The sequence below is a fragment of the Nocardia sp. NPDC058705 genome (genome assembly GCF_042749305.1).
Classification (GTDB): domain Bacteria; phylum Actinomycetota; class Actinomycetes; order Mycobacteriales; family Mycobacteriaceae; genus Nocardia.
The window spans coordinates 1-57,671 of record NZ_JBHYRN010000020.1; the positions used below are offsets into that span (position 1 = coordinate 1).

The 57,671-nt window shown below is 66.7% G+C and carries 38 protein-coding genes; 18 read left to right on the plus strand and 20 right to left on the minus strand.

Annotated features, from left to right (window positions below; translation table 11 throughout):
• Positions 1–391: 391 nt before the first annotated feature.
• The 5 genes from ACFW6D_RS21645 to ACFW6D_RS21665 all read right to left on the minus strand — a co-directional run bounded on the left by ACFW6D_RS21645 (position 392) and on the right by ACFW6D_RS21665 (position 8,893).
• Entirely contained in the window at positions 392–1,699 is a 1,308-nt protein-coding gene (locus ACFW6D_RS21645; protein WP_379330760.1) for a S1 family peptidase, read from the minus strand.
• A 90-nt stretch (positions 1,700–1,789) separates the two neighbouring features.
• Positions 1,790–3,151, minus strand: coding sequence for a S1 family peptidase (locus ACFW6D_RS21650; protein WP_379330762.1), 1,362 nt, complete (start codon positions 3,149–3,151; stop codon positions 1,790–1,792).
• Between the two features lie 119 nt (positions 3,152–3,270).
• Complete coding sequence (locus tag ACFW6D_RS21655; RefSeq protein ID WP_379330764.1) at positions 3,271–4,353, minus strand: hypothetical protein; 1,083 nt, start codon at positions 4,351–4,353, stop codon at positions 3,271–3,273.
• Between the two features lie 44 nt (positions 4,354–4,397).
• Entirely contained in the window at positions 4,398–6,869 is a 2,472-nt protein-coding gene (locus ACFW6D_RS21660; protein WP_379330766.1) for a LuxR C-terminal-related transcriptional regulator, read from the minus strand.
• Positions 6,866–8,893: an Hsp70 family protein gene (locus tag ACFW6D_RS21665; protein ID WP_379330768.1), complete on the minus strand. Its 2,028-nt coding sequence runs from the start codon at positions 8,891–8,893 to the stop codon at positions 6,866–6,868. Before ACFW6D_RS21665 ends, ACFW6D_RS21660 begins: the two co-directional genes overlap by 4 nt.
• Before the next feature lie 237 nt (positions 8,894–9,130).
• Between ACFW6D_RS21665 and ACFW6D_RS21670 the strand changes: the two genes are divergently transcribed.
• The 5 genes from ACFW6D_RS21670 to ACFW6D_RS21690 all read left to right on the plus strand — a co-directional run bounded on the left by ACFW6D_RS21670 (position 9,131) and on the right by ACFW6D_RS21690 (position 32,114).
• Positions 9,131–25,606, plus strand: a complete 16,476-nt coding sequence (locus tag ACFW6D_RS21670; protein ID WP_379330770.1) for a hypothetical protein — start codon at positions 9,131–9,133, stop codon at positions 25,604–25,606.
• A 6-nt stretch (positions 25,607–25,612) separates the two neighbouring features.
• Positions 25,613–27,520, plus strand: a complete 1,908-nt coding sequence (locus ACFW6D_RS21675; RefSeq protein ID WP_379330772.1) for a dynamin family protein — start codon at positions 25,613–25,615, stop codon at positions 27,518–27,520.
• A gap of 90 nt (positions 27,521–27,610) precedes the next feature.
• The gene (locus tag ACFW6D_RS21680) at positions 27,611–29,197 is read left to right on the plus strand and encodes a dynamin family protein (protein ID WP_379330774.1); all 1,587 of its coding nucleotides are present in this window, start codon (positions 27,611–27,613) and stop codon (positions 29,195–29,197) included.
• A gap of 175 nt (positions 29,198–29,372) precedes the next feature.
• Positions 29,373–30,347 (plus strand): IniB N-terminal domain-containing protein, encoded by a 975-nt coding sequence (locus ACFW6D_RS21685; protein WP_379330776.1) that lies wholly within the window; start codon positions 29,373–29,375, stop codon positions 30,345–30,347.
• Between the two features lie 6 nt (positions 30,348–30,353).
• On the plus strand, positions 30,354–32,114 hold the full coding sequence (locus ACFW6D_RS21690; RefSeq protein WP_379330778.1) for a dynamin family protein: 1,761 nt from the start codon (positions 30,354–30,356) through the stop codon (positions 32,112–32,114).
• 33 nt (positions 32,115–32,147) lie between these two features.
• Here ACFW6D_RS21690 and ACFW6D_RS21695 read toward each other — a convergent pair whose 3' ends face one another.
• Positions 32,148–33,836, minus strand: a complete 1,689-nt coding sequence (locus ACFW6D_RS21695) for an MFS transporter (protein ID WP_379330780.1) — start codon at positions 33,834–33,836, stop codon at positions 32,148–32,150.
• A gap of 80 nt (positions 33,837–33,916) precedes the next feature.
• On the opposite strand from ACFW6D_RS21695, the gene ACFW6D_RS21700 reads away from it, so the two are divergent.
• The 6 genes from ACFW6D_RS21700 to ACFW6D_RS21725 all read left to right on the plus strand — a co-directional run bounded on the left by ACFW6D_RS21700 (position 33,917) and on the right by ACFW6D_RS21725 (position 40,454).
• The gene (locus ACFW6D_RS21700) at positions 33,917–34,381 is read left to right on the plus strand and encodes a MarR family winged helix-turn-helix transcriptional regulator (protein WP_379330782.1); all 465 of its coding nucleotides are present in this window, start codon (positions 33,917–33,919) and stop codon (positions 34,379–34,381) included.
• Positions 34,382–34,633: 252 nt separating this feature from the next.
• Positions 34,634–36,499 (plus strand): molecular chaperone DnaK, encoded by a 1,866-nt coding sequence (gene dnaK / locus ACFW6D_RS21705; protein ID WP_379232576.1) that lies wholly within the window; start codon positions 34,634–34,636, stop codon positions 36,497–36,499.
• Positions 36,496–37,047 carry a nucleotide exchange factor GrpE gene (grpE, locus tag ACFW6D_RS21710; protein WP_379330784.1) on the plus strand — a complete coding sequence of 184 codons (552 nt, stop codon included), beginning with the start codon at positions 36,496–36,498 and terminating at the stop codon, positions 37,045–37,047. The genes dnaK and grpE overlap by 4 nt, the downstream gene beginning before the upstream one ends.
• A gap of 24 nt (positions 37,048–37,071) precedes the next feature.
• On the plus strand, positions 37,072–38,268 hold the full coding sequence (gene dnaJ / locus ACFW6D_RS21715; RefSeq protein WP_379330786.1) for a molecular chaperone DnaJ: 1,197 nt from the start codon (positions 37,072–37,074) through the stop codon (positions 38,266–38,268).
• Positions 38,268–38,669, plus strand: coding sequence for a heat shock protein transcriptional repressor HspR (locus ACFW6D_RS21720; RefSeq protein WP_379330788.1), 402 nt, complete (start codon positions 38,268–38,270; stop codon positions 38,667–38,669). Before dnaJ ends, ACFW6D_RS21720 begins: the two co-directional genes overlap by 1 nt.
• A gap of 615 nt (positions 38,670–39,284) precedes the next feature.
• Positions 39,285–40,454, plus strand: a complete 1,170-nt coding sequence (locus ACFW6D_RS21725; protein WP_379330790.1) for an FAD-binding oxidoreductase — start codon at positions 39,285–39,287, stop codon at positions 40,452–40,454.
• A gap of 46 nt (positions 40,455–40,500) precedes the next feature.
• Here ACFW6D_RS21725 and ACFW6D_RS21730 read toward each other — a convergent pair whose 3' ends face one another.
• The 9 genes from ACFW6D_RS21730 to ACFW6D_RS21770 all read right to left on the minus strand — a co-directional run bounded on the left by ACFW6D_RS21730 (position 40,501) and on the right by ACFW6D_RS21770 (position 46,538).
• Complete coding sequence (locus tag ACFW6D_RS21730) at positions 40,501–41,013, minus strand: hypothetical protein (protein ID WP_379330792.1); 513 nt, start codon at positions 41,011–41,013, stop codon at positions 40,501–40,503.
• A gap of 172 nt (positions 41,014–41,185) precedes the next feature.
• Positions 41,186–41,593 carry a DUF6188 family protein gene (locus ACFW6D_RS21735; RefSeq protein WP_379330794.1) on the minus strand — a complete coding sequence of 136 codons (408 nt, stop codon included), beginning with the start codon at positions 41,591–41,593 and terminating at the stop codon, positions 41,186–41,188.
• On the minus strand, positions 41,562–42,848 hold the full coding sequence (locus ACFW6D_RS21740; protein WP_379330795.1) for a hypothetical protein: 1,287 nt from the start codon (positions 42,846–42,848) through the stop codon (positions 41,562–41,564). The genes ACFW6D_RS21735 and ACFW6D_RS21740 overlap by 32 nt, the downstream gene beginning before the upstream one ends.
• Positions 42,845–43,147: a WXG100 family type VII secretion target gene (locus tag ACFW6D_RS21745; RefSeq protein ID WP_379330797.1), complete on the minus strand. Its 303-nt coding sequence runs from the start codon at positions 43,145–43,147 to the stop codon at positions 42,845–42,847. Before ACFW6D_RS21745 ends, ACFW6D_RS21740 begins: the two co-directional genes overlap by 4 nt.
• A 31-nt stretch (positions 43,148–43,178) precedes the next feature.
• Positions 43,179–43,496 carry a WXG100 family type VII secretion target gene (locus tag ACFW6D_RS21750; protein ID WP_379330799.1) on the minus strand — a complete coding sequence of 106 codons (318 nt, stop codon included), beginning with the start codon at positions 43,494–43,496 and terminating at the stop codon, positions 43,179–43,181.
• Positions 43,497–43,659: 163 nt separating this feature from the next.
• Positions 43,660–44,421: an FAD-binding oxidoreductase gene (locus tag ACFW6D_RS21755; RefSeq protein ID WP_379330801.1), complete on the minus strand. Its 762-nt coding sequence runs from the start codon at positions 44,419–44,421 to the stop codon at positions 43,660–43,662.
• 20 nt (positions 44,422–44,441) lie between these two features.
• Positions 44,442–45,599 (minus strand): FAD-binding oxidoreductase, encoded by a 1,158-nt coding sequence (locus ACFW6D_RS21760; protein WP_379330803.1) that lies wholly within the window; start codon positions 45,597–45,599, stop codon positions 44,442–44,444.
• 232 nt (positions 45,600–45,831) lie between these two features.
• Positions 45,832–46,167 carry a helix-turn-helix domain-containing protein gene (locus tag ACFW6D_RS21765; RefSeq protein WP_379330805.1) on the minus strand — a complete coding sequence of 112 codons (336 nt, stop codon included), beginning with the start codon at positions 46,165–46,167 and terminating at the stop codon, positions 45,832–45,834.
• Positions 46,164–46,538, minus strand: coding sequence for a type II toxin-antitoxin system RelE/ParE family toxin (locus ACFW6D_RS21770; RefSeq protein ID WP_379330807.1), 375 nt, complete (start codon positions 46,536–46,538; stop codon positions 46,164–46,166). Before ACFW6D_RS21770 ends, ACFW6D_RS21765 begins: the two co-directional genes overlap by 4 nt.
• An 89-nt stretch (positions 46,539–46,627) precedes the next feature.
• Between ACFW6D_RS21770 and ACFW6D_RS21775 the strand changes: the two genes are divergently transcribed.
• The gene (locus ACFW6D_RS21775) at positions 46,628–47,206 is read left to right on the plus strand and encodes a DapH/DapD/GlmU-related protein (RefSeq protein ID WP_379330809.1); all 579 of its coding nucleotides are present in this window, start codon (positions 46,628–46,630) and stop codon (positions 47,204–47,206) included.
• Between the two features lie 114 nt (positions 47,207–47,320).
• Here ACFW6D_RS21775 and ACFW6D_RS21780 read toward each other — a convergent pair whose 3' ends face one another.
• On the minus strand, positions 47,321–47,686 hold the full coding sequence (locus ACFW6D_RS21780) for a hypothetical protein (protein ID WP_379330811.1): 366 nt from the start codon (positions 47,684–47,686) through the stop codon (positions 47,321–47,323).
• Positions 47,687–47,774: 88 nt separating this feature from the next.
• On the opposite strand from ACFW6D_RS21780, the gene ACFW6D_RS21785 reads away from it, so the two are divergent.
• From ACFW6D_RS21785 to ACFW6D_RS21800, 4 genes are read left to right on the plus strand one after another with little or no spacing between them, the layout of a single operon-like run.
• On the plus strand, positions 47,775–48,299 hold the full coding sequence (locus ACFW6D_RS21785) for a DUF3558 domain-containing protein (protein WP_379330813.1): 525 nt from the start codon (positions 47,775–47,777) through the stop codon (positions 48,297–48,299).
• Between the two features lie 14 nt (positions 48,300–48,313).
• Positions 48,314–48,691, plus strand: a complete 378-nt coding sequence (locus ACFW6D_RS21790; RefSeq protein ID WP_379330815.1) for a hypothetical protein — start codon at positions 48,314–48,316, stop codon at positions 48,689–48,691.
• Positions 48,692–49,996, plus strand: a complete 1,305-nt coding sequence (locus tag ACFW6D_RS21795) for a hypothetical protein (RefSeq protein ID WP_379330817.1) — start codon at positions 48,692–48,694, stop codon at positions 49,994–49,996.
• Between the two features lie 32 nt (positions 49,997–50,028).
• The gene (locus ACFW6D_RS21800) at positions 50,029–50,787 is read left to right on the plus strand and encodes an ESX secretion-associated protein EspG (RefSeq protein WP_379330819.1); all 759 of its coding nucleotides are present in this window, start codon (positions 50,029–50,031) and stop codon (positions 50,785–50,787) included.
• Between the two features lie 62 nt (positions 50,788–50,849).
• Here ACFW6D_RS21800 and ACFW6D_RS21805 read toward each other — a convergent pair whose 3' ends face one another.
• From ACFW6D_RS21805 to ACFW6D_RS21820, 4 genes are all read right to left on the minus strand, one after another.
• The gene (locus ACFW6D_RS21805) at positions 50,850–51,017 is read right to left on the minus strand and encodes a hypothetical protein (RefSeq protein WP_379330821.1); all 168 of its coding nucleotides are present in this window, start codon (positions 51,015–51,017) and stop codon (positions 50,850–50,852) included.
• 97 nt (positions 51,018–51,114) lie between these two features.
• Complete coding sequence (locus ACFW6D_RS21810; RefSeq protein ID WP_379330823.1) at positions 51,115–52,014, minus strand: Rpn family recombination-promoting nuclease/putative transposase; 900 nt, start codon at positions 52,012–52,014, stop codon at positions 51,115–51,117.
• 117 nt (positions 52,015–52,131) lie between these two features.
• On the minus strand, positions 52,132–52,530 hold the full coding sequence (locus ACFW6D_RS21815) for a hypothetical protein (protein WP_379330825.1): 399 nt from the start codon (positions 52,528–52,530) through the stop codon (positions 52,132–52,134).
• Between the two features lie 28 nt (positions 52,531–52,558).
• Complete coding sequence (locus tag ACFW6D_RS21820) at positions 52,559–55,054, minus strand: hypothetical protein (RefSeq protein WP_379330826.1); 2,496 nt, start codon at positions 55,052–55,054, stop codon at positions 52,559–52,561.
• Positions 55,055–55,283: 229 nt separating this feature from the next.
• Between ACFW6D_RS21820 and ACFW6D_RS21825 the strand changes: the two genes are divergently transcribed.
• Together ACFW6D_RS21825 and ACFW6D_RS21830 are read left to right on the plus strand one after the other, a co-directional pair.
• Positions 55,284–55,550 (plus strand): hypothetical protein, encoded by a 267-nt coding sequence (locus ACFW6D_RS21825; RefSeq protein WP_379330828.1) that lies wholly within the window; start codon positions 55,284–55,286, stop codon positions 55,548–55,550.
• A 309-nt stretch (positions 55,551–55,859) separates the two neighbouring features.
• A complete protein-coding gene (locus tag ACFW6D_RS21830) occupies positions 55,860–56,681 on the plus strand; it encodes a hypothetical protein (protein ID WP_379330830.1) in 822 nt (273 codons plus the stop codon).
• Positions 56,682–57,671: the final 990 nt, after the last annotated feature.

Here is a 57,671-nt window from a genome sequence, read left to right on the forward strand (position 1 = left end):
GACTGGCGCCTGCGGCGCATGCGCTTCGAGCGCTAACCGGCGACCCGGCCGCGACCGGCCACTGCGTGGCCGCTGCTCCCTAGGGGTCGCAGGTGGTGGGTGGGAGTGCGGTCATGGCGGATCTGGGGTTTGGTGGTGTGGTTGGAGTGCGGAAGGGGTGGGGGTGTCGGTGGGGGACGGGCAATGGATGGCTGGGGATAGCTAAAAGGCCGGTAGCGCAATCGCTACCGGCCTTTTCGGGCTGCTCTGTGCCTGCTGCTGATCTCGTTAGTACATGGGTAACTTCCCAGCCACCTCATCGCCGTGGCGCGCATGACGTGCGGCCCGAGAGCTCACAGTCGAGCTCCCGGACGACACGCTGAATACTCGGGGAGGCGGGCTAGCGGAAAGGCTAGCTGGTTCGGACCGACAGGCCGGGGTTGTCCGACAGGACCACGCTCAGGGGCTGGGCGAAGAGCTGGGGGGTGTCGCCGGTGATGGCGCCGATGATCTCGGGAATGATGCAGACATCGTAGTCCGCGACGGAGGAAGCGCTCGAGATCCCGAGGGCGAGGCGTCCGCTGATGACGGAGCCACCGGAATCGCCGGGCAGCGCACAGATATTGACCGAGAAGCTCTGAGTCATCTGGCGGTCGCCGACCTGGACCGTCTGATCGACCGCGTTCACCACGCCACAGCTGAAGCCGGTACGGGATCCTGACTTGCAGACGGGCGCTCCGACGACCGGCACGCCGACGCCTTCGAGGGCGACCGGCGCTGCGTTGTTGGCAGCGACGAGGTTGTTCTCGAACCGCGAACGCGATGCGTCATCGACCCGGATGATCGAGTAGTCCTGCTCACCGAGAACGGACTTCTGGAAGGTGCCGAGCTGCGCGCCGATCCCGTTACCGCCGATGCGCTCCCTGACACCGGCGTTCTCGCCGGGATCGCAGTGGCCCGCCGAGATATTCACGACGTCACCACGGCTGTCCGTGCCGTTGAAACCGAACGAGCACATCAGCCGCTTTCCGGTGCTGGTCAGTGCCCAATACCCGGCACCACCGGCGATGGCGGTGCCGTTGTTGCCCGCGATGGTCTCTGCTTGCGGTGCGGACGGCTCGCCTGCCACCGGCGGAGCCGTCACCACGACGCGGGCGGGGTCGATGAAGCTGGGCAGCGGCAGGCCGGCTTGCTCCACGCGGACCACGATCGAGTTGTTCACGGTGTCGACGACGACACCACGCACCAGCGCGGAGATCTCCGGCGGGGCGGCGGCGAGCCAGTTCTGGAACGCGGTCTTCTCCCCGCGCAGGGTGGACTCGCTCTTGGCGACGTTGCGGACCTCGAAACCAGCCGACTGCGCGGCTTCACGGGCCTGGTCGGCGCCGGGGCCCTGCGACAGCGCGACGACGGCGTTGCCCTGGTCGCTCAGCCAGGAACCGGCGAAGACCTGCGGGAACTGACGCTGCGCGGTAGTGGAGAACGCGGCGACCTGCTGCGCGACATCGGCGCGGCGCAGGTACTCGTCGGGGGAGATCTTCAGATCGCGAGTGACCGCTTCGATGAGCTGAGCGGGCAGATCTGCGGGCGTGGGCTGCGCATCGGCAACCGCCATCGTGGGGCCGAACAACAGAAACGCCGCCGAAGCGGCGATCAGGGATTTCCGAGCTCTGGTCGAGCTTCGCGCGGACGGGGTACGACCCATACGTGGCAGGAGCATGACCGAACTATATGGGCTCGAGCGACTTATGCCTACTCGGACCGGGCAAGAGATTTCGCTCACCCGGTCCGGTCGGTGATTCGTCCCCGCTCAGCCCGCGTTGGTCTTGGTGCGCACCATGATTCCGCTGCCGAGACCGCCACCGGAGGACGCTTCGATGTCGGCGAGGATGGGCCGAATCGGGATGCCGAGGGACGCGGTGCCGCCGTAGGGGGCGAGCTGGGTGTTGGCCTCGGTGCAGTTGGGTGCGCCCGAGGCGTTCGAGCCGCTGGTGATGCCGAGGGCGAGGGTGCCGGAGACGATCGCGCCGCCGCTGTCGCCGCCCAGGGTGCAGGCGGTGCTGGCGAAGCCGCGGATGGTCTTGCTGACACCTTCGGCGGTGAACAGCTGGGTCTCCACATGATCGGCCGAGACGAAACCACAGGTGAAGGTGGAGGACTGGCCGGTCTTGCAGACCGGTGCACCGGTGACGGGCTCGGCGGTGCCGGTGAGCGTCAGCGTGGTGCCCTCGGCGCCGCGCACGCGCGGCTGGTCCATGCCCGCGTTCACCGCGCGCTCGTTGAGCTTGATCACCGAGTAGTCCAGCGAGGCGGGCCCACCGAGCACGGCGCGGGCGAACGAGCCGACCTCGGGACTGTTGGGGATGTCGCGCACGTTCGGCACGTAAACCGAGGCCGCGCCGCCGTTGTCGACATTCGGGTTGCAGTGGCCCGCGGAGATATTGAGCGCGTTGCCCGCGGCGTCGGTGCTGTTGAAACCGAACGAGCACACGTCGACGCCGCGCAGGCCCGCGTCGTGCAGATCCTTGGTGGCGGTGATGTAGGTGTCGCCGCCCATCGGCCGGTACTCCACCGGACCGCCGCCGCCGGGCTGCAACACCACCTTGATGGTGGCGATCAGGGTGGGCAGGTTGAGCATGTGACCGGTGCCGGTGTTGGCCACGTTGAGCACCAACTGGCTGTTGAGCACGTCGATCGCGATCGAGCTGATCGGTGCGGAGATCGCGGGCGGCAGGCTCGCGATCCACTGACTCAGTTGCACGAGTGCGCCTTCCAGTCCACCGGCCGAGATCGGCGCGAGGTGGGTCTGGTAGCCGGCGGCGGTGACGAGCTTGCCCGCCTCCGCATCGGTGGTGGCGACGACGGCCTTGCCCTCGGGGGTGAGCCAGGCACCGGCGAAGGTGTCGGGATTCGCGGCGCGGAAGTCGGTCGCGTAGTCGCGCAGCTGCTGGGCGCGGGCGGCGCGATCGAGGTACTCGGTAGGCGACATGCCCAGATCACGTTCGAGCGCGGTCACCAATGCGCTGGGTAACGCATCGGCTGAAAGCTGTTGTGGCGCAACAGGTTCCGACGACGCGATACCGGATCCGAGCAGGGGTGCGAGTAGAACAGTCGCGGCGAACCCGGCGGAGGCTGCCTTGACCGCGGCGCGACGCGCCACCAACTTGCGCATGAAATCCCTTCGTCGACAACCAGTGACCGAGAACACCGCCGGCGGCGATCATGTCGGTCAGCGCATCACTCTAAGGCACGCTCGCCGAGCCGGCGCGGTTACGGTCGGGCTGTGCGGATTCAGCTGTAGCCCGGGATCGGCACCGGCGCGGGCAGTTCCTCACCGAACGGCAGCAGCGGACGAGTGGTGCTGCGGGGCGGGGTCGTCGTCGGCGGAGTGGTCGTCGGCTCCGGTGTGGTCGTCGGGGGCGCCTCGGTGGTGGTCGTCGGTTCCGGCTCCGGCGTGGTGGTGACAGGGGCGGGCGTGGTCGTGACGACCGGCGGCGGGGGCAGGGCGGGTTCGGGAGTCGGCGTCGGCGTTTCCGGGCGGGCATCCGAAATCGACGGCGGGGCAGGGGACTCGGCGTCACGCAGCAGGGTCGACACCGCGACACCGCCGAGCAGCAGGCCGATGAGCGCGGCGGCGGCGATCAGGAGCGGGGTCTTGCTACGGATCGGCTTGTCCGCCCCGACGATCGGAGCCGCGGTGATCGGGGCCTGCGCGATCGGCGACATCCCCTTCGTCGGCAGCGGCGTTACCGGCGTCGCCGCCGAATACGCCTGCGCGGTCACCATGGGCGACGGCACCGCGGGCATCACATCGGTGGCGACCCCGGCGTTCTCGGTGACGATCGGATCCGGCGGAGTCGCGCCCGCCGGAGTCGCCAGCACCGCGACCAGCGCGGCCTGCGCGGCGGCATTGGCGAAGGTCTTGCCAGGCTCCGCGCCGTCGGTGGGCTGGGGCAGCTCGTCCTCGCCGAGCAGGGCCACCGACTTCAAACCCAGATAATCCAGCGCCTCGCGCACACCACGCACGACCTCGGTCGACCAGCCCGCGGGATGGGTCGCGTAGAACTCGGCGGGACCGTTGAGGTGCTCGGTGGTGAGGTCGATCAGGCAGAACATGGCCGTCGCGAAGAGGTCCTCGGCGCGGTAGGCCTCGCCACCGTCGACATCGACACCGGCCGGATCACCGATCGCGCGCACGAACCCGTCGATCGAATGGGCATGCCCGGTGGGCGCGGGTCCACCGAGGGCGGCGTCACCGTCGTCGGACATGTGCAGCACACAGGCACGTTCGAGCAACTCGACCGTGCCGTCCTCGGTGACCACCGCGGCGATGCATTCATCATCGGCGATACGCAGGCCGACCCCAGTGGCCATCGGCGGAACACCCCTCAACTCGGCGTCGACATCGTCCGCGCGAGTCACACCAGCAGTTGGCCGTGTCCCATCGCGCGCAGCATTGACAGTAATTCCGATCGTGAGCGCGCGCCTATTCGACGTCGGATTCGCGCGACGTGATGCTCCACGGTTTTCGCGGAAATGTACAGCCGAGCGCCGATCTCCCGATAGGTCAGACCGAGCAGCACCAGCTCGGCGACCTCACGCTCGCGGTCGCTGAGCGCGCGCGGTTCGATCACCTGCTTGGCACCGGTCTGCGGGTCGTCGGTGCTGGTCCTTGGCTGATCGGGGCGAGCCGGGATACGGACCGAGCGGGCCAGTTTCAGCAGCGCGTTGGCCGCGGCGGGGTCGTCCACCGCGCGGGCGGTGTCACCGGCCAGGCGGGCGCTGTCGAAGGTGTGGCCCTGGGCGGCCAGCGCCAGCACCGCGGACTGGACGGCCGCCAGATTGATCTGGCCGCGCAGGACGAGCAGCCAGGTGCGACCCGCGTCGGCCAGGACGGCGGCGTGCGGGTCGCCGTCGGCGGCGGCGTTCTTCAACGCGTGCGCGTGCGGGAGCAGGTTCTGCGGCGAGGACTTCGCGATGGCGGCCTGGACGCCGTACCAGTGGAAGGCGTTGGTCCAGGCGGGGGCGCGGCCGAGTTTGCGGATCAGTGCCATCGCGGAATCGACCATGGGCTGGATGCGGCCTTCGTCGCGCAGGCCGATGCCCGCCAGCCACAGTTCGCCGACGGGGACCAGGCTCAACAGGTCGACATCGACCTCGTCGAAGAGCGGGAACGCGGCGGTCCAGGCGTTGTGGAGGGCCTGCTCGTCGCCGCTGCGGCGGGCCAGGCCCACGGCGAGGGCGTGGGCAAGCAACCGGTCGCGCGGGGGGAGGGTGGCGATGTCGATTTTCGCCAGCGTTTCGGCGGCAAGGCATTCGTCGCCGATGCGCAGGGCCGTCCAAGCGGAGAGGACGGGCAGTTGAAGGCCCGCGCCCGCGGCGGCGCGGATCGCGTCACCGGCACGACGGGGTTCGCCCGCGCTCAAACTCAGCAACGCGGCGGCCGTGACGGCACTGCACGGGGTGGTTCCGCTGTCGCCGGTGTGAGCCGCCTGGACCAGCTCGGAGATGGCGGCCGCGGTGCCGGCGCCGTGCGGGTCGAGGGAGGCGAGCAGGGCATGAGCGGCCAGGCGTGCGCCGGCGGCAGCCTGGGTGGGCGGCCACTTGTCGGCGTCGGCGGACATGTCGGCGGCTGCGCCACCATCGCCCGCCAGGACCAGGACTGTCGTCGCGACCGCCCAGTCGGCGCCGACACGCTCGGGACCGAGCCAGCGGTACAGGGCGGCGGCGCGATTCACCAGACCGCGACGGGTGAGGACGCTGGCGCAGATGCGCACCGCGACGGCCAGATCGGTGTTGTCGGTGCTGTCGAGCAGGGGTTCGGCCAGGCGCAGCGCGGTGTCGTCGTCGCCTGCTCGCGCGGCGGCTTCGGCCCAGGCCAGGGCGATCGTGCTCGGGTCGGTGCCCGCCGCGACAGCCGCCCGGTAATAGCGGGCCGCTTCGACGCGGTTGTATACGGCCGCCCGGCAGAGGAATTCGGCCAGGCGATCGTCACGGACACCGGATTCGGCGAGCAGCAGGGCGGTGTGGTCGCGCAGCAGGCCCGCGGCGAGACGGGTGTCGAGCAGGCGCTTCTGGACGTCGACGAAACGCCGGTCGCCGAGCAGGACACGCAACTGCGGGACGGCCGCGCTCAGCAGCAGATCGGCGTCGGTGACCAGTGAGCACGCCCTGGCCCGGGCCAGCAGATCGTGGGCGAGGGGCAGTTCGATGTCGAGGACTTCGGCGAGCTCACCCGCGTCCAGACCGGTTCCGGTGGCGGCGACGACCAAGGTGTCGAGCAGGGCCGGGTCGGCGCCGACGAGCTGGGATCTCGTCCAGCCGATCAGGGCCTCGTCGACCGCGGCGAAGCCCGCGTCAAGGCGAGCCGTTCCCGCGGCGAGCAGGGCAGCGACCACGCCGCCGTGGACACCCGCGGTCCGATCGTGGATATGGGTCACCAGGGGCCGGGGGACGGTGACACCGAGTTCCCTGGCGAACGAACCGATATCGCCGCAGCCGAGAGCGCGCAGTTCCACCGTGCGGCCGTGCCGATTGACGGTCTCGCACAGGGCTCGCAACGCGAGGTGATGGGGGCGGGGCTGCATGGCGCAGATGAAGGATCTGGTGCCGGACTCGATCTCGGCGCGCAGGGCCTCCAGCTGTTCGGCGGACATGGTGTGCAGGTCGTCGGCCACCACGATCGCGCCGTTGTCGGCTGCGGTGGGGGCGGTCGACATGACGGCAAGGCCGCGGCCGCGCAAGCGATGGCGCACCGCTTCGAGGAGGACGGATTTTCCGGTGCCGGAGCGGCCGGAAAGCAGCAGCACGACCGGTCTGTCGGGGGCCGCGTCGACCGAGCGGAGGACTTCGCGGGCATTGGGCATGGTGTCGAGCGCGATGGTGCTCAATTGCCTCCTCCGAGCAGTCCACCGGGCAGCTTGGTGACTCCGCCGACCGTTCCTTCGACTACCTCGCCCGCGCCGTCGAGAACTTGGCCGGGGACGGCGCCGACATTGGGGATGTTGGGGGCCGGGGCCGGTTGCGGGGCAGGCTGTTGCGGAGCCGGTTGTGGCGCCGGTTGTTGTGGGGCCGGTTGCTGCGGCGCCGGTTGTTGCTGCGGGGCGGGGGCCGGGGCCTGCTGTTGCTGGGGTGCGGGAGCCTGCTGTCGCTGCGGAGCGGGGGCTTGGGCCGGAGCGCCCTGGGCTGGGGCCGAGCCGACCGACTGGACCTGCTGCTGTTGGCCCTGGGGCGCGGCGTTCTGGGTGCCGGGGGCGATCGGCTGGCCGGTGGCGTCGACGGTGGGGGCGCCGACCACCGGGTTTCCGGTCGCGTCGACGGTGGTTCCCGGTATCGGTTTTCCGGTCGGGTCGAGTGTGGGGGCGCCGGGGATCGGTTTTCCGGTCGCGTCGAGGGTCGGGGTGCCGAGGACCGGCTTGCCGTTGGCGTCGAGGGGTGGGGTGACCGCAACGGAAACCGGTGAGTCGATGTTCGCGATGGGGGTGCCGTTGGTGGTGGTCTCGGGGGTGCTCGGGGTCGCGAATTGGGGGGCCACGGCGAGGGTTCCCGCGGTCAGGGCGCCGAAGACCGCGACGGCCGCGGCGACGACGGCCAGGCGTTTCTTGGTGAGGATCTGCGGTGTGGGTTCGTCGTTGTCGATGTCGGCGAGTGGGGTGATGTCGTTGAACGGTTCCGCCGTGGCGAGCTCGGAAGGCTTTTCGAGTGTCACGTCTGTTCGATCGGCCGCGTGCTTGCCTGTCGGCTCGGCTGCTGCGTGCTTACCCGCAGGTTCGGTCGTCTCGAACTCGATTGTCGAATGGTCGGACTCGGGCTCGGCCGTTGCGAACCCTGCGGCGGCCGCCGCACTTGCGGCATCCGCTGCGAGCATCCCGTCCACCAGCAACGGCTGTGCCCCGGCGCTCTCGGCTGCCAGCAGATCCGCGGCCAACTCCGCCGCGCCCGCCGCGCTCGCCGTCGCCGGATCCTCACAAGCCACCACCGGGAGCCCGAATTCCGCCGAGATCAGCTCGGCGACCAGCGGAATCGCACCTCCACCGCCGGTCAGCAGGACCGCGGCGACATCGGCGAGTCCGATGCCTGCTCGCTGCACGGCCTCGCGGACCAGCTCGAGCGAATCCCGCACGTCCGAGCGCAGCAGGTCCTCCAGCTCATTGCGCACGATGCGCACCTGGCCGGTGCCGTCGGCGGCGAGCGCGCCCACCGAGACGACCGCAGCGGTATCGAGCGACAGGGCTTCCTTCGCGATGCGGCAGCGTTCGCGCAGCGCGGCCAGCTCGGTCTCGACCGCCGGCTCGAACGGGTCGATCTCGTTGTCGCCGAGCGCGTGACCGAGCACGTAGCGCATTGTCAGCAAATCGAATTCCGAGCCCGCGATGTCCGAACTGTGGGCCGCGACGCCGAGCAAACCAGACTTTTCACCCGTCCGGACGACCGAGACGGTGAGGCCGCTGTCGCCGAGGTCGTAGACCACGAGTGCGCCCTCGTCGAGGAGCCCGCGCTCGATCTCATAGCGACGAACCACTGCCAAAGGTTCGGGAACGAGTACCACCGAGCCCGCGCCCGCGTTGTCCAGCGCCGCGCGCACAGCCTGCACCCGGACATCGGGCCACCAACCCGGATGGCACGACACCACCGCCGCGTCGGCATCGCAGATATCGGCGATCAACCGGGTCGTTGCCGCCGCTACCAGGTCGGCCGCCACATGACTGGAACCGTCCTGCGCGAGCATGCGCACCGGGTCGCCCACCCGTGACAGAAACCCCTCCACCACCACCGCCGGCCCCGCGGTCGTCGCTACCTCTACGGCGGTGGATCGCTGGATCACGGCTACCGGTGCACCGCCGTCGGCCGCCGTCGCGACGGCCACTGAACGCGATGCACCGACGGTGAGGCCGAGCGCGAGACGGTCTGTCATATCGGAACCTCTGCGGATGCGGGAGCTGCGGACACCATCGAGCGAGCTATCCCCATTGTCGGTTGCTGGAGGGCTGCTGTTACCGCTTCGGCGGGGATCGTCGGGCCGATCCCCTATTCCCACCCGATCCCCTAATAAACATTCCCGACCAGATGTGGGGGTTCGCCCCGTTACGGGCCGGTGGCCTCCCGCCATAGCGTCGATGCATCGTGCCGATTCACGAAGGAGCTGATTTCGATGACCACACCCATGGAGAACGCGATCCTGCAGTTCATTCTCGATCTGCTGCGCGACCCCAAGGCCGCCGCGGCCTACTGCAACGCGCCGGACAAGGTCATCGAACAGGCCCAGTTGTGTGCGACTCCGCAGTACATCGCTGCCTGCGCGCCGATGGTGGCGCGGTCGGTGTGTGACGGTGGCGGGGCGCCGCTGCGAGGGATCGTCGGGGCCGGCAACGGTGGGTACGGCGCGGGTGGAGGGTTCGGGGCCGGTCGTTTCGGTGCGGGGGGCGGTGGCGGTGGGGCTGCGGCGTATGGGGCCGGGCCCGCGATGTTCCTGGGTGGGCCGGGGCGTTGGTTCGGGCCGGGTGGGCCCGGTGGTGGTGCTTGGGGACCCGGTGGGGGAAATGGTGGAGCCGGTGGTGGTGGCCGCGGTGGTAGCGGTGGCAATGGTGGTGGCGGCAACGGTGGCAACGGAGGGGGTGGCAACGGTGGCAACGGTGGGGGCGGAAACGGTGGCGGCGGCAATGGGGGGCCCGGGGGGCCGGGTGGACCCGGAGGACCCGGTGGGAACAACGGTGGTGGCGGCAACGGTGGCAACGGTGGCAACAACACCAACAGCGGTAATACGACCAACACCAACAGCGGCAACACCACGAACAATCAGGGCAACGGCGACAACGAGATCTTCAGTCCCGACATCCTCACCGGCGATCCGATCAGCAACGTGCTCAACGGCAGCCCGATCGGCAACGTGCTCAACGGTGGTATCGGCAATCTCGGCGACGTCGGCAATCTCGGTGACGTCGGCAATCTGGCCGACACCCTCAACGAGGTCGTCAGCATCGGCAACCTCGGCGACACGCTCAACGATGTCGGCAACCTCGGCGACACGCTCAACGATGTCGGCAACCTGACAAACGCGGTCGGTGACATCTCCGGCCTCGGCGACGTCGCCAATCTGACCAACTCGCTCGGCGACCTCGGCGACGTGACCAACACGCTCGGCAATCTGGGCGACGTCGGCAACCTGACCAACACGCTCGGCGACCTCACCAATGTCGGCCAGCTCGGCGACCTCACCAACACTGTCGGCAACCTCGGTGACATCACCGGTCTCGGCGATGTGATCGGCGGCGGCAACACCCTTGGCGACGTCACCAACCTGGTGAGCGGCGCCAACATCGGCGACCTGGTCGGCGGCAACACCGTCGGCGACGTGACGAACCTGATCAGCGGCGCCAACATCGGCGACATCGCCAGCCTGGCCAACGGCAGCACCCTCGGCGACATCACCGGCATCGACGCGTTCAACGAAGCCGCCCAGATCGCCGCCGACATGACCGACGCGTTCAACGCCGTCCAGCTCGGCGACGCCCTGATCGGCAACCTCACCGCCCCCGTCTCGGTGGTCTCCGGGTCGCTCGGCGGCGTGAGCGGCGTCCTCAACGGGATCAGCCCGATCAGCAATGTGCTCAACGACTTCGGCGACGTCAGCCACGTCATCGAGGAGCTCACCCTCGGCGACTTCATCCAGACGCTCAACAATGTGGGCAACGTCGGCGACGTGATCGGCTCGTCCGGCGACATCAACGGTGTCGGCGACGTACTCGGCGGCGTCACCAACGTGGGCGATGTGCTCGGCAACGTCGCCTCTGTCGGCGACGTAACCGACCTCGGCGGAATCACCGGAATCGGTTCGGCCGGAGACATTCTCAGCAACATCGGATCCGTCAGCGGCGTAATCCAGAACGCGAATATCGGGGACGTGACCGACCTGGTCGATGCCGGGTCGGTTGGTGATGTGCTGGGTGGAATCACCAATATCGGGTCGCTCGGGGACGTGACAAATGTTGGTTCGGTGAGCGAGGTGCTCGGGAATGTCACCAACACCGGTGACGTGCTCAACAGTGTCGGATCTGTCGGCGATGTGAGCAACGTTGTCGGCGACGTACTCGGTGGTGTCACCAATGTTGGTTCGGTGGGCGACATTACAGACCTCGACGCGGTCAGCAATGTGCTCAACGGGGCGGGATCTGTCGGCGATGTGGTCGGTGGGGTCACCGATGTCGGTTCGGTGGGCGATGTGCTCTCGAACGTGACCAACACGGGCGACGTACTCGGCGACGTCACCAATGTCGGCTCGGTCGGTGACGTGCTCGGCGGGATCACCGATATCGACACCGGCACCGTCGGCGACGTGCTGAACGGCGCGGGATCCGTCGGTGATGTGAGCAACGTGGTCGGGAATGTGAGTCAGGTTGTCGGCGACCAGAACCTGACCGATGTCCTCAACGACGCCTCCATCGGCAGCGTCACCGACGTCCTCAACGGTGCCGGCTCGATCGGCGACGTCACGGATGTGCTGAACGGCTCGACCGTCGGCGATGTGTTGTCCAACAGCGGTGACGTGATCAGCAACGTCGGCTCGATCGGCGACGTGACCGACGTGCTCAATGGCGACGTCACCGACGTGGTGAGCAACATCGGCTCGGTCGGCGATCTGACGAACGTGCTCAACGACGCCGGCGTGGTCGGCGACGTGACCAACGGCAACGTCGGCGACCTGACCAACGCCGTCACCGGCATCGGAGCCATCGGCGACATCACGAACGTCGCAGGCGATATCGGGACGGTCGGCGACGTCACCGAGGTACTCAGCAATGTCGGCGACGTCAGCAACGTGGTCGGCGACGTGAGCAATGCGGCAGGCAACGTCGGTGACGTCACCGACGTGCTCAACGGGGCAGGCTCGATCTCCGATATCACCGGCATCGCAGGCGATCTCACCAACACCGGCGATATCGGCAACATCACCGGCGACCTCGTCGACGGTGGCATCAGCAACGTGGTCGGCGATGTCAGCAACGTGACCGGCGACATCGGCATCGGCGACGTCACCGACGTGCTGAACGGCGCGGGATCGATCACCGATGTGGTCGGCGATGTCAGCAACATCGGCTCGGTCACCGACGTTCTCAACGGCGCGGGCTCGATCAGCGACGTGACCAACACTGTCGGCGACACCCTCAATGGGGCAGGCGCGATCAGCAGTGTGGTCGGCGACGTGACCAACGTGACGGGCGACATCGGCTCGATCGGCGACATCAGCAATGTCGCAGGCAACGTGACCGACGTCCTCAACGGCGCAGGCTCGGTGGGCGACGTGACCAATGTGGTCGGCTCGGTGGTCGGAGATGTGGGCTCGATCGGCGACCTGACCGACGTCGGCAATATCGGCGGCGACGTGGTCGGCGACCTCACGAACGTGGGCAATATCGGTGGCGACGTAACTGACGTGGTCGGCGGAATCGGCAATGTCAGCGATGTGGTCGGCGACCTCACCAACGTAGGAAACGTCGGCAATGTCGCGGGCTCGGTCGGCGACGTGACCCAGAACATCGGCTCGATCGGCAGCGTCGTCGGTGACGTGACCGGCGTCGGAGGCTCGGTCGGTGACGTGCTCTCGGGCATCGGCGCCGTTGGCGGCGACGTCGGTTCGGTCGGCGACGTGAGCAATGTGGTGGGCGATGTCGGTTTGGTGGGTGACGTGATCGGTGACGTCACCGATGTCGGCGACCTGACCGACGTCGGCAATATCGGCGGCGACGTACTCGGTTCGGTCGGCGACGTGACCGGTATCGGCGGTTCGGTCGGCGACGTGATCTCGGGCGTCGGTTCGGTCGGTGACATCACCAATGTTGTTGGTGGAGTAGTCGGTGGTGACGTACTCGGCTCGGTAGGCGATATCGGTTCGGTCGGCGACGTGATCGCCGGCGTCGGTTCGGTCGGCGACGTCAGCAGCGTCGTAGGTGACGTCGTCGGCGGCGACGTGACCAATGTGGTGGGTGACGTGATCGGCAGCGACGTCGGTTCGGTGGGTGACGTGATCTCGGGTGTGGGCTCCGTCGGTGACGTCAGCAACGTAGTTGGCGACCTCTCCGGCGTCGGTGATGTGAGCAACGTGGTCGGCGACGTGGTTGCCGGTGTCGGCTCCATCGGTGATGTGAGCAACGTGGTCGGCGATATCGGTTCCGTCAGCGACGTCCTCGACGGTGGGATCGGTTCCGTCGGCGACATCACGCAGTCGGTCGGCGCGGTCGGCGACATCACCGGAATCACCGGTTCTGTCGGCGAATTCACCGGAGTCGCAGGCGATCTCACCGGTGTGGCCGGCGACCTCGGCTCGATCGGTGACATAAGCAATGTGGTCGGCGACGTGATCGGTGGCGACGTGAGCGGCGTAGCGGGCGACCTGACCAACACGATCGGCGACCTCACCGCGGTCGGCGGCGACCTCGGCTCGATCAGCGACGTGACCGGCGTAGCGGGTGACCTCACCGGAATCACAGGCGGCGTCTCCGGCGTAACAGGCGACGTCATCGGCACGGTGGGCGACATCACCGGCGTCGGCGGCGATTTGGGCTCCGTCGGTGACGTACTCGGCTCGGTCGGCGACATCACCGGAATCGCCGGTTCGGTCGGCGAGGTAACCGGCGTCGCAGGCGATCTGACCAACACCTTCGGCGACCTCACCAACACCGTCGGCTCGGTCGGCGACGTGACCGGCGTAGCGGGCGACCTGGTCGGCTCCGTCGGCGACGTATCCGGCGTGGCAGGCGACGTGATCGGTTCCGTCGGCGACATCGCCGGTGTCGCAGGCGACTTCACCGGCGTCGCGGGCGACGTCCTCGGCACCGTCGGTTCCGTCGGCGACCTGACCGGCGTGGCAGGCGACATCACCGACATCGGCTCGGTCGGCGATCTGACCGGCGTAGCAGGCGACCTCACCAACACCGTCGGCTCGGTCGGCGACATCACCGACGTTGGCTCCATCACCGATATCACCGGTGTGGCCGGTGACCTCTCCGGCATCGCAGGCGACTTCACCGGTGTTGCAGGCGATCTCACCAACACCGTCGGCTCGGTCGGTGACCTGACCAACACGATCGGCTCGGTAGGCGACATCACCGGTGTCGCAGGCGACCTGACCAACACGGTCGGCGACATCGCGGGCATCGCGGGCGGCATCGGCGACGTGACCGGAGTCGGCGGCGACCTGCTCGGCACCGTCGGCTCGATCGGAGACGTCACGAACACCGTCGGTGACCTGACCGGTGTGGCCGGTGACCTCCTCAGCAACGTCACCGGCACAGTCGGATCCGTCGGCGACGTAACCGGTGTCGCCGGAGACCTGACCAACTCCGTCGGCGACATCTCCGGTGTCGCAGGTGATCTCACCCAATCGGTCGGCGACGTGACCGGCGTGGCAGGTGACCTGACGAACACGGTCGGCTCCGTCGGCGACATCGCGGGCGGCCTCACCGGTGTGGCAGGCGACGTCACCGGAATCGCCGGTTCGGTCGGCGAGGTGACCAACTCGATCGGCGATGTCTCCGGTGTGGCGGGAGATCTCACCAATTCGATCGGCGACTTCACCGGCGTAGCAGGCGATCTCACCAACTCGATCAGCGGCATCACCGGTGACCTCACGGGCGTCGGCGGCGACCTCTCCGGCGTGACCGGCGACGTGACCGGCGTCGCGGGCGACCTGACCAACACGGTCGGCTCCGTCGGCGACATCGCGGGCGACATCACCGGCATGACAGGTGACCTCACCGGCGTAGCAGGCGACCTGACCGGCACTGTCGGCTCCATCGGCGACGTGACTGGCGTCGCGGGCGACCTGGTCGGCTCGATCAGCGACGTGAGCGGTGTCGCGGGCGACCTCACGAACACAGTCGGTTCGGTCGGCGACATCGCGGGTGTGGCAGGCGACGTCACCGGCGTCGCAGGCGACCTCACGAATTCCACGACCGGCATCGCGGGCGATGTGGGCAGCGTCGTCGGCTCGATCGGCGACGTCACCGGTGTGGCGGGGGACCTGACCAATACCGTCGGCTCCGTGGGTGATTGGACCAACACAGTCGGCAACCTCACCAACACCGTTGGGGACGTATCGGGGGTGGCGGGCGATCTCACTCAGTCGGTGGGTGATGTGTCCGGCGTGGCGGGCGACCTGACGAACACGGTCGGCTCGGTCGGCGACGTGACTGGTGTCGCGGGCGATCTCACCAACTCGATCAGCGATGTCAGCGGCGTCGCGGGCGATCTCACCAACACAGTCGGTTCGATCAGCGACGTGACCGGCGTAGCGGGTGACCTCGTCGGCTCGGTCGGCGACGTGACCGGTGTGACGGGCGGCATCGCCGGTGTTGCCGGTGACCTTACGAACACGGTCGGCTCGATCCGCGACGTGACCGGAGTAGCCGGTGACCTCGTCGGTTCCGTCGGCGACGTTTCCGGTGTTGCGGGCGATCTGACGAACACCGTCGGCTCGGTCGGCGACGTGACCGGCGTAGCGGGCGATCTCACCCAGACTGTCGGCGATGTGACGGGAACTGTTGGCTCCGCCGGTGATTGGACCAACACGGTCGGCAACCTGACCCAGTCCATCGGCGACGTATCCGGTGTCGCCGGCGACCTCACCGGCGTGGCAGGCGACCTGACCAACACAGTCGGTTCCGTCGGCGACATCGCAGGTGTCGCAGGCGATCTGACGCAGAACGTCGGCGACATCACCGGCATGACGGGCGACCTGACCGGCGTGGCGGGCGACCTGACCGGCGTGGCGGGCGACCTGACGCAAACAGTGGGCTCCGTCGGCGACCTGACAGGAGTCGCAGGCGACCTGACCGGCACCGTCGGCTCCATCGGCGACGTGACCGGCGTCGCGGGCGACGTACTCGGCTCCGTCGGCGATGTGACTGGAACCGTTGGCTCCGTGGGTGATTGGACCAATACGGTCAGCGACGTAACGAACGCCATCGGCTCGGTCGGCGACGTGACGAACACCGTCGGTGACCTGACCGGCGTAGCGGGCGACCTGACCAACACTGTCGGTTCGATCAGTGATGTGACCGGTGTCGCCGGCGACCTGACGGGCGTTGCCGGTGACCTGACGCAGACCGTCGGTTCGGTCGGCGACATCACGAATTCCGTCGGTGACCTCACTGGTATCGCAGGTGACCTCACGGGCGTGGCGGGTGACCTGACCGGCACAGTTGGTTCGATCAGTGACGTGACCGGCGTGGCAGGCGATCTGACGCAGACCGTTGGGTCGATCAGTGACGTAACCGGAGTCGCGGGTGATCTGACGCAGACCGTTGGGTCGATCAGCGACGTGACGAACACCGTCGGCGATCTGACCGGTGTCGCAGGCGACCTCGGTTCCATCGGCGACGTCACAGGCATCGCCGGTGATTTGACCCAAACCGTCGGCTCCATCAGCGACGTGACCGGCATCGCGGGCGATCTGACCGGCGTAGCAGGCGACTTGACCAACACCATCGGTTCTGTCGGTGACCTGACCAGTACGGTCGGTGACCTGACCGGCGTGGCAGGTGATCTCACCCAGACTGTCGGTTCGATCAGTGACGTGACGGGTGTCGCGGGTGATCTCACCCAGACTGTCGGTTCGATCGGTGATGTGACCGGCGTGGCGGGCGATCTCACCAACACCATCAGCAACGCGACCGGCGCTGTCGGCTCCATTGGTGACGTCACCGGAATCGCAGGCGACCTGACCGGAATTGCCGGTGACTTGACTGGCAATTCCGGCGACCTGACCAACACCGTCGGCAACGTCACGAACACCCTCGGCGACCTCACCGGCAATTCGGGTGATCTCACCGGGATCGCGGGCGGTGTGATCGGCTCGGTCGGCGACATCACCGGCATCGCGGGCGGCCTCGTCAACAACACCGGAGACTTGACCAACACCGTCGGCGACGTGACCGGCGTGGCGGGCGGCCTGCTCAGCAACTCGGGTGATCTCACGGGGATCGCAGGTGATCTCACCGGCGTGGTAGGCGATCTGAGCGGCATCGGCGACGTGACAGGTGTCGGCGGCGACCTGGTCGGTGATCTGACCGGTGTGGCCGGCGACTTGACCGGCAACTCCGGCGACCTGACCGGCTCCATCGGCGACGTCACGGGCGTGGCGGGTGGCCTGCTCAGCAACTCGGGCGACTTCACCGGCATCGCGGGCGACCTCGTCGGCTCGGTCGGCGACATCACGGGCAACACCGGCGACCTGAGCGGAATCACCGGTGACATCACCGGTGTCGCAGGTGACCTGACCGGCATCGTCGGCGACCCCAGCCTGATCGGCTCGGTGGGTGACATCACGGGTGTCGCAGGCGGCTTGGTGAACGGGGATCTCACCGGTGTCGGCGGCGACCTGCTCAGCAACATCAGCGGCGTAGCAGGCGACCTGACCGGCAACAGCGGTGACCTGACCGGTATCGCGGGCGACCTGACCGGCGTGGCAGGCGACCTCACCGGCAACACGGGTGACCTGACCGGCATCGTCGGCGACCTCAGCGGCGTCGGTGACATCACGGGCGTCGCGGGAGACCTCACCGGAGTAGCGGGCGGTCTGATCAACGGTGACGTGACCGGCGACCTGATCGACAACACGGGCGCGATCACCGGCGTCGCGGGCGGCCTCGTCAACAACACCGGCGATATCAGCGGCGTCGCGGGCGATTTGATCGGCTCGGTCGGCGATATCGGCAACAGCGGTGACCTGACTGGTGTCGCAGGCGACCTGATCGACAATTCCGGCGATCTGACCGGCACCATCGGCGATATCAGCGGCATCGCAGGCGATCTCACCGGCAACAGCGGTGACCTCACCGGCATCGCAGGCGACCTCCTCGACAACTCCGGCTCGATCGGCAGCATCTCCGACAACGTCGACGATCTGGTCTTCTCGGTCGGCGACTGGACCAACTCGGTCGGCGACGTCACCGGCATCGCAGGTGGCCTGGTCAACGGCGACATCATCGGCGACGTGACCAACGCGGGTGACCTCACCGGCATCGCGGGCGGTCTGGTCAACGGCGACGTCACCGGTGTCGCGGGTGATCTCACAGGAGTCGCCGGCGGGCTGGTGAACAACACCGGTGACCTCACCGGCGTCGCAGGCGGTCTCGTCAACGGTGACCTTCTCAGCGACATCACCGGCAACACCGGCGATCTGACCAACGTGATCGGCTCCATCACCAACAACGGCGACCTCGCCGGCGTGGCAGGCGGAATCCTCAACGGCGACATCACCGGTGACCTCGTCGACGGCGACTTGACCGGCATCGCAGGCGGTCTCGTGAACGGCGACGTACTCAGCGACATCACCAACAGCGGTGACATCGGCGGCGTGATCGGCACGGTCGGTGACATCACCGGCAACAGCGGCGACCTGACGGGCGACCTGCTGGACAACTCGGGCGACATCGGTGGCGTGGTCGGTGACATCACCAACTCCGGCGACATCGGTGGCCTGATCGGTTCGGTCGGCGATATCACCAACAACGGCGATATCGCCGGCGTAGCAGGAGGACTCGTGAACAACACCGGAGACATCGTCGGTGGCATCACCGGCAACAGCGGCGACTTGACCGGCATCGCGGGTGGCCTGATCAACGGCGACGTCACCGGCGTCGCGGGCGACCTGGTCGACAACTCGGGCACCCTGGTCGGCGACCTCGTCGACAATTCCGGCGACATCGGCGGGGTGGTCGGCGACATCACCAACACCGGCGACCTGCTCAGCGACATCACCGGCGACACCGGCGACCTGACCGGCATCGCAGGCGATGTGAGCGGCGTCGCGGGCGGCCTCGTCAACGGCGACCTCACCGGCATCGCAGGCGGTTTGGTCAACGGCGACGTCACCGGCGTCGCGGGCGACCTGCTGAACAACTCCGGCGTCATCGGCGGCGTCCTCAGCGACATCACCAACACCGGTGACCTGACCGGCGTCGCGGGTGGCCTGGTGAACGGCGACATCACCGGCGACCTGCTCGACAACTCGGGCGATATCGGCGGCTTGATCGGCTCGGTCGGTGACATCACCGGGGCCGGCGATTTGACCGGCGTCGCGGGCGACCTCACGGGTGTGGCGGGTGGTCTGGTGAACGGCGACGTGACCGGTGTGGCCGGCGACCTGACCGCGGGTCTGGTGAACGGCGACCTCACCGGCGTGGCAGGCGATCTCACCGGTGATCTGCTCGACAATTCCGGCGATATCGGCGGCTTGATCGGCTCGGTCGGCGACATCACCGGCAACACCGGCGACTTGACCGGCATCGCAGGCGGTCTCGTGAACGGCGACATCACCGGTGACCTGCTCGACAACTCGGGTGACCTGACCGGTGTCGCTGGCGATCTGACCGCAGGACTCGTCAACGGCGACCTGGTCGGCGACATCACCAACACCGGCGACCTGGTCGGCGATCTGACCGGTGTCGCGGGCGGCCTCGTGAACGGTGACATCACCGGTGATCTGATCGACGGCGACATCACCGGCGTAGCGGGGGATCTCACCGGAGTGGCGGGCGGCCTGGTGAACGGCGACGTACTCAGCGACATCTCCAACGGCGACTTCACCGGCATCGCAGGCGGACTCATCTCCAACACCGGCGACATCACCGGTGGCCTGGTGAACGGTGACCTGACCGGCGTCGCGGGCGATCTGACCGGCGGTCTCGTGAATGGCGATCTGACCGGCGGCCTGGTGAACGGTGACATCACCGGTGTGGCAGGCGACTTGACCAACGGTCTGGTCAACGGTGATCTCACCGGCGATCTGCTCGACAACTCCGGCGACATCGGCGGCCTCGTCGGTTCGATCACTGACAACGACATCACCGGGGGACTCGTCAACGGCGACCTGACGGGTGTGGCCGGCGGAATCCTCAACGGCGACATCGTTGGTGACCTGACCGATGTCGGCTCGGTCGGCGACATCACGGGCGACCTCGTGGACGGTGACATCACCGGCGGACTGATCAACGGCGACGTACTCAACGACATCACCGGTGTCGCGGGTGGCCTGGTCAACGGGGATGTGACCGGCGATCTTCTCGATGTCGGCGACGTGACCGGCGATCTCGTCGACGGCGATCTGACTGGCGTCGCAGGCGGCCTCATCGACGGCGACATCGTTGGTGATATCACCGACAACGGCGTTCTCACCGGCGATTTCCTCAATGACCTCTCGGCGGTCACCGGCGGCGTCGTCAACGGCGACATCCTCAGCGACATCACCGGTGCCGCGGGCGGTGTGGTCAACGGCGACATCGTCGGTGACATCACCGACAACGACATCGCCGGCCTGATCAACGGCGACGTCCTCAGCGGCATCAGCGACAACGAGCTCACCGGTGACCTGGTCGAGAACGTCGGCAATGTGACCAGCACCGGCGACGTCGCGAACCTCATCGGCCTCACCGGCCTGGCCGCGGCGGTCACCGGCATCGGCGGCGACTTCATCGGTGGCGACCTGATCGGCGGCATCGACCTGACCGGCCTCGCGAGCGACCTGTTCGACAACTCCGGTGACATCACCGGTGTCGCAGGCGGCCTCGTCAACGGCGACGTTCTCAGCAACATCACCGACAACGATTTCGTCGGCGGCGTCCTCAACGGCGACATCACCAACACCGGCGACATCGGCAACCTGGTCGGCGACCTTACGAACACCGGCGACCTCGGCGGCGTGGTCGGCGACATCACCGGCGGTGACCTCACCGGTATCGGCGCGATCGGCGACCTGACCGGTGTCGCAGGCGGAATCCTCGACGGCGACGTGACGAACGTCGGCGCGATCGGCGACATCACCGGAGGCCTGGTCGGCGGCGATGTTGTCGGTGACATCACGGGTGGTCTCGTCAACGGCGATGTTGTCGGTGACATCACCGGTGGTCTCGTCGGTGGTGACCTGGTCGGCGACCTGACGAATGTCGGCAATATCGGTGACGTCACCGGCGGCTTGATCAACGGCGATGTGACCGGTGACCTCCTCGACGGCTCCATCGGCGACATCACCGGCGACCTCGTCGACGGCGATCTGACCAACGTCGGCAACATCAGCGACCTCACCGCCGGCCTGATCAATGGCGACGTCACCGGCGATCTCCTCGACGTCGGCGACGTCGGCGACATCCTGAGCGGCGACCTCTCCAACACCATCGGCGACATCACCACAGACCCGAGCGGTGCCCTCATCGGCTCCATCGGCGACCTGACCGGTGTCGGCGGCGACCTGACCGGAATCAACGACGTGACCGGCATCGCCGGTGACCTGACCAGCACGGTGGGTGACATGACGGGACCTCTGAGCGGCAACGACATCACGGGCACGATCGGCGACATCACCGGGATCATCGGCGGCGATGGTGGCGGCGGGGGCGGTGGCGGTGGCGGCACCGGCGGCCTTCTCGGCGACATCACCTGGGTCGGCGACGTGACCGGCGTGGCGGGCGACCTGTCCGGCATCACCGATTCCTTCAGCGACGTGACCGCGGTCTTCGGCGACTGGTCGAACATGATCGGCGACGTCGGCGGCACCTTCGGCGATCTGACCGGCGCCTTCGGTGATCTGAACGTCGGCGATCTGGTGGGCGATGTCTCGGGCGTCTCCGGCGACTGGTCGGCCATGATCGCCGGCATCAGCGACAACGCACTCGAGATCACCGGCTTCGGCAGCGGTCTGGTGAGCGACCTCGTGTCGGTCTCGGGCGACTGGAACAACACTTTCGAAGGCATCACCGGCAGCTTCGGCGACGTGGTGAACGTCGGCGGCGACCTGCTCGGTTCGGTGACCGGCATCGGCGGTTCCGTCGGCGACATCGGCGGCACCTTCGGCGACCTCACGGGTTCGCTCACCGGCATCGGCGGTTCGGTCGGCGACATCACCGGTTCGCTCACCGGCATCGGTGGCTCGGTCGGCGACATCACCGGCTCCCTCACCGGAGTCGGCGGATCGCTCACGGGTATCACCGGTTCCTTCGGCGATATCACCGGCAACCTGTCCGACGTGTTCGGTGACGTGACCGGTTCGTTCGGCGACCTGACCGGCTTCGGTGGCGACATCACCGGTTTCGTCGCCGACATCACCGGTATCGGCGGTGACCTCACCGGTTCGTTCGGTGACCTGACCGGCTTCTTCGGAGACTTCACCGGTATCGCCGGTGACGTGGCCGCCTTCACCGGTGACCTGACCGGCATCGTCACCGACGTAGCCGATGTGACCGGCATCGGTGGCGACCTGATCGGCTCGGTCGGCGACCTCACCGGTGTAGGTGGCGTTGTCGGCGACGTGACCGGCTCGATCGGTGACATCAGTGGGATCGCAGGTGATGTGACTGGTGTTGCCGGTGGCATTGCGGGAGACATGACCGGCATCGTCGGCTCGATCGGCGACGTGACCGGAGTTGTAGGTGACCTTGACCTTTCTGGCATTGGGGATGTGAGTGACATGGGCGACATCAATATCGGCGGCAACAACAACATTTTCGGCGCAGGACTCAACGATGTGAACGGCATCGGCGACGACTTCGGCGGCCTTGCGAACAGCGTGGCGAGTGCCTGGGAGGACGTGCAGATCCAGGGCATCGGCGGCCAGGTCGACGAGTCGCTGAACAACTTCGGCGGCCTCGGCAACGGCGCGCTGACCGGAGCGCTGGCGGGAGGCCTGGTCGGCGGCGACCTGACCGGCATCGGCGCCCACGACGTGACCGATGTTGTCGACGTCGATGATGTCGCTTCGAATATCAACGACGTCACCGCCAACGGCATCGGCGCGGCGATCGACGAGAGCAACGTGCTCAACAACATCACCGGCGTCGGCGGTGCAGGCGGCGTCCTCAGCGGTGACGGTGGCCTGGCCGGTGCGGGCGGTCTCCTCAGCGGCAACAGCGTCACCGACTTCGCCGACCTCACCGACATCACGACCAACGGCATCGGTGCGGCGATCGACGAATCCCCGATCACCGGCGTCGCAGGCGGTCTGCTCTCCGGCGACGGTGGCTTGGCCGGTGCGGGCGGCGTCCTCAACGGCGACGGCGGCCTGCTCGGTGCGGCCGGTGTCGGCAACGACCTGCTCGCCGCGGGTGGCGACGGAGGCCTGTTCGGTGGCGCCACGGACACCACCATCAACGGCATCGGTGCGGCGATCGACGAGAGCGCCATCCTCAACAACGTCAACGTCGAGGACATCACCGGCATCGGCGGCAATGTCGACGACATGGGCGGCATCCTCAACGGCGACGGCGGCCTGGCGGGCGCGGGCGGCGTTCTCAACGGTGGTCTGCTCGGCGACGGCGACGGCGGCCTGCTCGGTGGCGTCACCAACACCGGCGACATCACCGGCGTCGGCGACCTCGTCGACGGTGGCGTGGCCGGTGTCGCGGGCGGTCTCCTCAACGGTGCGGTCTTCGAGGACATCACCACCAACGGCATCGGCGCGGCGATCGACGAATCCAACGTCCTCAACAACATCAACGACGGTGGCATCGCCGGCGTGGCGGGTGGCCTGCTCAGCGGCGACGGCGCGGCGGGAGGCGCACTCGGTGGCCTGCTCGGCGGCGGCCTGGTCGACGGCGACATCACCGGCCTGGCAGGCGGCATCTTCAGCGGCGACTTCGAGGACATCACCACGAACGGCATCGGTGCGGCGATCGACGAGTCCACCTTCACCGATCTCGTCGACGTCGAGAACATCACCGGTATCGGTGGCGCGCTCGGCGGCGACGGCGGCTTGGCCGGCGCGGGTGGCGTCTTGAACGGCGACGGCGGCCTGGCCGGCGCGGGCGGCATCCTCAATGGTGCGGCGTTCGAAGACATCACCGGCATCGGCGGCAACGTCGACGACCTCGGCGGCATCGCCAACGGCGCGGCGCTCACCGGCCTCGCGGGTGGCGTCCTGAGCGGCGACTTCGAGGACATCACGACCAACGGCATCGGCGCCGCGATCGACGAATCCAACGTCCTCAACGACGTACTCGACGGCGGTGTCGCCGGAGTCGGCGGCGCGGGCGGCGTGTCGGATGTGGTCGACGGTGGTGTTGCCTCCGGCCTGCTCGGTGGCGCGGTCTTCGAAGACATCACCACCAGCGGTATCGGTGCGGCGATCGACGAATCCAACGTCCCGATCCTCAACGACGTCCTCGACGGCGGCGTGGCCGGTATCGGTGGCGCGGGCGGTGCGGCGGACCTGATCGACGGCGGCGTGGCTTCCGGTCTCCTCGGTGGCGAAGGCGGCCTGCTCGGTGCGGCGAACTTCGAGGACATCACCGCCAACGGCATCGGTGCGGCGATCGACGAGAGCCCGATCCTCAACGACGCGGTCGACGACGGCGTGGTCGATGTTCTCAACGGCGCGGTGTTCCAGGACATCACCGCCAACGGCGTCGGCGCCGCGATCGACCAGTCCCCGATCGGCAACGACTTGATCGACGGCCTGATCAACGGTTCCAACTTCGAGGACATCACCGGTGTCGGTGGCAATGTCGACAGCGTCGGCGGCGTCATGAACGGCATGACCGATGTGCTCAACCCGACTGCGGTGGCCGGACTGTTCAGCAGCGGCCTCAGCGGTTCCACGCACGACAACACCGGTTCGACGAACTCCTCGCCGTACAGCTCGGCCACCTCGGCCGCTTCCGACGGCGCGGCTTCCGCGGCGAACGCGGCCAGCGCCCTCACCGGCGCCGCGGCCACCACTGCGGGCCTCGCCGCTCTCAGCGACGACGATCTCGGCTTCGACCTGGGCAACACGTTCGACAACGCGGGTCTGGCCACCGGCCTCGGCGACCTCTCCGGTATCGCCCCCGGCGAGCCGAACCCGTCGGGCACCGGCTTGGAAACCGGTTTCGCCCCGCTCGACGCGGTGACCGGCGCGATCACCGGCGACTCGACCGGCGGCGGCATCCTGGGCGGCGTCCTGCCGACCGGCGACGCGGGACTGCCCGCCGGCGATCTCGGTGGTGTGGTCGGCGGCCTGACCGGCAACGTCCCCACCGACGGTCTCCCCACCGGCGACGGCCTCGTCCCGAGCCTCGACGTCTTCCCCGACACCGCGCACATCCTGCCCACCGACACCACCGGCGGTCTCCTCGATGGCGCCACCGACGTAGTCGGCTCGGGTCTGGAAACCGGTTTCGGCACCGTCGACGGTGTCACCAGCGGTCTCCTCGGTGGCGACGGCGGCCTGCTCGGCGGCGGCGTCCCGACCGACCTGAACGGTTCGGGCGCCCCCTTCGACACCACCGCAGGCCTCGGCTCCACCGTCACCGACACCGTGGGCGGCGCGACCGATACCGGCCCGCTGCCCGGCCTGGACTACACCCCGATGCCGACTCCGGCCCCGACAGCTCCGGTGTACGACACCGGCGAAGCCGCAGCGGGCGGACTCGCCGACACCACCGGCGCGGCAACGGGCGCGGTCACCGACACCGCCGGTGCCGCGACGGGCGGCCTGACCGACACCACCAGCGGTCTCACGGGATCCCTGGACGGCGTGGATGTGGGCGGCGCCTTCGGTCCCGGCCTCGGCGCCACGGATACGGGCCTGCTGGGCGACTCGAGCACGACCACCCCGGATTCCGATGACGGTGGCGGCCTGCTCGGCGGCGGCGGACTGCTCTGAGAAACGATGACATCTCCAGCGAAGACGACACCGTCGGCAGCGGGCACCCCGCTGCTGACGGTGCTCGGTGACACGATCGAGGCGGCGCGCGCCGCCGACCGTGACGACCTGGTCGTCCGGTTGGAGGCGGTCGCGCAGCGTGTCAACGATCCGCGCAGGCGAATCGTGGTGACCGGTCAACTCGAGCAGGGCAAGAGCCGTTTCGTGAATGCCCTGCTCGGCCTGGATGTCTGCCGGGTCGGCGACGACCTCACGACAACGATCCCGCTGCAGCTCGAATACGGCGCCGTCCCGCACGCCGAGCTGGTTCTCACCGCGGCGGGCGCGAACGAGATGCGGGTGGAGGTGCCGTTCGAGGAGATCGGCACGATCGATGCCCGCAGCCCGTACGCGCAGGGCCGCCAGATCGCCCGGATCGAGGCGGCGGTCCCGAATCAGCTGCTCAGCGAGGGCATCGTGCTGCTGGACACCCCCGGTGTGGGTGGTCACGGCAGCGCCTATTCGGCCGCGGTGCTCGGCATGGTGCCCGCCGCCGACGCAGTGCTGGTGCTCTCCGACGCCTCGACCGAGCTGACCGAGCCGGAGCTGTCGTTTCTGCGTCAGGTGCGCGAGTTGTGCCCGACGGTCGCGGTCCTGATCACGAAGATCGACATGTATCCGCATTGGCGTCAGGTCGCCGAGGCCGACCGCGCACATATCGCTCGCGCCGGCCTCGATGTGCCGATGATCCCGGTCTCGTCGTTGCTGCGCGCCCATGCCCTGCGCCTGAACAATCCTCAGCTGGGCCGTGAATCCGGTTTCGGTGCCCTGTTCGGTTTCCTGAAGGAACAGGTCGTGGCCCGTGACCAGGTGTCGGCGCGCGAGGCGGTCGCCCGCGAACTGCACTCGGCCGCCGAGCACCTCGCGTTGGTGCTCGGCAGCGAACTGGTGGCCCTGAGCGATCCGCAACGCTCCGACGCGGCGATCAGGGAGCTCACCGCCGCCCGCACCGCCGCCGAGGACCTGCGCCGCAACTCGGGCTACTGGCAGCAGACACTGTCGGACGGCATCACCGATCTGATGAGCGATATCGACCACGACCTGCGCGAACGTTTGCGCGCCGTTGCCCATACCGCCGAGGACTGGATCGACGAGCACGATCCGAGCAGGCACTGGCAGGCCATCGCCGAGTGGCTCACCGGCACGGTCGACACCGCCCTCGGCGACAACCTCCTGTGGACGCACACCAGAGCCGAAACCCTGGCCGAACGGGTCGCCGAGCATTTCGGCAAGGCCAGCGCCGTCGACCTTCCCGATGTCGACAACGCGATGGACTCCGAAGGCAAGGGCGCCGCGGCGGGCACCCTCGGCGGGTTGGAGCCCGATATCAGCATGACCAGCAAGGTCCTGGTCGGTCTTCGCGGTTCCTACGGCGGTGTCCTGATGGTCGGGCTCGCCTCCACCCTCGCCGGTCTGGCCCTGTTGAATCCGCTCTCGATCGGCGCGGGCGTGCTCGTGGGCGGTAAGGCCTACAAGGACGACAAGCAGCAGCGTCTGGCGCGTAAACGCATCGAGGCGAAGGCCGCGGTGCGCCGCTTCGTCGACGACGTCGCCTTCCAGGCGGGCAAGGAGACCAAGGACCGCATGCACCGCATCCACCGGGCCCTGCGCGACCACTACACCGGCGTCGCCGACCGCACCCTGCGCTCGATCGATGCCTCGCTGCGCGCTGCCCAGGATGCCGCCAACAGCGCGGTGGCCGACCGTTCCGATCGCCGCGGCGAGCTCGAACACCAGTTGGTCCGGGTCGCCGAACTGCGTCGCTACGCCGACGGAATGCTCGAACTCGGCGGTCCGGGCCGTCAGCGTTCGTATGCCCCGCCCTCGGCGGGCGTGCGTCCGGTCTCGGTCGACGACGCGCACAAGGTCAAGTGAGCTGCGGACTCCTCGCCGGATCCGCCCGAAGGTGTGTTTAAGTGAATAGATGAAGTCGGCCGCGTGGACTCGGGAAACAGCCGAGAACTTATGAGGCATCACGCGGACACCCCTGTCTCGGGAAGCGGTGCCCACGCCGCTCGCCCGAACGAGGCGGCGCGGACCGCATCGGCTCCGGCGACCGACAGCCTGAGCGAGGCGCAGCAGCTGGTGGCAGCGGCGGCCCGCGCACTCGGCCACGACCCACTGGCCCGAAGCTTGCTGTCCGATTGCGCCGACCGATTGCGCCAGCCCCTGCGCGTTGCGCTGGCGGGCTCGATCAAGGCGGGCAAGTCGACCCTGCTCAACGCCCTGGTCGGCCAGAGCATCGCCCCCACCGACGCCACCGAATGCACCCGCGTCGTCACCTGGTATCGCACCGGCGCCACCCCGATGGTCACCGCGTACGCCGCGACGGGCGCGTCGGCGAACGTGGTGGTCCGTCGCGGCGCGGGCGCCCACGGACTCACTTTCGAAATGAACAGCCTGCGCTGGAACCCCGCGGGCGAGCACACCGTGGACCACCTCGAAGTCCGCTGGCCCACCGCCGAACTCTCGCGTACCACCATTATCGACACCCCCGGTACCTCTTCCCTTTCGCGTGATGTTTCCGAGCGCACGATGCGCTTGCTGACTCCCGCCGACGTGGACGCCGACGCGGGGACGATCCCCGGCGCGGACGCCGTCGTTTACCTCCTTCGTCGTCTCGATGCCGCCGACGTGCATTTCCTCGAACAGCTCGGCGCGGGCGGTCAGGCCGGTCACCTCGGCGTGGTCGGGGTCGTCTCCCGCGCCGACGAGATCAGCGCGGGCCGTATCGACGCCCTCGAGTCCGCCCGCGATGTCGCTGCCCGGTTCGCCACCGAGCTCGAACGAACCGGCCTGTGCCAGGCCGTGATCCCCGTTGCCGGCCTGCTCGCTTTCGCCGCGGCCACCCTCACCCAGCCCGAATTCGCCGCGTTCGCCGCGCTGGCCGCCCTGCCTCCCGAAACCCTCGAGCTGGCGATGCTCTCGGCCGACCGCTTCTCCCGCCCCGACGTCGATCTGCCGGTTTCCCCGCTGACGCGCGCCCAACTCCTCGACCGTTTCGGCATGTTCGGCGTGCGCATGGCCACCGAGCTGGTCCGCACCGGCGTCCGCGACGCTGCCACCCTGTCCGCCGAGCTGACCGCCCGCAGCGGCATCGACGACCTGCGTACCGTCCTCGACGTCCAATTCGGCCAGCGCGCAGACCAACTCAAGGCTCACTCCGCCCTCACCACCCTCGACCGGGTCATCACTGCCCACCCCGGCACCGCGGCCGACCAACTGCTCCCGCGGATCCGCACCCTCCTCGCCGACGTCCACGGCTTCGCCGAATTACGCCTGCTCGGCCGTCTGCGCACCGACGATCTCCCGCTCCCACCCGACGATCGCGCCGAACTCTTCCGCCTGATCGGCGGTGCGGGCGTCGCCCCCCATGTGCGTCTCGGTCTCCCCGCGGACACCGACCCCGAAACCCTGCGCACCCACGCGATCGCCGCGGCCCACAAGTGGCACACCCGATCCCGCCACCCCCTCATCGACAAGGCCACCGCGACCGCCTGTCTGACCGCGGTGCGCAGCGCCGAGGGAGCACTCACCCAGCTATCGGGCTGACAGCTCCCGTTACCCTTTCGATCCTCACTCGATCTTGTTCGGACATGTGCGTAACGAATGCGTCCCGATTCCGGAATAGCTTTCCGAAGACTCGCACGGCCAAGCGTGAAAACTCACCCACCGACAGACGAGCACGGATCCGGCGCACACCCGCGATCCGAAGGAGCCGAGCCCCATGACCCCCTCGACGATCCTCGACTTCATCCTCGATCTGCTGCGCGATCCCCAAGCCGCAGCAAACTATTGCGCCAACCCCATCCAAGCTCTCTGCACCGCCGAACTGTCGGCAACTCCCGCCGAAATCAGCGCCGCCGCTCCCACCATCGCGGCCACCCTGCGCCCCGACCCCAACAGCCCCCTGCACGCGATCGTGGCTGCGGGCACAGCCTCCACCGCTGCCGCGTCGACGACCGTAACCGCCGCCGCCGCAACAACCTCCGACGCAGGCCTCGAAACTTCTCTCGGCCTCACCGCCGACATCGCCACCGATCTCGGTGCCGCGGTGACCACTGCCACCGGCCTCACGACCTACCTCAGCAGCGCGTCGAACATGAGTATGAACGTGGGCACTGACATATTCGCGACACCGAACCCCGCCACCGAGATTTCCGGTGCATTCGCCGCCCAGATCGGCGCCGCCGCAGATGCCGGCGCCGCCGCGACGACGTCCCTCCCCGATGTCGACCTAGGCGCCCAGATCGCCGCGGGCCTCACCGCAGGCTCCGGCGCCGCCCTCGGCACAGCCCTGGAAGCGGCCCCGACCACCGGCCTCGAAACATCCCTGAACACCGCCTTCGCCACCACCGATTTCGCCACCTCGGTCGTCGGCGCGGTGGAAGCGTCCACCGCACTCACCGCCGAATCCACCCTGACGAGCGCGACAGATATCAGCGGCGCCGCGCAATCGTCACTGACCGCGACCACCGACACGGGAGCGTCCCTCGAGGCCACCGCCGCCCTCGACACGGCCGCGGGAGCCGCAACCTCCGCCACCGCCACCGCCACCGCCACCGCCGACACCTGGTCCACCGTCGACGTGGACAGCGTCTTCGGCCCCGCCCTGCACGACTCCCCCCTCACGAGCAACGCCGGCCTGTTCGCCGAATCCCCCGCACCAACCTTCGAAACCCCCGACGAACTCTTCCACTAGAAGCCCATGGACCCCCTCCTGTCCCTGCTCGCCGACACCATCACCGCCGCCCGCGCGTCAGCCCGCGACGACCTGGTGGCCCGCCTCGAATCGGCGGCCACCCGCTTGCACGATCCACGCAGACGAATAGTCGTCGCGGGCCACCCCGCCCAGGGCAAGAGCCGTTTCGTCAACGCCCTGCTGAACCAGGAAATCTGCCCCGTCGGCGAAGAGAAGACCACCACGATCCCCCTACAGCTCGCCTACGCCCCACACCCGCGAGCCGAATTGGTCATGGCGACAACGACTTCCGAGGAAACCCGCGTCGAGTTCCCGATCGCCGACCTACCGTCGGTCGATGCCCGCACCGCCACGGGCCACACGATCACCCGCATCGACCTGCACCTCCCGAATGACCTCCTCGCCGACGGCATAGTCATCATCGACACCCCCGGCATCGGCGCCGGCGGAACGACGGGTTCGGTCGCCGTCCTGGAAATGCTCGCCACCGCCGACGCCGTCCTGATGATCACCGACGCCTCGACAGAACTCACCGCCCCGGAACTGTCCTTCCTCCGCCAGGCGCACGAATTCTGCCCGGCCACAGCCGTTCTGACGACAAAGACCGACCTGTACCCACACTGGCGACAGGTCGTCGAAGCCAACCGCGACCACCTCCGAACAGCCCACCTCGACCTCCCCCTACTCCCGGTCTCCGCCCTGCTACGCACCCACGCCCTGCGCCTACAGGACGCGCAACTAGGCACCGAATCCGGTTACGGCGACCTCTATCAGTTCCTCCGCGCGGTAGCCGCCAGTGACGAAACTGCATCGAGAAGGTCCGTAGAACGCGAAATCGCGGCTGCCGCAGAACATCTCACCCTCACGCTGGCCAGCGAACTGACCGCCCTACGCGACCCCACCGCCACCATCACCCAACTGGAAGCGGCGAAAACCAAAGCCCAACAACTACAAAGAAGAACCGCAGCCTGGCAGCAAACCCTCACCGACGGCATCACCGACCTGGCAAGCGACGTAGACCACGACCTCCGCGAACGCCTGCGCACCACCAGCCGCACCGGCGAGGACTGGATCGACGACCACGACCCCGGCCGCCACTGGCAAGCCATCACCGAATGGCTCACCGGCACAGTGGATACCGCCCTCGGCGACAACCTCCTCTGGTCGCGTACCAGAGCCGAAGCCCTCGCCGAACGCGTAGCCGAACACTTCCACGAACTCGGCGCGGTCGAGCTCCCCACCGGCTTCGTCCAGCTCGAAAACACCCACCAGTCAGGCACTCTGGCCGACCTCGAACCCGATATCGGCATCCTCTCGAAGGTCCTGGTAGGCATGCGCGGCTCCTACGGCGGCGTCCTGATGGTCGGTCTCGCAACCACATTCGCGGGCCTGGCCATGCTGAACCCGATCTCGATCGGCGCGGGCGTGCTGGTCGGCGGCAAGGCCTACCGCGACGACAAACAAGCCCGCCTCGCCCGCCGCCGCGCCGAAGCGAAGAACGCCGTCCGCCGCTTCCTCGACGACATCGCCTTCCACGCCGCCAAAGACACCAAGGACCGCACCCACCACATCCACCGCACCCTCCGCGACCACTACGCGGGCATCGCCGAGCGCAGCCTCCGCTCCATCGACGAATCCCTCACCGCCGCGCAACAATCTGCCGGCATCCAAGCCGCCGACCGAGACCGCCGCACCGCCACCTTGGAACATCAACTGGCAACGCTGCGGCACAGAACGGCCCAACTCCACGCACCGACGAACGCATAGGGGCGCACGGCAACCCGCGCGCCCCCAGCAGTTTCATACCGTGACGGTTTCCGGCTCATCATCGAGCACCCGCTGCTCCAACTTGGCATCCTTCGGCAGAGCGAAGAATCCGAGGCACACCAGCAGCAGCATCCCGATGCCGTAGAACAGCGTGTGCCGGAAGCTCTCCGCGAAGTTCACGGCATTCGCCTCCGCACCAGCCTCGCCGAGCACCCGCGAAACAGCTTCGCCACCAATACTATTCGGCTCACAACTAGCAGGCACCACCGTCGGATCATCCTCCGCCGACCGATCGTGCACACACGCCGCGAACCCGGCCACGATCTGATCCTGCACCCCCACCGGCACCCCCTCGACGGCCAATTCCGCCCGAATCTGCGGCGTCACCGACTCCACCCCACGATCCGAATCCCGGTCCAGCGCACTGAAGAACAGCACCCCGACCAGCGCCACCCCAAGCGCCGTCCCCAACTGCTGCCCCGTATTGAGCAACCCCGACGCCGACCCGGCCTCACGCACCGGCACCTGCCCGAGTAACAGATCGAGCGTCGGCGCCACCACCATCCCGAACCCCGCCCCGGTGATCACCAACGGCAAAGCCATCTGCCACGAAGTGAACTCACTCCCGTACCGCACCCCCATCGCCCCGTACAGCGCGAACCCCGCCGCATTCACCAGCGCCCCGATCATCAACACCCGCCGCCCATACCGCGCGGCCAGCACCCCGACCGAAAGCCCCGCTCCCACACCGGCACCCACCGCGAACAACGCCGAGGTGAGCCCCGCCCGCAGCGGCGACCACCCGAGCCCGCCCTGCATGAACAACGTCCACACCAGGAAGAACCCACCCATCGCGATCCAGAACAGCAGCCAAGCCCCCAGCCCGATCGCGAACGGCCGCGACCGGAACAGTCCGAGGTCGACCAGCGGCGACCGCCCGGCCCGAGTCAGCGCGCGCTCGTAGAACAGGAACGCCGCGAACACCGCGACAGCCGCACCCATCATCACGAAAGTCCAAGCGGGCCAATCGAGTCGACGCCCCTCTGTCAGCGGATATACCAGCAGCAGCACCGAGGAAACCGCCAGCACCATCCCGACCGGATCCAACCGCGGCGGCGTCGCCGACTTCGAATCGCTCATCACAAACCACGCCGCGACGAACCCCGCGATCCCGACCGGAATGTTCACCAAAAAGATTGTCCGCCAACCCAGCCCGAACAGATCGGCCTGTACCAGCACGCCACCGAGCGCCAACCCCACCGCCGAAGCCGACCCGCCGACACCGCTGTACACGGCAATCGCCTTGGCCCGCTCCTCCTTCGGGAACGTCGTCTGAATGATCGCCAGAATCTGCGGCACCATCAACGCCCCCATCGCACCCTGCGCGAAACGGGACCCGATGAGCATGGTCGGATCGGTAGCCAGCCCACACGCCGCCGAGGCGAGCGTGAAACCGGCCATGCCGGTGAGGAATACGCGTTTGCGGCCGTAGATGTCGCCGAGCCGCCCGCCGGTGATCAACACCGCGGCGAAGGCGAGCACGTACGCGGCGATGATCCATTCGAGCTGCGAGTACTCGGCCTGCAGGTCGCCCTGGATGCTGGGCACCGCCACATTGACGATGGTCACGTCGAGCAGGTCCATGAAGCCGGCGGCCAGCACCACTGCGAAGGCGATCCAGCGCCGGGGATCGGGAGGTGGGGGAGTGGAAGAGGTTGTCATCCTTCAAACTATGCACCTCAAGTGATTATCAATCAATAGGGCAATCATGAACGGTGCATTAATCGGCGTATCGTAGGGGCGTGACCGACCCGACGCAGCTGTCGACCCACGCCGGATTCCTCCTCGGCCAACTGGGCTTCCACTCCGCCTACCGCTTCAGCGACCTCCTCGCGCCCCTCGGCATCAAGCCCCGCCACTTCGGCATGCTGAAACTCCTGAAGGCCCACGACGGCCGCACCCAGCAGGAGCTCGGCGAGGCTCTCGATATCCACCGCAACGTCATGGTCGGCCTGGTAGACGACCTGGAGAAGCGCAACCTCGTCGAACGCCGCCGCCATCCCGTCGACCGCCGAGCCCACGCCCTCCATCTGCTCCCGGCCGCGCACACCCTCCTGGCCGAGGCCGAAGAACGAGTCGCCGAACTCGACGCCGAAGTCCTGGCACCCCTCACTCCCGAGGATCGCGTCGTCTTTCTCGACCTCCTGCGCAGAACCGCCGAAGGCAACGGTCTGCGCCCCGGCATCCACCCCGGTCTCACCCGCTGAGGAAGGTCTCCAGACCGTCACGATCGCGCATCAGGGGCTGCAGTTGAGCGCACTCGTGGCAAGAATGGCCGGGGGTCGGAAAAAAGTTTTCACGGCGGTGGGAATGAATCGCCGCAGCTACTGGTTGTGCCAATCAACAACATGAGTGACATCGACTCAACTTCAGGTTGACTCGCGGCGGGCCCGTAGGCAAGATTGAGCCCACTACGCTCAGCGTTGCTGAAACCGAACGTCAAACAGGAGGAAACCACTATGGCTCGTGCGGTCGGAATCGACCTCGGGACCACGAACTCCGTCGTCGCCGTGCTCGAAGGCGGCGAGCCGGTCGTCGTCGCGAACTCGGAAGGCTCGCGCACCACCCCCTCGATCGTCGCCTTCGCGAAGAACGGCGAGGTTCTCGTCGGTCAGCCCGCGAAGAACCAGGCGGTCACCAACGTCGACCGCACCATCCGCTCGGTCAAGCGCCACATCGGCACCGACTGGAACGTCGAGATCGACGACAAGAAGTACACGCCGCAGGAGATCTCCGCGCGCACGCTGATGAAGCTGAAGCGCGATGCCGAGGCCTACCTGGGCGAGGAGATCACCGACGCCGTGATCACCGTCCCGGCCTACTTCGAAGACGCGCAGCGTCAGGCCACCAAGGAAGCCGGCCAGATCGCCGGTCTGAACGTGCTGCGCATCGTCAACGAGCCCACCGCGGCCGCGCTGGCGTACGGCCTGGACAAGGGCGACAAAGAGCAGACCATCCTGGTCTTCGACCTCGGCGGCGGCACCTTCGACGTCTCGCTGCTGGAAATCGGCGAGGGCGTCGTCGAGGTCCGCGCGACCTCCGGCGACAACCACCTCGGTGGCGACGACTGGGACGAGCGCATCGTGTCCTGGCTGGTCGACAAGTTCAAGGCGTCCTCTGGCATCGACCTGACCAAGGACAAGATGGCCATGCAGCGTCTGCGCGAGGCCGCCGAGAAGGCGAAGATCGAACTGTCCTCGAGCCAGTCGACCTCGATCAACCTGCCCTACATCACCGTCGACGCGGACAAGAACCCGCTGTTCCTCGACGAGCAGCTCACCCGCTCGGAGTTCCAGAAGATCACCTCCGATCTGCTGGACCGCACCCGCGCGCCGTTCCAGTCCGTGATCAAGGACTCGGGCCTGAACGTGGCCGACATCGACCACGTCGTGCTCGTCGGTGGCTCCACCCGTATGCCCGCCGTCTCGGACCTGGTCAAGGAACTGACCGGCGGCCGTGAGCCCAACAAGGGCGTGAACCCGGACGAGGTCGTCGCCGTCGGCGCCGCGCTGCAGGCCGGTGTCCTCAAGGGCGAGGTCAAGGACGTGCTGCTCCTCGACGTCACCCCGCTGAGCCTCGGCATCGAGACCAAGGGTGGCGTGATGACCAAGCTCATCGAGCGCAACACCACCATCCCCACCAAGCGCTCGGAAACCTTCACCACCGCTGACGACAACCAGCCTTCGGTGCAGATCCAGGTGTTCCAGGGTGAGCGCGAGATCGCCTCGCACAACAAGCTGCTCGGCTCCTTCGAGCTCACCGGCCTGCCGCCCGCCCCGCGTGGCGTGCCGCAGATCGAGGTCACCTTCGACATCGACGCCAACGGCATCGTGCACGTCACCGCGAAGGACAAGGGCACCGGCAAGGAAAACAAGATCAAGATCCAGGACGGCTCCGGTCTGTCCAAGGAAGAGATCGACCGCATGGTCGCCGACGCCGAGGCGCACGCCGCCGACGACAAGGCGCGTCGCGAGGAGGCCGAGACCCGCAACCAGGCCGAGTCGCTGGTGCACCAGACCGAGAAGTTCATCAACGAGCAGAAGCTGAGCGAGGGCGGCGCGCAGGTGTCGGCCGATCAGCTGGCGAAGGTGGAGACCGCGGTCGCCGAGGCCAAGGCTGCCCTGGACGGCACCGATATCGCCGCGGTGAAGTCGGCCGTGGAGAAGCTGGCCACCGAGTCGCAGGCCCTCGGCCAGGCGATCTACGAGGCCACCGCCGCCGCCGACGCGCAGTCGGGCAACGGCGCGGGCCCGAGCCAGGCCGATGACGATCAGGTCGTCGACGCGGAGGTCGTGGACGAGCCGGTCGACACGGACAAGAAGTGACCGAGGCGAACTCCTCGGAGCAGGAGTTGGTCGAAGACATTCTGGAAGACGCAGCGGACGAGGCGGCGGAGGCAGACTCCGCCGTCGAGGCCGAGGTCGTCGAGCCGGAGCACGACGAGCTGGCCGAGCGTACGGCCGACCTGCAGCGGTTGACCGCGGAATACGCGAACTACCGCCGCCGGGTCGAGCGTGACCGGCAGGCCAACATCGATGCCGCCAAGGCGTCGGTGGTCACCGAATTGCTCGCGGTGCTGGATGATCTGGATCGGGCGAGGGCGCACGGCGACCTCGAGTCCGGCCCGTTGAAGTCCGTCGCCGACAAGCTCGAGACCGCGCTCACCAAGCAGGGTCTCGTCGAATTCGGTTCCACCGGTGACCCGTTCGATCCCACGCTGCACGAGGCAGTGCAGCACGAGGGTTCGGGCGCCGATCCGGTGATCGGCATCGTCATGCGCAAGGGCTATCGGTTCGGCGATCGGGTGCTTCGGCACGCGTTGGTCGGGGTAACTGACCCGGAGGCATCGGACGCAGATGCCGACGCCAACTAGTTATCGGAAAGGAGGAGATGCCCGGTGAGCCAACGGGAGTGGATCGAAAAGGACTTCTACAAGGAGCTGGGTGTCTCCTCCGGCGCCTCGCAGGACGAGATCAAGAAGGCCTACCGCAAGCTCGCCCGCGACCTGCATCCGGATTCCAACCCGGGTGATACCAAGGCCGAGGAGCGGTTCAAGACCGTGAGCGAAGCCAATGCGGTGCTGTCGGATCCGGCCAAGCGCAAGGAGTACGACGAGACGCGCCGCATGTTCGCGGGCGGCGGCGGTGGCGGACGGGCCTACGGCGGCGGCGGGTTCAATCCCGGTGCCGGCGGCGGTTTTTCGCAGGACTTCAACATCGGTGACATCTTCGGTCAGGCCGGTGGTACCGGTGCCGCGGGCGACGGCGGGCTCGGCGATCTGCTGGGCGGGCTGTTCAACCGTGGTGGCGGCGGTGGCCGGGCGGCGGCGCGTCCGCGTCGGGGTTCGGATGTGGAGACCGAGACCACGCTGGGTTTCCGCGAGGCGGCCCAGGGTGTCACCGTTCCGCTGCGGATGACCAGTCCGTCGCCGTGCACCACCTGCCACGGCAGTGGCGCCAAGCCGGGCACCAGTCCGCGCGTGTGTCCGCACTGCAACGGTGCGGGCGTGGTCAGCCGTAATCAGGGCGCGTTCGGTTTCAGCGAGCCCTGCGACGACTGCCGCGGTACCGGGTCGATCATCGACGACCCGTGTACCGATTGCGCGGGCAGCGGCATCCAGAACCGCACCCGCACCATCACGGTCCGGATCCCACCGGGTGTCAGTGACGGTCAGAAGATCCGGCTGGCCGGTCAGGGCGAGGCGGGTCTGCGCGGTGCGCCTTCGGGCGATCTGTATGTCACCGTGCACGTCAGCCAGGACAAGGTCTTCGGCCGTCAGGGCGACGATCTCACCCTGGTGCTGCCGGTGAGCTACAGCGAATTGGTGCTGGGGACAACGGTTTCGGTACCCACGCTGGACGGCCGGGTCGGTGTGAAGGTGCCCCCTGGCACCGCCGACGGGCGTATCCTGCGGGTCCGGGGTCGTGGCGTGCCCAAGCGCGGGGCGGCGGGCGGCGCCGGTGATCTGCTGGTCACGGTGAAGGTCGCGGTGCCCCAATCGCTGGACTCCGATGCCACCGATGCGCTCAAGCGCTATCAGGAGGCGGAGAAGACCAGTGGTTTCGAACCGCGGGCAGGATGGGCGGGTGCTTGATGTCCGATAACCCGGATTCCGTTTCGGGTGCAACCTCGCGTGCCGAGTTCTTCATGATCTCGGTGGCGGCTCAGCTGGCGGGGATGCACGCGCAAACGCTGCGTACCTACGACCGGCTGGGTTTGGTCACCCCGCAACGGACCTCGGGTGGCGGACGCCGTTATTCGGCCCGCGACGTCGAGGTGCTGCGCGAGGTGCAGCGCCTGTCGCAGGACGAGGGCGTCAATCTCGCGGGCATCAAGCGCATCATCGAGCTCACCAACCAGGTGGAGGCGTTGCAGCAGCGCGTCGAGGAGATGAGTGCGGAGATCGAGCGGTTGCGGACGGGCTACCGGCCCGATCTGTCGCCGCCGGCCCGCAGTACCGCGCTCGTGGTGTGGCAGCCACGGCATCGACGCTGAGCCTTTTCGTTTCGACGAGCCTCCGGTTCGATATCCGCTGCGGTGGATTTCGGGCCGGAGGTTCGTTCGTCTCCGGTCAACCCCCGGCGATCGGCTGGTGATCCTCCAGCAACTCACTTATTCGCGATCTTGCTGATCGTAAGTAGCGTGGCGACGCGCTGAGGTGCGGATTTATCACCGTGGACGTCCAAAAGTTTGCTGGCCGATCGCTGGATTCCGGCCAGGGGGAAGGCATTCCGACGGTGCATACCAGCCACTCCAGTGTGCACACCCCGCGTGTCGTGGCCCGGCGCGCCGGATCGCGACTCTCGGCCGCTGTAGCGGAAAGGTCGCCCTACCAGGCACGTTGGTACCCAATTGCCTGAAATGCCGGGTACTTTGAGGATTCGTGAGCAAGTGTTCACCCGTGATTAACGGGCTAAAAGTATGTTTTCATGGGAAACTACTAGGTACCGCCTGGTATTTCGAGAATTACATGCGTGATGTTTAAGAGTACGATTCCTAAGCTGGCAAACCTCGCCTAGACTTCTCGCATCGGCTGCTGACGAGTGTCCTCCCAGCCCGTCACTCGCCGGCGCGGCTAGCGTTCGATGGCGAAACGAGGTTGTGACACATATGGATTCGCGGACTGTCGCTTTGATCCGTACTACGTTCAAGGCGGTTGCTGCGGAAGAAGGTGGCACCGAGCAGCTGTCGAGGTCGTTCTACTCGATCCTCTTCACGGACTACCCCGGTGTCCGTGACTACTTCCCGGCTGCCATGGATTCCCAGCGTGACCGGCTCGTGCAGGCGATCTCCTACACCCTCGACCGTCTCGAGGAGCCCGACAAGCTGCTGCCGTTCCTGGCCCAGCTCGGGCGCGACCATCGCAAGTACGGTGTGCAACCGGCGCACTATGTGGCCGTGGCCAATTCGCTGAAGAAGGCCATCCGGGTGTTCGCGGGCAACGAGATGTGGACCGACGAGGTGGCCAACGCCTGGGACGAGGGTCTGGCCACCATCAGCGGCGCGATGATCGCCGCCGCCGACAAGGAGACCACCCCCGCCGCCTGGACCGCCACGGTCGTCGAACATCGCGAGGTACTGCGCAACCTGTCGATCGTGCGCGTGCAGCTCGATCAGCCGATGCAGTACGCGGCCGGTCAGTACCTCAGCGTGGAGATCCCGTCGCGGCCGCGGATGTGGCGCTACCTCTCACCCGCGAACCCGTCCAATGTCAACGGCGAGATCGAGTTCCACGTGCGCGGCGTGCTCGGCGGCTGGGTGAGCCCCGCCATGGTCGCCCACACCGCCGTCGGCGATCAGTGGCGCCTCGGTTCCCCGCTGGGCGGCCTCGGCGTGCCCCGCAACACCAAACGCAAGATGCTGATGGTCGGCTGCGGCACCGGCATCGCCCCCCTGCGCGCCCAGGTGATGGCGATGGCCCAGCGCCGCGTGAACCCGAAGGTCCACCTCTTCGTCGGCGGCCACCACCCCTGCGACCTCTACGACCTCCAGGTCCTGAGCCAACTCGCCATCGCCAACAAATGGCTCACCGTCACCCCCGTCACCGAGAGCGACGAAAACCCCTGGTGGTACTACGATTCCGGCGAACCCCACCCCGACCTCCCCGGCCTCGAACCCCGCATGACCGGCCAAATCGGCAAGGTAGTAGCCAGCTACGGCCCCTGGTCCGATCGCGACGTCCAAATCGTAGGCTCCCCCTCCATGGTCCAAACCACCAAGTTCCGCCTCATGGCAGCCGGAACCCAAGCCCAATCAATCCGCCACGACCCCTTGTTCTGATTCGGAGTGGATCATCTCCGCCCAGAATCACCGCCGTCGTCGGCGCTCACATCCTGATCGATCCGATCGTCGGCGGCCTCGAACTCATCGTCGAGGCAGATCCTTCTCCGCCACCTGCGGACCAGCCCTTCAGCCCGGCACCGTTGGGTCGCGGCGTCTCTGGAAAGCGCAGGACCAGCAGGTCTTCCAGCCCCACCAGCGCGTTGTCGCTGAGAAGTTCTCGCATCGATTCCGCGATGTCGATGACTGGCTTCTCGCCGCTGGCATCCAATTCGTAGAGTCGGTAGGCGATGTAATCGGCGTCGGGGTCATCGCGTCGACGCCCCAGAACGTCGAGCACACGCGCAAGTCCACTGTCCCCGCCGTATCGGACAAGGACGTCAGCAGCATCGATCTCCATGGTGACAATGTCATCGTCCAGCATTTCGACAAGCCTGGCTCGCGCCTCGGGCTCAGCGATCAGGAGGCCGAGGTCGGGGATCGCACCCACGCGCGTCGAGCTATGTTCGCTGCGCGACCGCGTCAGGGCGTCGTTCAACCGGGAGTTGTGTGTCGCCATCGCAAGAAGATAATCGGATCACGCGGCAACTCTGACATCCGATGCATCCCGCGCTCTGAACCACCGCTCCAGTTCGAGACCGCCGAGCGACTCCCCCTGCCGACCAGCATGGGGCCGCGGATCTTGCCAGTTGCGCCGTCGACGTTCGCTCCGATCGACTCTCCCTCATCGACTATTGCGGATCCCATACAGTCAGTTTTCCGCCCGGTGTGCATACAACGCGAAATCCATCCGATCCCACTATCCACCATGACTCATAGTCGGGATCGGACATGAACGACACAGAGGCGCCAGAATCGAACCCAATGACGAGTGTTCCGCCAGGGCGCGTTGATGCAGTAGTGACTACGCCCCCGTCCATTACCCCTGTGAGTTCCTCAGCGATTGAGGCGGGATCGTCGGCATTCCATTCAGCGCCCTGCCCATTCAGTGCTCTGACAGAAGACTCGGCCATAAGGGTATATCTCTGGTCCCCGATGTCCACAGTGAATATTGGAGATGATGAGAGCACTCGTGAAACGAGCCCCTCGATCGGGAGTTTCATAGATTTACCATCCTGTCGGTAGTTTAAAGGATCCATCTGGTTCGAGCTCGAAATGAGTTTCTGCTTTAGACCCGGGCTTGCCGTCCAGCTTTACAGGTTGCTGATGTGAGTTTGTAAATTTTACATACCCGTTGGGGTACCGTTGGGTTGGTGCCATTATTCGGATGGTGTCTGCATCGCCGGTAGAGCCTGGCTTCTGCCATACGGTGCCATCGCCTCGGGCAGGTGTCGATGTCCACCCTGCGGGAATTTCGCTGGGCCGACTGCCGGTTTGCCAGGGCTTCTTAGGGCCAACCTTGCCCCGCACCCAGCTGCCTAATCGGTCAAACAGGTCCTTGACGGCTTTCCATGCCTTTGCTGCGGAATTCTTCACATCATCCGCTATTCCTGCGAGCTGCTTGACTTTTCTGAGTCGCCAAGCTTTTACAGCATCCTTGATTCTGTCGGACCATTTTGCAGCCGATGCGGCAGCCTTCGCCCCTGCGAGCATAGTTCCCGGGCCAGGTGCGAGGCAGGATGCGATCACAATAAAGGTAAGATCTAGTGCTGCATCCGCAACGATATCGTTGATGAAGCCATTTACCTGTTCGCGGAGCTCTTTGATCGAATCAATGTAGTCGGTACATGCCTTGCTGAGCTGGTTGCATAGGCTGAGCAATTCGCCGATTGAGGTTTCGATCGTTTTCAGATCTTCACGGACCTGGTTGGCGTCGGCGGAGGTGACTCCGTCGAAGAGGCTCGCTGCGATCGTGATCTTGTCTTTGGCGTTGGTGTTCACGTACACCCTACCGAGCCGGTCCCATGCGTCAGCGGCTTTGGCGAGGGTGTCGGTATCGCCATCGGGGAGTGGACAGTTGATGGCGTCGAGGACATCGATGGCGGTTTGTGCGAGACCTTCGGGAGTTCCACCTGCCGCTGACGCGGGCAGTCGGTACGGTCCCAGGGTGGCGGTCGATGCTGCGTCCGCAGGTCGATCCGGCTGGGTCGTGCCGTGGATCGTGGCGTCGGATTTGGCGTGCTCGAAGCCGATGTCGTTCAGGGCGGTGCCGTAGGCGCGCAGGGTTTGGTAGGTCTGTGCGAAGAAGGCGGTCGCGTCTTGGGCTGATTGGTCGTAGGACTTCGCCCATGCTCGACCGTCTTCGTCTTTTCCGGCCATCATGCCGTAGCCGCCGAGCTCGTTGAACACGTACGTGAAGCTGTCGAACAATGCGGCGGCGGAGTCGAAGCAGTTGGTCGCGGCCTGGTAGTAGACCTTGGGATCGACCTCGAGCTTCGTTGCGGGCGGGCTCATACGCCCAGGATCTTCAGCGTGGTGGTGCCAGCCTCGGTGTAGCTCTGGTGCGCGGTCTTCGCGGCCGATTCCAGCGCGGTCAGCCCGTCTTGCATGTCAGTGACCCCGGCTCGCCACTCCGTGTGCGCTTCGTTGTAGGCGGCGGCTACGGCTCCCGACCAGTTGTCATCGACTTCCTTCGCCTTGGCGTCTAGCGCGGTCAGTACGTCGGCAACGGCTGTCAGGTATCCCCGCATCCGTGTGGTCAGTTGGTCGAGTTGGTCGAGATCGACAGAGAATGCGGGTGTGTCGTCAGTCATCAAACGTCCTGATTCGAGATCTTCGGGCAGGTCAGGGTAGGTCGAGTGAACTGAGCCCCGAGGCATTCGATTGGTCGGTCGCGACGAGAGTTTCGGCGGTGATGCCGAGCTTCTCGGCCAGCTCGAAGAGAGCGTCCCACACCTGATCGGCGCCGGAGTGGAACTCATTCCACCCGGCGGTGAAGGTGCTGGCGTTGTTGCCGCGCCAGCTGTCGATCGTTATCTGGGCATCTGTCGCCAACGACCGATATCCACTTTGACACTCCGATGCAACTCGATAAGCCAACCGCCCCAACGCCTTGACCTCGTCAGGTACGACAGACAAGTTGAACGGGTCTTCCGCAGCCATCAACTCCCCCTCGAACTACCCTGCAACCGGTGCTGTCAGCTGCAGATCCTTCGCACTCTACTGGAGAGTAACTCCAGCCAGTGGCGGCAGCAAAGAGAGAGTGGGCGAGCCCGGCGGGTGAACTGCGTCGGCTTCGTAGTGGCGCTTCTTCAGAACGCAGCCTTCAGGCCCCTTCGGAAATGATGTTGGCCGGGGGAGTACCGGATTCGATCAGACGGTCGACGGTGGTGCGAACCATCGCAGGCGAACCACACACCAGCACTTGATGTTTGGTGAACGGACCATGCGCGGCAGCCACATCGGCAAGCGTCCCGTGCAACATCTCCTCGAGCCCGAAACCGATGTCCTCCGAACGAGTCTGCTCGTGCCATTCATCCCGCACCGCAGGATCATCCGGACTCTCCACAACGGGAATCACCGAAAGCCAAGGCAATTCGCCCGACAGCAGGAAAAGCATGTCGTTGGCATAGAGATCACGCGGCGACCGCCCACCGAAGAACAGATAGGTGCGCGGGGGAGTGTCGCGCCGAGCCAGGTCCAGAATCTGCGCGCGCATCGGCGCCAGCCCGGTCCCCCCGGCGATCATCACCAACTCGACCGCATCGGGATCAACCGCGAAAACCCCATGGGGAGCATTGATTCGCCACTGATCACCCGGTTTGGTGTCGGCGACGATGGAACTCGAACACCACCCGCCCGGCACCGTCCGCACATGGAATTCGAGCTTGCCGTCGAGCGAGGGCGGCAGCGCGGGCGAGAGCCGTCGCCGCACCCCGGGATGCTGTGGCACCTCCACCTCCACCGAGCCCCCCGCCTCGAACGGCACGAAGTCCCCGATCAGCCGGATGACGGCCAGATCGTTGCGCAACCGATGATGACCGACGACGGTCGCAGTCCACGCGGGATCGGGAAACTCGTTGCTCATCAGTCTCTTTCGCAGCAGGGTCAGACAGGATCGGCAGCGATGATCTCACTGGGTGTACCGGCTCGCAGGAGCGCGTGACGCGTGTTGGCGATCATCGACGGCGATCCCGCGATCTGGATCTGTCGGTCCGACCACGCCCCGAAGCTGGTCACCACCGCACCCAGATTACCGACCAGCCGTCGCGGCATGCCCATCGGCGCCTGCCCCGAATCCTGGGGATACCACCAGGGATTGGAGGCTTCCTCGCACACCGGTACCACGGTCAGCCACGGATTGGACTGGGAGAGCTGCCACATGTTGTCCACGTCGTAGAGGTCGCCCGGGTAGCGCCCGCCGGTGAAGAAGTGCACCCGCGGATTGATCCCGCGCTGACTCATCTCGATCAGCTGCGCCCGCAACGGCGCGATCCCCGTGCCGGAGCCGATCATCAGCACGTCGCGTCCCGATTCCCGATCCACGTATAACCCACCCAGCGGCCCGGCGATCTTCCACCGATCCCCGACCTTGGTGTCGTTGACGATCGCCGGACTTACCCAGCCGCCGCTGATCCGCCGCACATGGAATTCGATCTCGCCATAGGGGTTGGCCGGGATGGCGGGGGAGAAGTAGCGCCACATGTTCGGCCGCTGCGGCACCGCGACCGGCACATACTGCCCGGCCTTGAACGGAATGGGCCCGTCGGCTTGCAGCCGCACGATCGCCAGATCGTCGAGCACCCGCCGATGCCCCACCACGGTCGCGTCCCAGTAAGGCTGCGAGGTGTCCTCGTTCGCCCCGATCGCCATCGACGCCGAGATCAGCAGCGTGATGTCGCGCCAGCCCTCGTCGAGTTCCCTGGTCCAGCGGTTGCCGTGGTAGGTGCGAAGCGCAGCGAGCAGCGCCCGTCCGGCCATGTCGTAGTGGTCGGCTTCCACCCCGTATTTGCGATGGTCGCGGGCGAGTTGCTCGAGGAAGCGTTGCGCGCGCTCGAAGTCCTCGAGATGATCGAGCACGAACTGCACCGCGGTCGTGATCCGCTTGGCCTGCATGTCCATGGCAGGCGGAAACAGCTCACGTAACCGCGGGTCCTGTGCGAACAGGTGACCGTAGAACGCGCTGATCAGCCGCTCGGAACCACCGGGTGTCTCGGCCACCCCGCGGAAATCGGCGCGGACCAGCGCAAGCGAACGCGCATCCACGTCGTCAAGCTCCGTTTCTCTACATTGCTACAAATTGGCCCCGCCCAACGACGGAGCCCTCCCCAGTATCCCCCGAAACCACCATCTCGGTGCAGGGATGCTCGTCACGCCGTACCCAACCGCACGGATCGTAAACGCCCAACCCCCGATCAGCGCGATCTCCGCACCATCGATACGAGTCGGTGATCTTGGTCGGGTGCCGCGTAGCTCGGACCGCTGGTCGACGCGCCGACTAGGCGATGAGGCCGAGGGTCTCCTCGGCTGTGTCGGGGTCCGCGCCGACACTGACCGAAAACCGGACACCAAGCGCCCTGCCGAGTCGGTCCAGCACCGAGAGGGTCGGTACTCCGCCTCCGCCTGCTTCCAGTCGCGACACCGCCGGCTGCGTCATCTGCGCTCGCCGGGCCAGTTCTGTCTGCGACATCCCCAACGCGGTACGTCGCGTGAAAACAGCCCGACCGAGCGCGATTTCGACTCTGGCGATTTCTCTCGCTGCGCGATATTCATCGGTGTCTCGTTTCGCCGCCAAGACAGGATCATCGGCGATTCGATTGTGGGCCTTACTCATTCGACCTCCCTTGCTGTGTCGACGAAGGCGACTACCTTGTCGATGTCATGGTTGACCGAACACAGTTTCTGAGCTTCTTTGGCACGCATCACTTGCAGTCGTTCGTTGTCTCGGGTCTTGCGAAATGTTGTCAGCATGACGACTCTGTTGTTGGACGCAAACCAATACGTCAACCGCATCTCGATCGGGTGCAGATGGATGCGCAGCTCCCACACCCGATCACCCAGTGAGCGGGACAATGGCATGCCGAGGCTGGTTCCTTCCTCGGCAAGTAAGCCGACGACCTCGTCAACTCGAGCCAGCTGAGCCGGAGTCAGCGAACGCAACCACTCGACTACCTCCGGCTCGGCGTAGATCTCGAACAAGGCCATGCATCTTATGGTATATCGGGCGTAATTGATCGGCAATCGACGCCACCCGTTCGAGTACCCGGCGATTCGTAGTGCGTGAGAATCGGAGGATGGCGAGCGACAACTTCATGCCGATCCACGATCCCGAACTGCTGGCCCGGGGCGAACGGGTGCTCGGGACCGAGTTCAGGGCGATGCACGAGCGGGTGCTGCAGGTCAGCGCGTTGACCTCCCGACTCAATCAGCTGCCCTTCGACGATGAGTCCGCGAAGACGGCCCTGCTCGAGGAAATTCTCGGCCGTCCGCTCCCCGCGAAGCTCACCATCTACCCGCCCTTCTACACCGACCACGGCCTGAACCTGGACCTGGCCGAACGCGTGTTCATCAACCAGGGCTGCACGTTCCTCGACTACGCCGGAATCCGCGTGGGCGCGGGCGTGATGATCGGCCCGAAGGCCACCTTCATCACCATGGGCCACCCCGTGGACCCGGAGGAACGCCGCCGATTCCTCACCGGCGCACCGATCGACATCGCCGAGAACGTGTGGATCGGCGCGGGCGCGATGATCCTGCCCGGCGTCAGCATCGGCCGCGACGCGGTGGTCGCCGCGGGCGCGATCGTCGCCGACGACGTTCCGGCGAACAGCCTGGTCACGGGCGACAAAGCGACTGTGCGTCGAAGTTGGTAGTGCCGTTCAGCTATTCGGCTTGTTCCGTCGGCAACGGAACAACGGAATTTCCCGAACACGAACCTGCGTGGACCGTCCCTCGACGCGCTGTCGCACCGCCTGCGCTGAACCGAGTCAGCCGACCACCTTCTGCACGGCCGCCTGCCGAGCCTCCTCACCGACCTCCCCGATCTCGAACCCCTTGCCGACGATGTGCTGGATCAGCGCGGGCTCCGGCGGCAGCCCGTATTTGCGCAGGTAGTACGGCACAGCGCCCGGCCAGACGAACACGCCGTCGGTGTGGAAGTTCAACGGCACGTCGCGCTGGGCGGGGTCGAACTCGTCGGCGTCGAAGCTGCGTGCGCTCAAAACCACCGGCGCGTGCTCGAGGTATGCCAGCACCTGATCCTGGATATCGGAGTCCACCGCAGACCGGTTCACCACCGGTTTGCCCTCGGAATTACGCCCGTCGAACGGCGCGGAAAGTCGAAGTTCGCTCATGTTCTGACAACCTACGCGGCTCCGGCTCGACCCGTTCACCCGTGCTAATGTGCCTGGTCAAGGCAGTACTCGGCCGGAAGGGGTGGGGATGAAACGCGCAGGTACGGCGTTGGTGGTCGCCGGTTTGGCGGTTGTCGGTCTGGTGGGGTGCGACTCGGGGGAGCCGCGATCGAAGGGTCCGACGACGACGGCGAAGCCGGCTCTGTGGAACCCGTGTACGGAGATTTCCGATGCGGCGTTGACGGAGGCGGGGGTGGATCCGACGACGGAGGAGAAGGGTGTCGCGGGCATCCCTCAGTCGGGGTGGGAGATCTGTGGATGGGCTGGGCCTGACTATTCGATCACCGTCTACACGACGAACAAGCCGGTGGCGGACTTCGAACAGAAGCCTGGCAACGTCGACTTCCGGGACGTGACCATCGCGGGTCGTACAGGTCGTGAGTTCAAGGTCACGGGGGCATCGAAAGATCTCGGTTGCGACGTCGTCTTCCCGGCGAGCACGGGCGTCGTCCAGTTGCAGATCTTCAACTCGGCGATCAAGTCGGGGCTCGATGACCCCTGCGCATACCTCGAGCGTGTGGGCGAAGTGCTCGTTCCGCTCTTTCCGAACTGAACCGGGGAGGGTTCATGAGTGAAAACACCGCGTACAGCGCCTTGCTCACGCAGGCCAAGGCAGGCGAGGTCTATCTGAACGACGAAGCCGCGGCCTTCCACATGTTCAAGGCGTGCGATGACCGACTTGCCGACCTGCAAGAGCTCTTGGTTGTCGCCCGCCGGGCCCAGAGCGTCACAGGGTTCGGCGACTTCCAGATCGGCAAGGATCTCGAGAAGAAGTTTCTCCTTCAGGCGACTGGCGACCAGAACTCGATCGATGCCGTGATGAGGAAGGACATCGAGGCCGTTCAACAACTGCGCGAAGTCTTCTCCATCTCCTTCAAACGCATCGCAGGCAAAGACATCGAAAACGCCAACGCCCTCGACTACGTCACCGAGCAGGTGAGCTGAATGACCGGAATGCAGAGCATCAACGGCCTCGACCTGATGAGCAGCCTCCGCAACTTCGTGACGTCCCCGTTCTCCGGCGACGACGGCGAACTCGACAGCTCCGAAATCGCCGACATCCAGAACAAGTACAACTCGCAGCGAGACGACAATCGTAAGAAGGCGGGCGATCTCGGTTTCGACGGCGAGTTCCGTCCGACAGTCGTGACGAAGAACGACCTGTTCGAAGGTACCGTCGCGGAACTGCGCGCCAAGGTCGACAAGATCGATCTGGATGCCGTCGCCAACCTGATCAGCGCGTGGAAGGAAATCTCCACCCGCAACAGCACCTCCCTCGACGAGTTCCGTAAGCAGATAAATCGCGGCATGTCCCCGGACGTCTGGACCGGTTCCGCGGCGAACTCAGCGGCACAAACCGTCGCGGCCTACGACACCACGGGCAAGAAGGTCACCACCGCGGCCGCGCTCACGAGTGCCAAACTCGACGAACTCCGCACCGGCCTCGAACCGACGAAACGCCTTGTCCCGCATGAGCCCGAGCACCGGAGCGGTCTCGAGAACTTCGGCGGCCTCTTCACCGGTCGTGGGTGGCGCAATGATGATGTCGCACAAGCCAATGCGAAAGCCGAAGCCGTCCGCATCCTCCAAACCGTCTATGCCCCAGTGATTTACGAATCCGACACCCGCGTCCCGGTCATCCCGATCCCGAAGACCGTCGACAACAACGGCGGCGAGCCCGAAACCCCCGGTGGCGGAACACAACCCGGAACCCAGGGTTCGACCACCCAGCCCACCACCCAACAGCCGACGACAACCCCCACCACCACAACCCCCGCATCGACTACCCCGACCACCGACCCCGAGGACACCGACACCTCCACCGAAGACTCGACCACTCCCGAATCGACCACCCCCCAGTCGACAGACCCGAGCTCGACAACCCCCGCCTCGACCACCCCGAGCTCAACCCTGCCCGGTTCAGGCTCCCCGTCCGGAACCCCAAGCGGCGCAGGCTCTCCCGGTGGCGGCTCACCGAGCTCACCCGGCTCAGGCTCTCCCGGCGCCGCAGTCCCCGGCAGCCCGACCGCCGCAGGCACCGCGGCAGCCCGCGCGGCAGCCGCGGGCACCGGCGCGGGGGGACGTTCCGGCATGCCCGGCATGATGGGTCCCGGCGCGGGCAAGGGCGGCGGCAACGACGACGAATCCACCAAGGCAATCCCCGACTACCTCATCACTCAGGAACACGGTGACGAACTCACCGGTCTGGACAACTTGCCCAAAACAGTCCCGCCCGTCATCGGTGACTGAGCCGAATCCTGATGGAACAGAGTAGATCTCCCGTGCGAACCTGGCATCTCACCGCCCTCGACTTCCGCACCCTCTGGGAAGCCGCAGGCCGCGACGTCCTCCCGTACCCCCTGCATCACCACCACACCGATGTCGAAACCCAGGCCGAGGTCCTGCGTCTGCGCAGCAAGGCCGCCGAGAACCTGATGGCCGAGTTCGACAGCGACCTCGACCGCGCCATCGCCGCCCTGCTCGCCCCCCACGCCCGCGTCGAGGTGGCGGGCGCGTCGAAGAACGTCAAAACGATCCGGGCCCACGGCGGCACCCGCGACACCTACGCCGCCCTCGCCGTCCAAGCCCCCGGCGACGAGAAGAAACCCGGCGACATCACCCTCCACCTCGTAGCCCCCGAAGCCCTTGCCCCCACCGTCCTCGCCACCCTCCCGAAGGTCGCCCCCGGCAAAGGCCGCGAAATCCGCGTCACCGCAGCAGAACTCGCCGCCCCCCGCCCTCACGTCCGCGACCGCTGGAACCCCACCCCCCGCGAACAACTCGAATCCTTCCTCGCCAAACCCACCACCACCCTCACCCACATCGGCGTCTACGCCCACGCCAGCGTCGACAACCGCCACACCGAAGGCCGCGACGACTTCCAACTCCACGACATCCCCGGCGACGGCCGCTACGTCTTCTACGGCGAAACCACCTTCATAGCCAAACCCACCACCCCCACCCGAATCCGCTCCACCCTCGCCACCATCCTCACCACCACAGCCACCAAGGCCCGCACCGGCACCTACCTCCCCCACTGACCCCGCAACGGTTACGCCACTGGTATCAGACTGAGCGCTGGGTCGAGTCCTGGGTGCGGAGCTCAGTCATCGAGGCGGTCTTCACCGAAGGCCGCATCGATCCCGGCCCGTTCTGCCGCGGAATCTCCCGCTCCGGTGAAGCGCGCGAGCCGCGCCGCGAAGTCGGCCGTCACCACGCTGCGCCGCACCCGAATCGACCGCAGCGCGTCATCCCCCTCGATCGCCATCACAACCCCTTCCTCGGCACGGGCGTACTTGTAGCTGATTCCAGCCTGACTCGCGAGGGTTACGGCCGGAGCGACACCATCGCGTCGGAACCGATGCAGGTCAGTCGAACATCTCGTCGAGGGACACAGCGGTCAGCACCCGCCTGGTCCATGCCCGGAGCTGCTCCGCGTCAGCCGCCTGAATCCGCGTGGTGACCGCGGTCGGCAGTGGCCCGAACTTCACAGTCAACAGGTCCACCAATATCGCCACACGCTCAGTTGAGCGCCCTCGCGCTTCCAGCCGTTCCGCTGTGGTCATCGCAACTTCCTTCGCTCGGGGACCGAGCCGGTCGGTCAAAGGCTGCAGTTCGTCAACGCTGACGTTGTTGACGATGAACAGGTACGTCACCAAAATGTCGAACTCGCGCGTACCCGATGGTCCGTCCAGCAACGCCCGCAACTCGTCAACCACTTCCATGATATCGGAGGCGACGTGCGGATTATCCGGTCCGATCTTGTGCATGATCAACATCAGCCGGGTCGCAGGGGTGAGGTCGCGCGCCCGCAACGCCGCTACGTCCAGAGCGGCGACATCGTCGAGAAGGAACTCGAAACGAGGCAGGTAGCGAAACAACGGATCACGGCTGGAGTTGTCAAGGTCGATCAGGTCGCTGAGCTGGGTGGGAGCGGTCCAACGCAGGCCCGTGTGAGTGCTGTGCACAACCAGCGGGATGACCGCGGGAAGGACTTTCGATTCTGGGTGCTCGTCCAAGTGTCGACGCCAAATGTTGAGCACGTAGCTGAGCATCCGGAATGCCATCAGATGGTCGCTGCACGACTGGTGCTCGATCAGGATGTACAGGTAGGCGCCTCGGTCGTCGATCGTGGTTTGATACAGAACGTCGCTGTACTGCGAACGCAGATCCTCGGTGATGAAGCTACCCGGCACCAACACCATCGCGTCGAAATCGATGCGTGCGGCTAGATCGGCGTCTGACCTCGCTGGCGGCGTCGGCGGCACGACTGAGTACCTCACGGGCATAAGCATCATGCGGGTTCGACGGCTTCTTCGTCATGGCGAGAAGCTACCGACTGGGTCGACAACCGTTCGATCAGATCCGTCAGGACGGCGTCCGATTCACATGTATAAACCCTTCGCCCGCAGGATCTCCACGACTCGCTTGTTGTGGGCAGCACGGCGCTCCCGCTCTTGCCTGGCCTGTTCGGGATCGTCGAAGTGTCGGTGAACCAGGATGAGATTCTCCAGCGGTGTGATCGAGCCGTCCTCGCGGATCCGGCAATGCGAAGAGGTTTCCCCGTCATTCCCCTCTTTATAGAAGTCGAGGAAGTAGCCGCTCTCATCGTGCTCGGCGCGGACACGAATCCGCTCGCGCGATGAGCCGTCTGGTGCGACCAACCCTATCCGTATCCCCATCGGCAGTGGATCCGGGAATGCGGCGATGTGGGTCGTCCGCGTGGCCAAGGCCGTGACGAAGGTATCCCGCGCATGATCGGGCACCACTTCTTCCGACGTCATGTATTTCTCCTAATGTCCCTGGCTACTTTCACGGCGTCGCTGCGCTTGGCGGCCCGGCTGATCCGACGACATGGAGCTCGATAACGTAGCCCGTCGTTCCGTCCGGCAACACGTGCGGGGTCACACTTTCGACCCGCACAACCCTACCGGCCGGCAACAGCAGCTCCCGGCCAGGATTAGGCGGATCCTTATAGTGCAGCCCGTCGGCGAAGTCGGATATGTCATAAGCCACGCCACCTCGGACCTCGAACAGGATGTTCTCCCCCGGCTCCTCCCACCACGTCCCGCCGACCTCCCCAGCGACCGAGGTGAATGCATTCCAGTCGATGACGGCATCCTCGGTGTACCTCGCGAGGAAACCTGGAAGATCCCCAGGGTCGATGGACAGCGACCTGAACAGCTCGGGTACAGCCGCCGGTGGGAGCTTACTCAGGGAGTCGTTGACTGCTTGCTGTAGTTCGGCGACGGAGTCGACGTCCGTGTCGTTGCGCAGTCGGCGGTTGAGTTCCTCGTAGTAGAGCTTGGTTGTGTACAGGTCGATGACGAGTACATCGCCGTGGGGGATGCCGTACTGGCGGGCCAAGCCCTCGAGGTCGGGCAGGTAGCGCTGGCGGCTGCGGTCGTTGTGGTTGTCGACGATGTACGCCACGGCGACTTCCCTGCTTACGCCGAACTTCGCCAGTGCGTTGATCAGCTTGTCAGGCACGATCGCGTCGACCTCGGCGAAGGTGACGTCGCGACGCGGCACCGCAGCCGGGTCGGCATGCTCACCACGCAGTGGCAGTCCCTCGTTGTCGGTACGCGCAGGCGGAGGGCGTCGCAGGCCGATCTCGTCGGCGACCGAGTTGACATCGAGGCCCGCCCTGGACATCAACGCGCGGCGTTCCATGGCTGGCCCGTCATTGCGCAGGACCTGCTTGCCATCCCGCAGCACTCCCGCGTCCTCCAACTCGGCACGCAGCTTCGCTCTGGTAACCGCGGGGTCGATACCTGGTCGGTTCAGGTCATCGCGGAGCCCCTCGATGCGCTCGATGCGCTCGACGTCGGCGCGGGTGAGTTCCCGCGCCGGGCTGTTCGAGGTCAGCGCGTCACGGCCACCTGTGCGGAGCCGCGCCTCGTCGCGAATCTGCTGCGCGTGTGGGTCGAGGGATCGACCGCGCGCGCCGGTCGGGGCTGCTCGACTTACTGCTGTTGTTGGGTCGAGCTTCGTTGTTCGGGAACCCGGTACCGCGGAGTTGGTGTCTGCGGTTGTAGTGCCGTTGGGGTGGTGGGTGTGCCACTGCCCGTCGGGAGGCACGCGGGGGCTGCGGGTGCCGTCGGGGTTGGTGATGGTGCTGGCGCTGAAGACGTTTCCGTTGGCGTCGGTCCAGGCGGCTTGGGTGGGGGCTAGGACTTCGACGCCCAGGTGTTGGGCGAGGCGGTCGGCGAAGCCGTTGGTGGAGGCGTCGCAGCCGATTAGGCGGATGGGGGATACGCCGTCCCAGCCGGAGCGGCGGAGGAGGTCGCCGTATTGCTCGGGGGTGAGGGGTTGGCCGCCGATGATGGCATGGCCGTCGGGGGTTATGTGGGTGTCGGCGGTGAAGCGGTTGGGGTCGGCGGGGACTCGGTGGGGGAGGTCGCCCATGGTGGGGTCGCCGCGGTGGTGGGAGACGCCGGCGGGGGTTTGTTCGGCGTGGTTGTTGTGGATGGCGTCGAGGTCGACTGGGGGGTTGGTGTCGAGGTCAGGGGTGGTTTCTGGGTTTGTGTCGGTGGTGGGGGTTACGGTGCTGTCGGGGTTGGTGTTCGGGGACGTGTGCTGGTCGGCCCAGGAGGGGATTGTGGTTCGGGCCAGGTCGGCTCGGGAGATGTCGGAGCCGAGGCGGTGTAGGTCGTCGGGGGTGAGGGTGGGGTTGTCGCGTGGGGGGAGGCCGAGGTTGGTGCGGACTGTGTTGGCGAGGTCGGTGAGGGTGGGGGTGGTGTCCGCGTTGATGGTGAGGTCGGCTGTGGAGGGGTTGGTGGTGGGGACGACGTCGACCATGAGCCAGTCGCCGAGGGGGAATTGGTGACCCTGGTTGAAGGCGATGTCGGTGGCTGTTTGGGCGTTGTCGGCGACGGTGTCGATGGCGGTGGGAGGGGTTGTGGGAGAGCCGGTTACGGCGACGGTGAGGCGGACGACTCGGACCGGTTGGGCGAAGGTGTTGGGGTAGTCGGCGGCTTGGTAGGGGCGACCGGTGGGTGGGTTTACTTGGAGGGCTTGGTTATTGGCGGGGGTGACGGGGCGTAGGGATTCGCGGGCCTGGCGGGCCTGTTTGGCGGCCTCGCGTGACTGGGGGGTGAGGAGTGGGTCTGTCGGGGGAGTCGTGGTTGCCGGTGTGGGGTTCGAGGCCGGTGTGGTTTCGGGGGACAGTGGGTCCGTTGTGGGGGTCGTATCAGCGGGTGTTGTTGGATCAGGCTGTCCAGCTGGCTGATTCGTTGTCGCTGAGGGGGCGTTGCCGTTGCGACGGTTCGATGGAGGGATCGACGAGGTGGGGGCCGAAGTGGGCACCGTGTTCGGTGTCGCGGAGGAGTGGCCGGGTGGCGGCGTGCTCGGGGTTGTCGGTCGCGCGGTGGGCGGCGGTGCCGTGTGAGTCGTTGGGTTGGTGCTTGTGGATGAGTGTGGATTGCTCGGTGTCGCCGGGTTAGTTGTCGAGGGTTGGGTGCGCGGCGTCGCGGGCGTGAGGCCTGTGGATGGTTGGGGATTGTTCGGGCCGGTCGACTGAGGGCTGGTGGGCCAAGTGCCGGACGGTTGGGTGCTGGTCGACTGGGGGCCGGGAGATTGGGCAGTGGGGGTTGTCGGCCTGGGGGTTGTGGATGGTTGGGGAGTGTTCGCGGACGGCGATTGGTGCACGCCAGGGGTGATCGGCGCGCTGATGGGTGGGGTCGACGGCGTCGCGTTGGCAGGTGTTGAGGTGGGCGTTGTGGTGAGCGGTGTCGCGGTGGGCGCCGGGCCGGGTGCTGTGGCGGTGGTGGCAGCGGCGGTTGTCGATGGATCTGTTTGTTGAGGCTGGCGGGTGGTGTCGCCGGGGGATTGGGTTGTCGGTGCTGTCGGTGCGCTGGCGGTCGGGGTGCCTGGCTGCGGGGTCGTTCCTGGTGTGGACGGTGCGGAGGACGTGGGGCTGCTACTGCTCGGTGACTGGTCGCCGTTGGTCGGGGCGGGGGTAGTGACCGGGCTCGATGAATTCGGTTGGGGCGCAGCCGAATCAGTGGGCGCGGGGGTATCGACCGGCGGGAGGTCTAGCGACGACGGAGGAGATGCAGGTGAGCTGGGTTGGGCGGCGGGGCTTGGAGTCTCGGCCGGAGTGGATGGCGTTGTGCCGTTGGGGGATCCGGTCGCGTTCGAGGTGCCGGTGTCGCTCGGTGTTGATGGGCTCGGCGGCGTCGGGCTGGAAGTACTCGGTGAACCCGTGCTGGAAGGGGTCCCGTTGTCGGTGGGAGATGTCTGTCCAGGCGCACTGGGACTCGGCGACGTATCGCCAGGTGAGGTCGGGTTTGGCGAATTGGCGCCGGGCGAGGTGGAGCTGGGCGAATTGTCGCCAGGTGAGCTGGGACTCGGCGAGGTGTCGCCGGGGGTGCTCGGGCTGGGTGAGGTGTCGCCAGGCGTGCTCGGGCCAGGAGAGGAGTCGCCTGGTGAGGTGGAACTCGGTGAACTGTCGCCGGGTGAGGTGTCGCCTGGTGAGGTCGGGCTGGGTGAGTTGTTGGCTGGTGAGGTGGAGCTGGGCGAATTGTCGCCGGGTGAGCTGGGGCTGGGTGAGGTGTCGCCGGGTGAGGTCGGGCCGGGCGAACTGTTGCCTGGTGAGGTGGAGCTGGGCGAATTGTCGCCAGGTGAGCTGGGGCTCGGTGAGGTGTCGCCGGGTGTGCTCGGGCTGGGTGAGGTGTCGCCGGGGGTGCTCGGGGCAGGAGAGGAGTCGCCCGGTGAGGTGGAACTCGGTGACGTGTCGCCGGGAGTGCTTGGGCTGGGTGAACTGTCACCCGGCGAACTGTCCCCAGGAGAGGACGGTGAACCCGCCCCGGACGGCTGGGTCGCACCGTTCCCATTCGGACTCGAAGGCGCCCCCTCGGACGCCGGCGAAGTCGAACCGGGAGCACCCGTAGATGCTGGCGAAGTCGACCCCGGCGAACCACCGTTCGACTGACCCGGAGACGAACCCGGATCTCCGGTACTGGCCGGACTGGTGGGCGACCCCGTATCACCCAACTCTGGAACCGTCGGCGCCGACGAGTCCCCGCCATTCCCCAGTCCGGACTGCAACCCGCTCTGCACCCCACCAGCACCAGCGCTGGTGAACGTATCCACCCCGATATCGAGCTTGAAATCCTGGTCCATCAACAAAGACGCCGCACCAGCCGAGGCGACCTGAGCCGACAGATCAGCACCGAGCTCGGTGGCCGCACCGGTCACGGACTTGGCCGCCACCTTGCCGACGCTGGAGGTGATGTTGTCGCCGACTCCGCCGAGCTTGTCGCCCAGACCACCACCCACGGCTCCACCGACAGCACCACCGAAGGTCGCCAAACCCAGGTCGGACCAACCGAAGTCGTCCATCGAACGATCGCCCTTGGCGACCTGGATGGTGCGGGCGAGCGCGTCGATCCCGCCCTCTTCCAATGCTTCGAAAAACGCACCGCGCAGCGCGGCGCGTGATGCCGCCTTGGCGATGCCGCGCGCGATCATCCGAGTCAGCAGCTGCTTCATCGCGATCTTCACCGCGACCTGCGCCGCGACACGAGCAGCCACGCCTGCCGCGGCACCGATTCCGGTCCACGCGGTCGCGATCGCAAGACCGATTTCGACCGCCGCCACGATCATCGTCCCGATGATCACCAGCTTGGTGTGCTCGATATCGTTGGCGCCGTCTTCGAGTAGCTCGGCCTGCTTCTCGCACCACTTACGGATCGCGGTGAACGCCGCCTCGTCACCGGCGAGGAGTTTGTCGCGATAGGCGGCGATCGCATCGTGGGTGTCGCCCTCGGACAAGGCGGTCAATGCTGAGTTCAGGGCGCGCGCCGCGTCCTCGTCGACAGTGTTGAGCGTGTTCGCGGTAGTAGTCCACGCATCCGCGAGGCGTCGCATCGCGGTTTCGTCGCCCTCGGGCCAATCACCCGCTCCAAGAATGTATTTCGCG

What these genes read in the sequence shown, in the direction of transcription:
- ACFW6D_RS21655 (WP_379330764.1), bottom strand. Translation starts at nt 4,353, where the DNA reads ATGGCCACTGGGGTCGGCCTGCGTATCGCCGATGATGAATGCATCGCC.
- ACFW6D_RS21650 (WP_379330762.1), bottom strand. Translation starts at nt 3,151, where the DNA reads ATGCGCAAGTTGGTGGCGCGTCGCGCCGCGGTCAAGGCAGCCTCCGCC.
- ACFW6D_RS21695 (WP_379330780.1), bottom strand. Translation starts at nt 33,836, where the DNA reads ATGACAACCTCTTCCACTCCCCCACCTCCCGATCCCCGGCGCTGGATC.
- ACFW6D_RS21790 (WP_379330815.1), top strand. Translation starts at nt 48,314, where the DNA reads ATGAGTGAAAACACCGCGTACAGCGCCTTGCTCACGCAGGCCAAGGCA.
- ACFW6D_RS21685 (WP_379330776.1), top strand. Translation starts at nt 29,373, where the DNA reads ATGACCCCCTCGACGATCCTCGACTTCATCCTCGATCTGCTGCGCGAT.
- ACFW6D_RS21675 (WP_379330772.1), top strand. Translation starts at nt 25,613, where the DNA reads ATGACATCTCCAGCGAAGACGACACCGTCGGCAGCGGGCACCCCGCTG.
- dnaK (WP_379232576.1), top strand. Translation starts at nt 34,634, where the DNA reads ATGGCTCGTGCGGTCGGAATCGACCTCGGGACCACGAACTCCGTCGTC.
- ACFW6D_RS21765 (WP_379330805.1), bottom strand. Translation starts at nt 46,167, where the DNA reads ATGAGTAAGGCCCACAATCGAATCGCCGATGATCCTGTCTTGGCGGCG.
- ACFW6D_RS21735 (WP_379330794.1), bottom strand. Translation starts at nt 41,593, where the DNA reads ATGGATCCTTTAAACTACCGACAGGATGGTAAATCTATGAAACTCCCG.
- ACFW6D_RS21670 (WP_379330770.1), top strand. Translation starts at nt 9,131, where the DNA reads ATGACCACACCCATGGAGAACGCGATCCTGCAGTTCATTCTCGATCTG.
- ACFW6D_RS21665 (WP_379330768.1), bottom strand. Translation starts at nt 8,893, where the DNA reads ATGACAGACCGTCTCGCGCTCGGCCTCACCGTCGGTGCATCGCGTTCA.
- ACFW6D_RS21750 (WP_379330799.1), bottom strand. Translation starts at nt 43,496, where the DNA reads ATGGCTGCGGAAGACCCGTTCAACTTGTCTGTCGTACCTGACGAGGTC.
- ACFW6D_RS21815 (WP_379330825.1), bottom strand. Translation starts at nt 52,530, where the DNA reads ATGACGTCGGAAGAAGTGGTGCCCGATCATGCGCGGGATACCTTCGTC.
- ACFW6D_RS21690 (WP_379330778.1), top strand. Translation starts at nt 30,354, where the DNA reads ATGGACCCCCTCCTGTCCCTGCTCGCCGACACCATCACCGCCGCCCGC.
- ACFW6D_RS21680 (WP_379330774.1), top strand. Translation starts at nt 27,611, where the DNA reads ATGAGGCATCACGCGGACACCCCTGTCTCGGGAAGCGGTGCCCACGCC.
- ACFW6D_RS21780 (WP_379330811.1), bottom strand. Translation starts at nt 47,686, where the DNA reads ATGAGCGAACTTCGACTTTCCGCGCCGTTCGACGGGCGTAATTCCGAG.
- ACFW6D_RS21775 (WP_379330809.1), top strand. Translation starts at nt 46,628, where the DNA reads ATGGCGAGCGACAACTTCATGCCGATCCACGATCCCGAACTGCTGGCC.
- ACFW6D_RS21755 (WP_379330801.1), bottom strand. Translation starts at nt 44,421, where the DNA reads ATGAGCAACGAGTTTCCCGATCCCGCGTGGACTGCGACCGTCGTCGGT.
- ACFW6D_RS21795 (WP_379330817.1), top strand. Translation starts at nt 48,692, where the DNA reads ATGACCGGAATGCAGAGCATCAACGGCCTCGACCTGATGAGCAGCCTC.
- ACFW6D_RS21645 (WP_379330760.1), bottom strand. Translation starts at nt 1,699, where the DNA reads ATGCTCCTGCCACGTATGGGTCGTACCCCGTCCGCGCGAAGCTCGACC.
- ACFW6D_RS21740 (WP_379330795.1), bottom strand. Translation starts at nt 42,848, where the DNA reads ATGAGCCCGCCCGCAACGAAGCTCGAGGTCGATCCCAAGGTCTACTAC.
- ACFW6D_RS21785 (WP_379330813.1), top strand. Translation starts at nt 47,775, where the DNA reads ATGAAACGCGCAGGTACGGCGTTGGTGGTCGCCGGTTTGGCGGTTGTC.
- ACFW6D_RS21745 (WP_379330797.1), bottom strand. Translation starts at nt 43,147, where the DNA reads ATGACTGACGACACACCCGCATTCTCTGTCGATCTCGACCAACTCGAC.
- ACFW6D_RS21770 (WP_379330807.1), bottom strand. Translation starts at nt 46,538, where the DNA reads ATGGCCTTGTTCGAGATCTACGCCGAGCCGGAGGTAGTCGAGTGGTTG.
- ACFW6D_RS21725 (WP_379330790.1), top strand. Translation starts at nt 39,285, where the DNA reads ATGGATTCGCGGACTGTCGCTTTGATCCGTACTACGTTCAAGGCGGTT.
- ACFW6D_RS21730 (WP_379330792.1), bottom strand. Translation starts at nt 41,013, where the DNA reads ATGGCGACACACAACTCCCGGTTGAACGACGCCCTGACGCGGTCGCGC.
- ACFW6D_RS21720 (WP_379330788.1), top strand. Translation starts at nt 38,268, where the DNA reads ATGTCCGATAACCCGGATTCCGTTTCGGGTGCAACCTCGCGTGCCGAG.